General features: G+C 51.6%; 57 protein-coding genes and 2 pseudogenes (1 of these 59 running past the window's edge). 37 read left to right on the top strand and 22 right to left on the bottom strand.

Annotation, left to right across the window (positions count from 1 at the left end):
• Positions 1-118: 118 nt before the first annotated feature.
• Both K0778_RS13335 and iprA read left to right on the top strand, forming a co-directional pair.
• Positions 119-2,086 (top strand): annotated as a pseudogene (locus tag K0778_RS13335) (autotransporter outer membrane beta-barrel domain-containing protein); the annotation flags it as partial.
• Between the two features lie 87 nt (positions 2,087-2,173).
• Positions 2,174-2,797, top strand: coding sequence for a hydrogen peroxide resistance inhibitor IprA (iprA, locus tag K0778_RS13340; protein ID WP_001295817.1), 624 nt, complete (start codon positions 2,174-2,176; stop codon positions 2,795-2,797).
• Here the strand turns inward: iprA and ampH are convergent, their stop codons facing one another.
• Positions 2,798-3,955: a D-alanyl-D-alanine-carboxypeptidase/endopeptidase AmpH gene (gene ampH / locus K0778_RS13345; RefSeq protein ID WP_000830738.1), complete on the bottom strand. Its 1,158-nt coding sequence runs from the start codon at positions 3,953-3,955 to the stop codon at positions 2,798-2,800.
• A gap of 351 nt (positions 3,956-4,306) precedes the next feature.
• Here ampH and sbmA point away from each other — a divergent pair, with 351 nt between their 5' ends.
• Both sbmA and yaiW read left to right on the top strand, forming a co-directional pair.
• Complete coding sequence (gene sbmA, locus K0778_RS13350; protein ID WP_000477009.1) at positions 4,307-5,527, top strand: peptide antibiotic transporter SbmA; 1,221 nt, start codon at positions 4,307-4,309, stop codon at positions 5,525-5,527.
• Positions 5,528-5,539: 12 nt separating this feature from the next.
• A complete protein-coding gene (gene yaiW, locus K0778_RS13355; protein ID WP_000092069.1) occupies positions 5,540-6,634 on the top strand; it encodes a surface-exposed outer membrane lipoprotein YaiW in 1,095 nt (364 codons plus the stop codon).
• Between the two features lie 58 nt (positions 6,635-6,692).
• On the opposite strand, the gene K0778_RS13360 is transcribed toward yaiW, so the two are convergent.
• The gene (locus tag K0778_RS13360) at positions 6,693-7,001 is read right to left on the bottom strand and encodes a YaiY family protein (RefSeq protein ID WP_000763151.1); all 309 of its coding nucleotides are present in this window, start codon (positions 6,999-7,001) and stop codon (positions 6,693-6,695) included.
• A 259-nt stretch (positions 7,002-7,260) separates the two neighbouring features.
• Here K0778_RS13360 and K0778_RS13365 point away from each other — a divergent pair, with 259 nt between their 5' ends.
• Positions 7,261-7,473 (top strand): DUF2754 domain-containing protein, encoded by a 213-nt coding sequence (locus K0778_RS13365; protein WP_001295334.1) that lies wholly within the window; start codon positions 7,261-7,263, stop codon positions 7,471-7,473.
• Positions 7,474-7,496: 23 nt separating this feature from the next.
• Here the strand turns inward: K0778_RS13365 and ddlA are convergent, their stop codons facing one another.
• Positions 7,497-8,591: a D-alanine--D-alanine ligase gene (gene ddlA, locus K0778_RS13370; protein ID WP_000413677.1), complete on the bottom strand. Its 1,095-nt coding sequence runs from the start codon at positions 8,589-8,591 to the stop codon at positions 7,497-7,499.
• 77 nt (positions 8,592-8,668) lie between these two features.
• On the opposite strand from ddlA, the gene K0778_RS13375 reads away from it, so the two are divergent.
• The 5 genes from K0778_RS13375 (at position 8,669) to adrA (ending at position 12,486) form a co-directional block, all read left to right on the top strand.
• Complete coding sequence (locus K0778_RS13375) at positions 8,669-8,872, top strand: hypothetical protein (protein WP_001300163.1); 204 nt, start codon at positions 8,669-8,671, stop codon at positions 8,870-8,872.
• Between the two features lie 181 nt (positions 8,873-9,053).
• A complete protein-coding gene (iraP, locus tag K0778_RS13380) occupies positions 9,054-9,314 on the top strand; it encodes an anti-adapter protein IraP (protein ID WP_000792970.1) in 261 nt (86 codons plus the stop codon).
• Positions 9,315-9,414: 100 nt separating this feature from the next.
• Positions 9,415-10,830: an alkaline phosphatase gene (gene phoA, locus K0778_RS13385; RefSeq protein ID WP_001351635.1), complete on the top strand. Its 1,416-nt coding sequence runs from the start codon at positions 9,415-9,417 to the stop codon at positions 10,828-10,830.
• 118 nt (positions 10,831-10,948) lie between these two features.
• Positions 10,949-11,269 carry a phosphate starvation-inducible protein PsiF gene (psiF, locus tag K0778_RS13390; RefSeq protein WP_001295332.1) on the top strand — a complete coding sequence of 107 codons (321 nt, stop codon included), beginning with the start codon at positions 10,949-10,951 and terminating at the stop codon, positions 11,267-11,269.
• A 101-nt stretch (positions 11,270-11,370) separates the two neighbouring features.
• Positions 11,371-12,486 carry a diguanylate cyclase AdrA gene (gene adrA, locus K0778_RS13395; RefSeq protein ID WP_063084646.1) on the top strand — a complete coding sequence of 372 codons (1,116 nt, stop codon included), beginning with the start codon at positions 11,371-11,373 and terminating at the stop codon, positions 12,484-12,486.
• Between the two features lie 16 nt (positions 12,487-12,502).
• Here adrA and proC read toward each other — a convergent pair whose 3' ends face one another.
• A complete protein-coding gene (proC, locus tag K0778_RS13400; protein ID WP_001295331.1) occupies positions 12,503-13,312 on the bottom strand; it encodes a pyrroline-5-carboxylate reductase in 810 nt (269 codons plus the stop codon).
• 119 nt (positions 13,313-13,431) lie between these two features.
• Here proC and K0778_RS13405 point away from each other — a divergent pair, with 119 nt between their 5' ends.
• The 7 genes and pseudogenes from K0778_RS13405 to K0778_RS13435 all read left to right on the top strand — a co-directional run bounded on the left by K0778_RS13405 (position 13,432) and on the right by K0778_RS13435 (position 16,698).
• Entirely contained in the window at positions 13,432-13,896 is a 465-nt protein-coding gene (locus K0778_RS13405) for a YaiI/YqxD family protein (protein ID WP_000158153.1), read from the top strand.
• Between the two features lie 176 nt (positions 13,897-14,072).
• Positions 14,073-14,597 (top strand): shikimate kinase AroL, encoded by a 525-nt coding sequence (aroL, locus tag K0778_RS13410; protein ID WP_000193393.1) that lies wholly within the window; start codon positions 14,073-14,075, stop codon positions 14,595-14,597.
• Between the two features lie 49 nt (positions 14,598-14,646).
• Positions 14,647-14,838, top strand: coding sequence for a protein YaiA (gene yaiA, locus K0778_RS13415; RefSeq protein WP_001142439.1), 192 nt, complete (start codon positions 14,647-14,649; stop codon positions 14,836-14,838).
• Positions 14,839-15,095: 257 nt separating this feature from the next.
• Entirely contained in the window at positions 15,096-15,773 is a 678-nt protein-coding gene (locus K0778_RS13420) for an AroM family protein (RefSeq protein WP_001276420.1), read from the top strand.
• A gap of 71 nt (positions 15,774-15,844) precedes the next feature.
• Entirely contained in the window at positions 15,845-16,129 is a 285-nt protein-coding gene (ppnP, locus tag K0778_RS13425) for a pyrimidine/purine nucleoside phosphorylase (protein ID WP_000941942.1), read from the top strand.
• A gap of 147 nt (positions 16,130-16,276) precedes the next feature.
• Positions 16,277-16,618 (top strand): annotated as a pseudogene (locus K0778_RS13430) (DUF2773 domain-containing protein); the annotation flags it as partial.
• The gene (locus K0778_RS13435) at positions 16,615-16,698 is read left to right on the top strand and encodes a protein YkiD (RefSeq protein WP_120795376.1); all 84 of its coding nucleotides are present in this window, start codon (positions 16,615-16,617) and stop codon (positions 16,696-16,698) included. The pseudogene K0778_RS13430 and the gene K0778_RS13435, both read left to right, overlap by 4 nt.
• A gap of 77 nt (positions 16,699-16,775) precedes the next feature.
• Here the strand turns inward: K0778_RS13435 and rdgC are convergent, their stop codons facing one another.
• A complete protein-coding gene (gene rdgC, locus K0778_RS13440) occupies positions 16,776-17,687 on the bottom strand; it encodes a recombination-associated protein RdgC (protein WP_001298537.1) in 912 nt (303 codons plus the stop codon).
• A gap of 124 nt (positions 17,688-17,811) precedes the next feature.
• Between rdgC and mak the strand changes: the two genes are divergently transcribed.
• Complete coding sequence (gene mak / locus K0778_RS13445; protein ID WP_001219309.1) at positions 17,812-18,720, top strand: fructokinase; 909 nt, start codon at positions 17,812-17,814, stop codon at positions 18,718-18,720.
• A 142-nt stretch (positions 18,721-18,862) separates the two neighbouring features.
• Here mak and araJ read toward each other — a convergent pair whose 3' ends face one another.
• The 3 genes from araJ to sbcD form a co-directional block, all read right to left on the bottom strand.
• On the bottom strand, positions 18,863-20,047 hold the full coding sequence (gene araJ / locus K0778_RS13450; protein WP_032083479.1) for an MFS transporter AraJ: 1,185 nt from the start codon (positions 20,045-20,047) through the stop codon (positions 18,863-18,865).
• A 125-nt stretch (positions 20,048-20,172) separates the two neighbouring features.
• Positions 20,173-23,316 (bottom strand): exonuclease subunit SbcC, encoded by a 3,144-nt coding sequence (gene sbcC / locus K0778_RS13455; protein WP_063084645.1) that lies wholly within the window; start codon positions 23,314-23,316, stop codon positions 20,173-20,175.
• Positions 23,313-24,515: an exonuclease subunit SbcD gene (gene sbcD, locus K0778_RS13460; RefSeq protein WP_001221318.1), complete on the bottom strand. Its 1,203-nt coding sequence runs from the start codon at positions 24,513-24,515 to the stop codon at positions 23,313-23,315. Before sbcD ends, sbcC begins: the two co-directional genes overlap by 4 nt.
• A 189-nt stretch (positions 24,516-24,704) precedes the next feature.
• Between sbcD and phoB the strand changes: the two genes are divergently transcribed.
• The 5 genes from phoB to malZ all read left to right on the top strand — a co-directional run bounded on the left by phoB (position 24,705) and on the right by malZ (position 31,895).
• Entirely contained in the window at positions 24,705-25,394 is a 690-nt protein-coding gene (gene phoB / locus K0778_RS13465) for a phosphate response regulator transcription factor PhoB (protein WP_000113933.1), read from the top strand.
• Positions 25,395-25,451: 57 nt separating this feature from the next.
• Positions 25,452-26,747: a phosphate regulon sensor histidine kinase PhoR gene (phoR, locus tag K0778_RS13470; protein ID WP_000893623.1), complete on the top strand. Its 1,296-nt coding sequence runs from the start codon at positions 25,452-25,454 to the stop codon at positions 26,745-26,747.
• Between the two features lie 406 nt (positions 26,748-27,153).
• Positions 27,154-28,473, top strand: coding sequence for a branched-chain amino acid transporter carrier protein BrnQ (gene brnQ, locus K0778_RS13475; protein ID WP_000149639.1), 1,320 nt, complete (start codon positions 27,154-27,156; stop codon positions 28,471-28,473).
• Positions 28,474-28,548: 75 nt separating this feature from the next.
• Positions 28,549-29,922 (top strand): proline-specific permease ProY, encoded by a 1,374-nt coding sequence (proY, locus tag K0778_RS13480; protein WP_001295329.1) that lies wholly within the window; start codon positions 28,549-28,551, stop codon positions 29,920-29,922.
• Positions 29,923-30,077: 155 nt separating this feature from the next.
• Positions 30,078-31,895 carry a maltodextrin glucosidase gene (gene malZ, locus K0778_RS13485; RefSeq protein ID WP_063084644.1) on the top strand — a complete coding sequence of 606 codons (1,818 nt, stop codon included), beginning with the start codon at positions 30,078-30,080 and terminating at the stop codon, positions 31,893-31,895.
• Between the two features lie 4 nt (positions 31,896-31,899).
• Here malZ and acpH read toward each other — a convergent pair whose 3' ends face one another.
• Entirely contained in the window at positions 31,900-32,481 is a 582-nt protein-coding gene (gene acpH, locus K0778_RS13490) for an ACP phosphodiesterase (RefSeq protein ID WP_001009885.1), read from the bottom strand.
• A 92-nt stretch (positions 32,482-32,573) separates the two neighbouring features.
• On the opposite strand from acpH, the gene queA reads away from it, so the two are divergent.
• The 6 genes from queA (at position 32,574) to yajD (ending at position 38,514) form a co-directional block, all read left to right on the top strand.
• Positions 32,574-33,644, top strand: coding sequence for a tRNA preQ1(34) S-adenosylmethionine ribosyltransferase-isomerase QueA (queA, locus tag K0778_RS13495; protein WP_001266503.1), 1,071 nt, complete (start codon positions 32,574-32,576; stop codon positions 33,642-33,644).
• A 55-nt stretch (positions 33,645-33,699) separates the two neighbouring features.
• Positions 33,700-34,827 carry a tRNA guanosine(34) transglycosylase Tgt gene (gene tgt, locus K0778_RS13500; RefSeq protein ID WP_000667319.1) on the top strand — a complete coding sequence of 376 codons (1,128 nt, stop codon included), beginning with the start codon at positions 33,700-33,702 and terminating at the stop codon, positions 34,825-34,827.
• 22 nt (positions 34,828-34,849) lie between these two features.
• On the top strand, positions 34,850-35,182 hold the full coding sequence (yajC, locus tag K0778_RS13505; RefSeq protein ID WP_000007629.1) for a preprotein translocase subunit YajC: 333 nt from the start codon (positions 34,850-34,852) through the stop codon (positions 35,180-35,182).
• A gap of 27 nt (positions 35,183-35,209) precedes the next feature.
• Entirely contained in the window at positions 35,210-37,057 is a 1,848-nt protein-coding gene (gene secD / locus K0778_RS13510; protein WP_000934822.1) for a protein translocase subunit SecD, read from the top strand.
• Between the two features lie 10 nt (positions 37,058-37,067).
• Positions 37,068-38,039, top strand: coding sequence for a protein translocase subunit SecF (gene secF / locus K0778_RS13515; RefSeq protein WP_000046637.1), 972 nt, complete (start codon positions 37,068-37,070; stop codon positions 38,037-38,039).
• Between the two features lie 127 nt (positions 38,040-38,166).
• The gene (yajD, locus tag K0778_RS13520) at positions 38,167-38,514 is read left to right on the top strand and encodes an HNH nuclease YajD (protein WP_000974813.1); all 348 of its coding nucleotides are present in this window, start codon (positions 38,167-38,169) and stop codon (positions 38,512-38,514) included.
• Between the two features lie 176 nt (positions 38,515-38,690).
• Here yajD and tsx read toward each other — a convergent pair whose 3' ends face one another.
• Together tsx and K0778_RS13530 are read right to left on the bottom strand one after the other, a co-directional pair.
• Positions 38,691-39,575 carry a nucleoside-specific channel-forming protein Tsx gene (gene tsx / locus K0778_RS13525; RefSeq protein ID WP_001295328.1) on the bottom strand — a complete coding sequence of 295 codons (885 nt, stop codon included), beginning with the start codon at positions 39,573-39,575 and terminating at the stop codon, positions 38,691-38,693.
• Positions 39,576-39,873: 298 nt separating this feature from the next.
• Entirely contained in the window at positions 39,874-40,413 is a 540-nt protein-coding gene (locus K0778_RS13530) for a DUF3251 domain-containing protein (RefSeq protein ID WP_001301329.1), read from the bottom strand.
• A gap of 150 nt (positions 40,414-40,563) precedes the next feature.
• Here K0778_RS13530 and nrdR point away from each other — a divergent pair, with 150 nt between their 5' ends.
• The 6 genes from nrdR (at position 40,564) to pgpA (ending at position 44,669) form a co-directional block, all read left to right on the top strand.
• The gene (gene nrdR, locus K0778_RS13535) at positions 40,564-41,013 is read left to right on the top strand and encodes a transcriptional regulator NrdR (protein ID WP_000543535.1); all 450 of its coding nucleotides are present in this window, start codon (positions 40,564-40,566) and stop codon (positions 41,011-41,013) included.
• Between the two features lie 3 nt (positions 41,014-41,016).
• Positions 41,017-42,120: a bifunctional diaminohydroxyphosphoribosylaminopyrimidine deaminase/5-amino-6-(5-phosphoribosylamino)uracil reductase RibD gene (gene ribD, locus K0778_RS13540; protein WP_001150456.1), complete on the top strand. Its 1,104-nt coding sequence runs from the start codon at positions 41,017-41,019 to the stop codon at positions 42,118-42,120.
• Positions 42,121-42,208: 88 nt separating this feature from the next.
• Positions 42,209-42,679, top strand: coding sequence for a 6,7-dimethyl-8-ribityllumazine synthase (gene ribE / locus K0778_RS13545; protein WP_001021161.1), 471 nt, complete (start codon positions 42,209-42,211; stop codon positions 42,677-42,679).
• Between the two features lie 19 nt (positions 42,680-42,698).
• Positions 42,699-43,118, top strand: a complete 420-nt coding sequence (nusB, locus tag K0778_RS13550) for a transcription antitermination factor NusB (RefSeq protein ID WP_000801125.1) — start codon at positions 42,699-42,701, stop codon at positions 43,116-43,118.
• 77 nt (positions 43,119-43,195) lie between these two features.
• Positions 43,196-44,173 carry a thiamine-phosphate kinase gene (thiL, locus tag K0778_RS13555; protein ID WP_000742107.1) on the top strand — a complete coding sequence of 326 codons (978 nt, stop codon included), beginning with the start codon at positions 43,196-43,198 and terminating at the stop codon, positions 44,171-44,173.
• A complete protein-coding gene (gene pgpA, locus K0778_RS13560) occupies positions 44,151-44,669 on the top strand; it encodes a phosphatidylglycerophosphatase A (protein WP_000154044.1) in 519 nt (172 codons plus the stop codon). Before thiL ends, pgpA begins: the two co-directional genes overlap by 23 nt.
• A 53-nt stretch (positions 44,670-44,722) precedes the next feature.
• Here pgpA and yajO read toward each other — a convergent pair whose 3' ends face one another.
• From yajO to xseB, 4 genes are all read right to left on the bottom strand, one after another.
• On the bottom strand, positions 44,723-45,697 hold the full coding sequence (yajO, locus tag K0778_RS13565) for a 1-deoxyxylulose-5-phosphate synthase YajO (protein WP_001199800.1): 975 nt from the start codon (positions 45,695-45,697) through the stop codon (positions 44,723-44,725).
• Between the two features lie 179 nt (positions 45,698-45,876).
• Entirely contained in the window at positions 45,877-47,739 is a 1,863-nt protein-coding gene (dxs, locus tag K0778_RS13570) for a 1-deoxy-D-xylulose-5-phosphate synthase (RefSeq protein WP_000006806.1), read from the bottom strand.
• Between the two features lie 24 nt (positions 47,740-47,763).
• Complete coding sequence (gene ispA / locus K0778_RS13575) at positions 47,764-48,663, bottom strand: (2E,6E)-farnesyl diphosphate synthase (protein ID WP_063084643.1); 900 nt, start codon at positions 48,661-48,663, stop codon at positions 47,764-47,766.
• Complete coding sequence (gene xseB, locus K0778_RS13580) at positions 48,663-48,905, bottom strand: exodeoxyribonuclease VII small subunit (protein WP_001124935.1); 243 nt, start codon at positions 48,903-48,905, stop codon at positions 48,663-48,665. The genes ispA and xseB overlap by 1 nt, the downstream gene beginning before the upstream one ends.
• Before the next feature lie 205 nt (positions 48,906-49,110).
• On the opposite strand from xseB, the gene thiI reads away from it, so the two are divergent.
• Positions 49,111-50,559, top strand: coding sequence for a tRNA uracil 4-sulfurtransferase ThiI (gene thiI, locus K0778_RS13585; RefSeq protein ID WP_000668682.1), 1,449 nt, complete (start codon positions 49,111-49,113; stop codon positions 50,557-50,559).
• A gap of 53 nt (positions 50,560-50,612) precedes the next feature.
• Here the strand turns inward: thiI and yajL are convergent, their stop codons facing one another.
• A complete protein-coding gene (gene yajL, locus K0778_RS13590) occupies positions 50,613-51,203 on the bottom strand; it encodes a protein deglycase YajL (protein ID WP_001276305.1) in 591 nt (196 codons plus the stop codon).
• On the bottom strand, positions 51,166-52,077 hold the full coding sequence (gene panE, locus K0778_RS13595) for a 2-dehydropantoate 2-reductase (RefSeq protein ID WP_063084642.1): 912 nt from the start codon (positions 52,075-52,077) through the stop codon (positions 51,166-51,168). Before panE ends, yajL begins: the two co-directional genes overlap by 38 nt.
• Positions 52,078-52,244: 167 nt before the next feature.
• Here panE and yajQ point away from each other — a divergent pair, with 167 nt between their 5' ends.
• On the top strand, positions 52,245-52,736 hold the full coding sequence (yajQ, locus tag K0778_RS13600) for a nucleotide binding protein YajQ (RefSeq protein ID WP_001138904.1): 492 nt from the start codon (positions 52,245-52,247) through the stop codon (positions 52,734-52,736).
• Between the two features lie 127 nt (positions 52,737-52,863).
• On the opposite strand, the gene K0778_RS13605 is transcribed toward yajQ, so the two are convergent.
• From K0778_RS13605 to cyoB, 5 genes are all read right to left on the bottom strand, one after another.
• Positions 52,864-54,228 (bottom strand): MFS transporter, encoded by a 1,365-nt coding sequence (locus K0778_RS13605; RefSeq protein ID WP_001000956.1) that lies wholly within the window; start codon positions 54,226-54,228, stop codon positions 52,864-52,866.
• Between the two features lie 148 nt (positions 54,229-54,376).
• Positions 54,377-55,267, bottom strand: coding sequence for a heme o synthase (gene cyoE, locus K0778_RS13610; RefSeq protein ID WP_000971336.1), 891 nt, complete (start codon positions 55,265-55,267; stop codon positions 54,377-54,379).
• 11 nt (positions 55,268-55,278) lie between these two features.
• A complete protein-coding gene (locus K0778_RS13615) occupies positions 55,279-55,608 on the bottom strand; it encodes a cytochrome o ubiquinol oxidase subunit IV (RefSeq protein WP_000019869.1) in 330 nt (109 codons plus the stop codon).
• Positions 55,608-56,222 carry a cytochrome o ubiquinol oxidase subunit III gene (locus tag K0778_RS13620; protein WP_000179819.1) on the bottom strand — a complete coding sequence of 205 codons (615 nt, stop codon included), beginning with the start codon at positions 56,220-56,222 and terminating at the stop codon, positions 55,608-55,610. The genes K0778_RS13615 and K0778_RS13620 overlap by 1 nt, the downstream gene beginning before the upstream one ends.
• On the bottom strand, positions 56,212-57,671 hold the 3' portion of the coding sequence (gene cyoB / locus K0778_RS13625) for a cytochrome o ubiquinol oxidase subunit I (RefSeq protein ID WP_063084641.1). It continues 532 nt past the right edge of the window; only the last 1,460 of its 1,992 coding nucleotides appear in the window; its start codon lies off the right edge, out of view; its stop codon occupies positions 56,212-56,214. Before cyoB ends, K0778_RS13620 begins: the two co-directional genes overlap by 11 nt.

Genomic DNA, 57,671 nt, shown 5'->3' on the forward strand with positions numbered 1-57,671 from the left:
TTCAGGCGAATGCTGTTTACGGGGTTTTTTACTGGTTGATACTGTTTTTGTCATGTGAGTCACCTCTGACTGAGAGTTTACTCACTTAGCCGCGTGTCCACTATTGCTGGGTAAGATCAGCAAGTGGGTTGGTGCGGCAATGTCTGCGCACTTAACTGTTGATACCAATGATGATGGTGTGCCAGATGCTTACGGTCCTGTTTACAATGACAACGGGGTTGTTATTGATACCAGTACAGGCACCGAAGCAACTGCAACTTTGATCGATATCGCAGCTAACAGCCTGTGGCCTTCATCAACTGTTGGTGTAGAAAACAGCGACTCTGAATACAGCGAATTTGATCACATCATCGGTAACGAAGTTTACCAGAGCGGTCTGTTCAATGTGACCCTGAACACCGGTTCACAGTGGGATACCACCAAAACTTCTCTGATTGATACTCTGAGCATCAACAGTGGTTCAACTGTTAATGTTGCTGATTCAACGCTGATTTCTGACTCTATCTCTCTGACAGGTCTTTCTGCGCTGAACATCAACGAAGATGGTCATGTTGCAACTGATTCACTGACTGTCGACAACAGTACCGTAACCATTTCTGATGAAGTTTCTGCTGGTTGGGCTGTAGGTGATGCTGCTCTGTATGCCAACAACATCAAAGTGACTAACGACGGTATTCTGGATGTAGGTAACACTGCGGCGAATGCTCTGCAGGTTGATACTCTGAACCTGACCAGCACTACTGATACCAGTGGTAACATTCACGCTGGTGTGTTCAACATCGAAAGCAACCGCTTCGTACTTGATGCAGACCTGACCAACGACCGTACCAACGATACTACCAAGTCAAACTACGGTTATGGCTTAATCGCAATGAACTCTGATGGTCACCTGACCATTAACGGTAACGGCGATAACGACAACACTGCTTCTATCGAAGCTGGTCAGAACGAAGTTGATAACAACGGTGACCATGTTGCAGCTGCAACCGGTAACTACAAAGTTCGTATCGACAACGCTACTGGTGCTGGTTCTATCGCTGACTACAACGGCAACGAGCTGATCTACGTCAACGACAAAAATAGCAACGCGACCTTCTCTGCTGCTAACAAAGCTGACCTGGGTGCATACACCTATCAGGCTGAACAGCGCGGTAACACCGTTGTTCTGCAACAGATGGAGCTGACCGACTACGCTAACATGGCACTGAGCATCCCGTCTGCGAACACCAATATCTGGAACCTGGAACAAGACACCGTTGGTACTCGTCTGACCAACTCTCGTCATGGTCTGGCTGATAACGGCGGCGCATGGGTAAGCTACTTCGGTGGTAACTTCAACGGCGACAACGGCACCATCAACTATGATCAGGATGTTAACGGCATCATGGTCGGTGTTGATACCAAAATTGACGGTAACAACGCTAAGTGGATCGTCGGTGCGGCTGCAGGCTTCGCTAAAGGTGACATGAATGATCGTTCTGGTCAGGTAGATCAAGATAGCCAGACTGCCTACATCTACTCTTCTGCTCACTTCGCGAACAACGTCTTTGTTGATGGTAGCTTGAGCTACTCTCACTTCAACAACGACCTGTCTGCAACCATGAGCAACGGTACTTACGTTGACGGTAGCACCAACTCCGACGCTTGGGGCTTCGGCTTGAAAGCCGGTTACGACTTCAAACTGGGTGATGCTGGTTATGTGACTCCTTACGGCAGCATTTCTGGTCTGTTCCAGTCTGGTGATGACTACCAGCTGAGCAACGACATGAAAGTTGACGGTCAGTCTTACGACAGCATGCGTTATGAACTGGGTGTAGATGCAGGTTATACCTTCACCTACAGCGAAGACCAGGCTCTGACTCCGTACTTCAAACTGGCTTACGTCTACGACGACTCTCACAACGATAACGATGTGAACGGTGATTCCATCGATAACGGTACTGAAGGGTCTGCGGTACGTGTTGGTCTGGGTACTCAGTTCAGCTTCACCAAGAACTTCAGCGCCTATACCGATGCTAACTACCTCGGTGGTGGTGACGTAGATCAAGATTGGTCCGCGAACGTGGGTGTTAAATATACCTGGTAATATTCTTCACTCCGAAGAAATTCTGGTAATTTAATCTAAATAATGCCCGTCAAGGATTTGACGGGCATTACTGCAAAGGACGCGCAAATGTTATCTGTAGTTAAACCTCTTCAGGAATTTGGTAAGCTCGATAAATGTTTGTCCAGATACGGTACGCGCTTCGAGTTTAATAATGAAAAGCAAGTTATATTTTCCAGTGATGTCAATAGCGAAGATACTTTCGTTATTTTAGAGGGAGTTATCTCTCTGCGTAGAGAAGAAAACGTACTTATCGGTATTACCCAGGCTCCTTATATTATGGGGCTGGCTGATGGTTTAATGAAAAACGATATACCATACAAATTAATATCAGAAGGAAATTGTACGGGATATCATCTACCAGCCAAACAAACCATTACGCTTATTGAACAAAATCAACTCTGGCGAGACGCTTTTTACTGGTTAGCCTGGCAAAATAGAATTCTGGAATTACGCGACGTGCAGCTCATTGGGCATAATTCCTACGAACAAATCCGCGCAACATTATTATCAATGATTGACTGGAATGAAGAGTTGCGCTCACGTATTGGTGTGATGAATTATATCCATCAACGTACACGCATATCGCGTTCTGTCGTCGCAGAAGTTCTCGCTGCTTTGCGTAAAGGCGGCTATATCGAAATGAATAAAGGCAAACTGGTCGCTATCAACCGTTTGCCTTCAGAGTATTAATCAGGACGCGGGGATAACCAACGGTTTATTCCCGCTTAGCTCGGTCACCAGGTCATTGATGCCATCGCTCATATTTTTAAAGCGCGTCAACGGCGAACGAGTGACCACCACAAACGCGCCAATATTCTTCTGCGGGATCATCGCCATATAGGTAATGAAACCGCCACCACCGCCTGTCTTCTGAATAATCCCCGGACGACCCTCTTTCGGGGCCATATATACCCAGCCTAAACCAAGCGCATCCGCTTTGCCGGGGACATCCATGCCAATCACTTTCGTAAACTGCGCGCGCGGATAAATCAACGTCTGCATGCGATCTGCCTGGTTACTGCGCTGATAAAAATCAGATGACAAATACTGCTGCATCCAGCGCATCATATCGCCAGGCGTGGAATAGACGCCGCCGCTGCCAATTGCCGCCAGCGTGTTATTGCACGGACTGGCACCGCGCTCAGCAACCATTAAACGGCGGCACTGATCCGGTGAGGGGGTGTAGGTGGTGTCTTTCATCCCCAATGGACGGGTAATCTGCTCTTCAAACAACTGGGTATAAGGCTTGCCGGACGCATTCGCCAGTGCATCTGCCAGCAGGTCGAACGCAAGGTTAGAGTACGCCGCCTGACTGCCTGGCGCGGCTTTCAGCTTCGCCGTAGAAAGGTATTTCCAGCGTTGCTCGCGCGTTGGCCAGACAAACACCGGACGATGTGCCGCGCCACCGGGCTGTTCACGGGGCAGGGCGCTGGTATGGGTTGCCAGATTCACTAGGGTAATGGGCGTCCCATTGTAGGTCGGCACGCGTGCGCCTGGCGGAGCATATTTACTTAGCGGATCGTTTAACTTTACGGTCCCCTGGTCGAGCAATTTCACCAGCATTTCACTGGTCATTAGTTTGGTGAGGGAAGCAATACGCACGACCGAATCCAGCTGCGGGCGAACGTTATTACCAGGTCGCGTTTCGCCATAACTACGAAAGACGCGCTGGTTACCGTCGATAACAACCAGCGCCATCCCCGTGGCACCGCTGCCGTAAAAAATATGATCGGCATAACGATCGACAATATCAGAGGCAAACTCCGGTTCAGTGATCGGCTGCGCCGCATGGACGGAGGTCAATGACGCCGCACACAGCACGGCAGAAAAAAGCAGACTACGTTTCAACGGTGGTGTCCATAAATTGAATGAAGGTAACTGAGCGTATTTATACTACTCATTGATGGATTGCAAAGGGCGAATTAGTGCAATAATAGTGTTAAAAACGTAACGGCGCGTAAACACGATCTTTTTCCTGCTCACCAATGCCTGCATTTGTGATCCTGCGCGTGTTAATCCGCTTATGTAAACAATCTTTGGTTTGTGAAATCCGTCGAAACAATTCTTATGGTCAGGCTGGCGAACTAAGCACCTTGCTATGGGTCACAATGGGCGGTTTCATTTGGCTGACGCTTTGTAGTGGTCATGCGGTTAATACACAGCAGTTGTTAAAACGATAAGAAGTTAGCAGGAGTGCATATGTTTAAATCTTTTTTCCCAAAGCCGGGAGCGTTTTTTCTCTCGGCCTTTGTTTGGGCATTGATTGCCGTTATCTTCTGGCAAGCCGGTGGGGGAGACTGGGTGGCGCGTATCACTGGCGCTTCCGGGCAGATCCCGATTAGCGCCGCGCGTTTCTGGTCGTTGGATTTCCTGATTTTTTACGCTTACTACATTGTTTGCGTAGGACTTTTTGCATTTTTCTGGTTTATCTACAGCCCGCACCGTTGGCAATACTGGTCAATACTCGGTACTGCACTGATCATCTTCGTCACCTGGTTTTTGGTGGAAGTCGGGGTCGCCGTCAACGCCTGGTATGCACCGTTCTATGATCTGATTCAAACCGCGCTAAGTTCGCCGCATAAAGTCACTATCGAACAATTTTACCGCGAAGTGGGCGTCTTTCTGGGGATTGCGCTGATCGCTGTGGTGATCAGTGTGCTGAACAACTTCTTTGTCAGTCACTACGTGTTCCGCTGGCGTACGGCGATGAACGAATATTACATGGCGAACTGGCAACAACTGCGTCATATCGAAGGGGCCGCACAGCGTGTGCAGGAAGACACCATGCGTTTTGCTTCAACGCTGGAGAATATGGGCGTCAGTTTTATCAACGCCATCATGACGTTGATCGCCTTCCTGCCGGTGCTGGTAACGCTCTCCACGCATGTGCCGGAGCTGCCGATTATCGGGCACATTCCGTATGGTCTGGTGATTGCCGCTATCGTCTGGTCGCTGATGGGGACCGGATTGCTGGCAGTGGTAGGGATCAAACTGCCGGGGCTGGAGTTTAAAAACCAGCGAGTAGAGGCCGCCTACCGTAAAGAGCTGGTTTATGGTGAAGACGATGCCACGCGTGCGACGCCGCCTACGGTACGCGAGCTGTTTAGCGCCGTGCGGAAAAACTATTTCCGCCTCTATTTTCACTATATGTATTTCAACATCGCCCGCATTCTCTATTTGCAGGTCGATAACGTTTTCGGTTTGTTCTTGCTGTTTCCGTCAATTGTTGCCGGTACGATTACGCTCGGCCTGATGACGCAGATTACCAACGTTTTTGGTCAGGTTCGCGGTGCTTTCCAGTACCTGATTAACTCATGGACCACACTGGTTGAGTTGATGTCTATCTACAAACGTCTGCGCAGCTTTGAACATGAACTGGATGGTGACAAAATTCAGGAAGTAACCCATACCTTGAGCTAAAAAGGAGAAGTAATGTCGCGCGTCAATCCTCTATCTTCGCTGTCATTGTTGGCGGTTCTGGTTTTAGCGGGGTGTAGTAGTCAGGCTCCGCAACCGTTGAAAAAGGGCGAAAAAGCGATAGATGTGGCGAGCGTCGTGCGGCAGAAGATGCCTGCGAGCGTGAAAGACCGCGATGCCTGGGCGAAAGATCTCGCCACCACCTTTGAAAGTCAGGGGCTGGCACCGACGCTGGAAAACGTCTGCTCGGTGCTGGCGGTGGCGCAGCAGGAGTCAAATTATCAGGCAGATCCGGCCGTTCCGGGCTTAAGCAAGATCGCCTGGCAAGAGATTGACCGTCGTGCTGAACGGATGCACATTCCTGCTTTTCTGGTTCATACCGCGCTAAAAATCAAATCGCCAAACGGCAAAAGTTATAGCGAACGGTTAGATTCGGTGCGTACAGAAAAGCAATTGAGCGCGATTTTTGACGATCTGATCAGCATGGTACCAATGGGGCAGACGCTGTTTGGTTCGCTTAATCCGGTGCGCACCGGTGGGCCGATGCAGGTCAGCATTGCTTTTGCCGAACAGCATACCAAAGGGTATCCGTGGAAAATGGACGGTACAGTTCGTCAGGAAGTCTTCAGTCGCCGCGGCGGGTTGTGGTTTGGTACTTACCATTTACTGAATTATCCCGCCAGCTATAGCGCACCGATATACCGCTTTGCTGATTTTAACGCTGGCTGGTACGCCAGCCGTAATGCCGCGTTTCAGAACGCAGTCAGTAAGGCCAGCGGCGTGAAGCTGGCACTGGACGGTGATTTAATTCGTTACGACAGTAAAGAACCCGGGAAAACCGAACTGGCAACGCGCAAACTGGCGGGAAAACTGGGGATGAGCGACAGCGAAATTCGCCGTCAGTTAGAGAAAGGTGACAGCTTCTCTTTTGAGGAGACGGCGCTGTACAAGAAAGTTTATCAACTTGCCGAAGCGAAAACGGGTAAATCACTACCCCGCGAAATGTTGCCTGGCATTCAACTGGAAAGCCCGAAAATCACCCGCAACCTGACTACGGCCTGGTTTGCGAAGCGCGTAGACGAACGGCGGGCGCGTTGTATGAAACAGTGATCAAACAGGAATGTCATGCCAGATAAGGCGTTTTAGGCCGTATCTGGCAACGTAAATCTTACTGGCGGCGATGTCGCCAGTGCAGCCATAGCGCCACCACTGCAAAAATGAGGCAGCCTACTAAAAACGGGATCAGCCCGAAAATGGTGCCGACACCTAAACCAATTTCCACCCGTGGGCGACCTGTTTCCTGGACCTGCATTAAACGCTCATAGACGCCGGGCGCATGCACTAACAGGTTCAGCAATTGCGCCCCAGCCCAAAAGCAAAACAGCACAAACAACGCATAGGCAATGTTGCCAGGCGTTGAAGAGGCATTGCGATATTTTCCGCTAAACAGCGATTTTGACAGGGTGAAATCAGCCATAAAAACCTCCGGAAGTCATCTGCTTCTCTTCTGGTGTGATACCAGCGGCTTATGGCAAGTCTGACAGGTCATTTAGATTGTCAATATCAGAATCATGGTAAATTGATGTTGGGAATATTCCCGAAGCGTGAATCTTCGTTGTGAGTCACAAAATGGCAACCTTAAGTTAAATTTATTAACAATTACGAAAATGTTGTCTACACCACAGACGGTTGTTACAGAATATGCAAGGATGTTGTTTTTCGTTAACGGAGCTGCCATGAATCTGCCTGTAAAAATCCGCCGTGACTGGCACTACTATGCGTTCGCCATTGGCCTTATATTCATTCTTAATGGCGTGGTGGGGTTACTGGGATTTGAAGCAAAAGGTTGGCAGACCTATGCCGTCGGTCTGGTGACGTGGGTGATTAGTTTCTGGCTGGCGGGGTTGATTATTCGTCGTCGCGATGAAGAAACTGAAAACGCCCAATAAGAATATTATCGGGCGTTAAAATATTACATTGTGGTTTTCAATGCGTTATCCGCAGCGTGACGCTCCAGCGCCAGCTCAATCAAACGTGTGATCAGATCGGTGTAACCCAGACCGCTGGCTTGCCACAGCTTCGGATACATACTGATGTTGGTGAAGCCAGGCAGTGTGTTGATCTCGTTGATCACCACTTCGTTCTCTGGGGTTAAAAACACGTCTACACGCGCCATGCCTGCGCATCCCAACGTCTGATAAGCCTGAACGGCAATCGCCCGGATCTTATCGTTGATCTCTGGTGCAATGGCTGCCGGAACTACCACTTTCGCGCCATCTTCGTCAATGTACTTGGTGTCGTAGGCATAGAAGTCGCTGGTGAGTACGATCTCTCCACAGGTGCTGGCTTGCGGATTGTCGTTGCCCAGAACTGCGCATTCGATCTCACGACCTTTGATCCCTTGCTCAACGATCACTTTATGATCGAACTCGAACGCCAGATCGACGGCAATTGCGTACTGTTCTTCACTGGTTACTTTGCTGACACCAACAGAAGAGCCCTGATTAGCCGGTTTTACAAACAGTGGTAACCCCAGTTTAGACTCCACTTCGGCAAAACTAATGTTGTGACGATTGGCGCGCGTCAGGGTAATAAATGGCGCAATGTTCAGCCCGGCATCGCGTAGCAGACGTTTGGTGACATCTTTATCCATACAGGCTGCTGAAGCCAGAACATCAGAACCTACAAACGGTAAATTGGCGACCCGCAGCATTCCCTGCAAGGAACCATCTTCGCCCAGCGTACCGTGGACAATCGGGAAAATGACATCCACCGTCGGCAACGGCTGACCGTTTTGCGCGTCGATAAGCTGATGCTCATGTTTACCTGGCACCTGCGCAAGGCTGGTCGCCGAAGGGCGCAACGCAATATGGGCAGGATCGTCTGCATTTAGCAGATAATTGCTGGCATCGCTGACGTGCCATTGCCCTTGTTTATCAATGCCCAGCAGCACAACGTCGAAGCGACTTTTATCAATGGCATCGACAATGTTTTTTGCCGATTGCAGAGACACTTCATGTTCCGCTGATTTACCACCAAAAACGATTCCTACCCGCAGTTTTTCCATCTTAAAAACCTATCCCGTCTAACACAAAGTGCATACATTACCACGACAAAACGGGGGATTCGCGGCCTTCTGAAAGATTGTTGCAATCTTCTGCTGACAAAGCGTGCAACGTACTGGTGAAGAAAGTGCGTTATCTCAAAGATGTGCGCAAGATCACAAAAATGATGAACGGGAAGCTAATTTATTCCTGGCTTAAATGGCCATGCGGTGAGTTTTTTTCTCTTAATTATAAGTTAACGAAGAGAATATATTTCATAACTTTTATTTATAATAAAGGTTGATAATTAAAAGCCTATATTTTGTGTGGGTAGTTATTTAAATAAGAGAAACGTTTCGCTGGTAATCAAACAAAAAATATTTGCGCAAAGTATTTCCTTTGTCATAAAAATAATACTTCCAGACACTATGAAGTTGTGAAACATAATGTTAACTTCTCCATACTTTGGATAAGGAAATACAGACATGAAAAATCTCATTGCTGAGTTGTTATTTAAGCTTGCCCAAAAAGAAGAAGAGTCGAAAGAACTGTGTGCGCAGGTAGAAGCTTTGGAGATTATCGTCACTGCAATGCTTCGCAATATGGCGCAAAATGACCAACAGCGGTTGATTGATCAGGTAGAGGGGGCGCTGTACGAGGTAAAGCCCGATGCCAGCATTCCTGACGACGATACGGAGCTGCTGCGCGATTACGTAAAGAAGTTATTGAAGCATCCTCGTCAGTAAAAAGTTAATCTTTTCAACAGCTGTCATAAAGTTGTCACGGCCGAGACTTATAGTCGCTTTGTTTTTATTTTTTAATGTATTTGTACATGGAGAAAATAAAGTGAAACAAAGCACTATTGCACTGGCACTCTTACCGTTACTGTTTACCCCTGTGACAAAAGCCCGGACACCAGAAATGCCTGTTCTGGAAAACCGGGCTGCTCAGGGCGATATTACTGCACCCGGCGGTGCTCGCCGCTTAACGGGTGATCAGACCGCCGCTCTGCGTGATTCTCTTAGCGATAAACCTGCAAAAAATATTATTTTGCTGATTGGCGATGGGATGGGGGATTCGGAAATTACTGCCGCACGTAATTATGCCGAAGGTGCGGGCGGCTTTTTTAAAGGTATCGATGCCTTACCGCTTACCGGGCAATACACTCACTATGCGCTGAATAAAAAAACCGGCAAACCGGACTACGTCACCGACTCGGCTGCATCAGCAACCGCCTGGTCAACCGGTGTCAAAACCTATAACGGCGCGCTGGGCGTCGATATTCACGAAAAAGATCACCCAACGATTCTGGAAATGGCAAAAGCCGCAGGTCTGGCGACCGGTAACGTTTCTACCGCAGAGTTGCAGGATGCCACGCCCGCTGCGCTGGTGGCACATGTGACCTCGCGCAAATGCTACGGTCCGAGCGCGACCAGTGAAAAATGTCCGGGTAACGCGCTAGAAAAAGGCGGGAGAGGATCGATTACCGAACAGCTGCTTAACGCTCGTGCCGATGTTACGCTTGGCGGCGGCGCAAAAACCTTTGCTGAAACGGCAACCGCCGGTGAATGGCAGGGAAAAACGCTGCGTGAACAGGCACAGGCGCGTGGTTATCAGTTGGTGAGCGATGCTGCCTCACTGAATGCGGTGACGGAAGCGAACCAGCAAAAACCCCTGCTAGGACTGTTTGCTGACGGCAATATGCCAGTGCGCTGGCAAGGACCGAAAGCAACGTACCACGGCAATATCGACAAGCCCGCAGTTACCTGTACGCCTAATCCGCAACGTAATGACAGCGTACCGACCCTGGCGCAGATGACTGATAAAGCCATTGAATTGTTGAGTAAAAATGAGAAAGGCTTTTTCCTGCAAGTTGAAGGTGCATCAATCGATAAACAGGATCACGCTGCGAATCCTTGTGGGCAAATTGGCGAGACGGTCGATCTCGACGAAGCCGTACAACGGGCGCTGGAATTCGCTAAAAAGGATGGCAACACGCTGGTCATAGTCACCGCTGATCACGCCCACGCCAGCCAGATTGTTGCGCCGGACACCAAAGCGCCGGGCCTCACCCAGGCGCTAAATACCAAAGATGGCGCAGTGATGGTGATGAGTTACGGGAACTCCGAAGAGGATTCACAAGAACATACCGGTAGTCAGCTGCGTATTGCGGCGTATGGCCCACATGCCGCCAATGTCGTTGGACTGACCGACCAGACCGATCTCTTCTACACCATGAAAGCCGCCCTGGGGCTGAAATAAAACCGCGCCCGGCGGTGAATTTTCGCTGTCGGGTGGTTTTTTTGCTGTTAGCAACCAGACTTAATGGCAGATCACGGGCGCAAACGCTCATGGTTAAAACATGAAGAGGGATGGTGCTATGAAAATAACATTACTGGTTACCTTGCTTTTCGGACTGGTTTTTTTAACCACCGTCGGCGCTGCCGAGAGAACCTTAACCCCGCAACAACAGCGTATGACCTCCTGTAATCAGCAGGCGACGGCGCAGGCGTTGAAAGGGGATGCTCGTAAGACCTACATGAGTGATTGCCTGAAGAACAGCAAGTCTGCGCCTGGTGAAAAAAGTTTGACGCCACAGCAGCAAAAGATGCGCGAATGTAATAATCAAGCAACGCAACAATCTCTGAAAGGTGATGATCGTAATAAGTTTATGAGTGCCTGCCTCAAGAAAGCCGCCTGATACCTGATAGTGCTAACGGGTGAGCTACGAAAGTGGCTCACCCGAAATTTCATACTTCTGCCTTTAGCCCCGTCTCTATAATTTGGGAAAATTGTTTCTGAATGTTCCCAAAAATAATGAATGATGAAAACTTTTTCAAAAAAGCGGCGGCGCATGGGGAGGAACCTCCTTTAACTCCTCAAAACGAACATCAGCGGTCCGGGCTGCGCTTCGCCCGTCGCGTCAGACTACCCCGTGCGGTTGGCCTGGCTGGCATGTTCTTACCGATTGCTTCAACGCTGGTTTCGCACCCGCCGCCGGGCTGGTGGTGGCTGGTGTTGGTCGGCTGGGCGTTCGTCTGGCCGCATTTAGCCTGGCAGATAGCGAGCAGGGCCGTCGATCCGCTTAGCCGGGAAATTTACAACTTAAAAACCGATGCAGTATTAGCGGGAATGTGGGTAGGCGTAATGGGCGTAAACGTGCTGCCTTCCACCGCGATGTTGATGATTATGTGTCTGAATTTGATGGGGGCAGGCGGCCCCCGTCTGTTTGTCGCGGGTCTGGTGTTGATGGTGGTTTCCTGCCTTGTCACCCTCGAGCTGACGGGCATTACCGTGTCGTTCAATAGTGCGCCGCTGGAATGGTGGCTCTCCCTTCCCATTATTGTCATTTATCCTCTGCTGTTTGGCTGGGTCAGCTACCAGACGGCAACCAAACTGGCGGAGCATAAACGCAGGTTGCAGGTCATGAGTACCCGCGACGGCATGACGGGCGTGTATAACCGACGTCATTGGGAAACTATGTTACGCAATGAATTTGATAACTGTCGGCGGCATAATCGCGATGCAACGTTACTGATTATCGATATCGACCATTTCAAGAGCATCAACGATACCTGGGGCCATGATGTGGGCGATGAAGCGATAGTGGCGCTTACCCGACAGTTACAAATTACCCTGCGCGGTAGCGATGTGATTGGTCGGTTTGGCGGCGATGAGTTTGCAGTAATCATGTCCGGTACGCCAGCTGAGAGCGCTATTACCGCCATGTTACGAGTGCATGAAGGGCTAAATACATTACGTTTGCCGAATACGCCACAGGTAACTTTACGGATTAGTGTGGGGGTTGCGCCGCTGAACCCACAAATGAGTCACTATCGTGAGTGGTTGAAATCGGCAGATTTGGCGCTTTACAAAGAAAAGAAAGCCGGACGTAACCGCACCGAAGTGGCGGCCTGACGTCCGGCGAAAGTCATCAGGATTTGCTGAGTTTTTCTGATTTTTCCATACACTTCGTCATCGCTTCGATCACTGCGGCACGGAAGCCTTTCTCTTCCAGTACGCGTACCGCTTCAATGGTGGTGCCTCCCGGTGAGCAGACCATATCTTTCAGTGCCCCCGGATGTTCTCCCGTTTCCAGCACCATTTTTGCGGAACCCATTACTGCCTGAGCGGCAAATTTATACGCCTGGGCGCGTGGCATCCCGCCCAGCACGGCGGCGTCGGCCATCGCTTCGATAAACATAAATACGTAGGCTGGCGAAGAACCGCTCACACCGACCACCGGGTGGATCATCGGCTCAGCAATCACTTCCGCTTCGCCAAAGCAGCGGAAAATATTCAGCACATCAGCGGTATCTTCTGGGGTTACCAGCGCGTTTGGCGTTACGGAGGTCATCCCGGCATTAACCAGCGCGGGAGTGTTCGGCATGGCGCGGATAATTTTCCGGTCATGGCCCAGCGCGCGGGCAAGTTGGTCGAGCGTGACACCTGCAGCAATAGAAACGACCAGAGAGTCTTTATTCAGGCTGGAGGTGATTTCGCTAAGCACTTTAATCATGATGCCAGGTTTAACGGCAGCAAAAATGATGTCGGCGATTTGCGCCACTTCTTGCGCTGATTCTGCGGCGTTGATGCCGAACTGGTCATGCAGGGCGGCGACTTTATCCGGGGAGGGGGTATATACCCAGATTTGCCCTGGAAGCACCTGACCGCTGGCAATCAGACCGCCGAGAATGGCTTTTCCCATATTGCCGCAGCCAATAAAACCGATTTTCTTTTCCATTGCCTCACTCCTGCCGTGAAATTCATTGTTTTGATAATCGCTGGCAGAAGCATAAACAGAACTATGCCGGAAGGCAAAAGCGCGACACAATAGAGGATTACCCAACAAAGGATGACTTTATGACAATTTGGGTGGATGCCGACGCGTGTCCCAATGTAATTAAAGAGATTTTGTATCGCGCGGCGGAACGTATGCAGATGCCGCTGGTACTGGTAGCAAACCAGAGTTTACGCGTGCCGCCATCGCGATTTATTCGTACGCTGCGCGTCGCGGCAGGTTTCGACGTTGCCGATAACGAAATTGTCCGGCAGTGTGAAGCGGGCGATTTGGTGATCACCGCAGATATACCTTTGGCTGCTGAAGCCATCGAGAAAGGCGCTGCGGCGATTAATCCGCGCGGCGAACGTTACACGCCAGCGACCATTCGTGAGCGCCTGACGATGCGCGATTTTATGGATACCTTACGTGCCAGTGGGATCCAGACCGGCGGACCAGATAGTCTTTCACAACGTGACCGCCAGGCCTTTGCTGCGGAGCTGGAGAAATGGTGGCTGGAAGTGCAACGTAGTCGCGGCCAAATGTAATTTATTATTTACACTTCATTCTTGAATATTTATTGGTATAGTAAGGGGTGTATTGAGATTTTCACTTTAAGTGGAATTTTTCCTTTACAATCGAAATTGTACTAGTTTGATGGTATGATCGCTATTCTCATGACACCGGCTTTCGCCGCATTGCGACCTATTGGGGAAAACCCACGATGACACAACCTCTTTTTCTGATCGGGCCTCGGGGCTGTGGTAAAACAACGGTCGGAATGGCCCTTGCCGATTCGCTTAACCGTCGGTTTGTCGATACCGATCAGTGGTTGCAATCACAGCTCAATATGACGGTCGCGGAGATCGTCGAAAGGGAAGAGTGGGCGGGATTTCGCGCCAGAGAAACGGCGGCGCTGGAAGCGGTAACTGCGCCATCCACCGTTATCGCTACAGGCGGCGGCATTATTCTGACGGAATTTAATCGTCACTTCATGCAAAATAACGGGATCGTGGTTTATTTGTGTGCGCCAGTATCAGTCCTGGTTAACCGACTGCAAGCTGCACCGGAAGAAGATTTACGGCCAACCTTAACGGGAAAACCGCTGAGCGAAGAAGTTCAGGAAGTGCTGGAAGAACGCGATGCGCTATATCGCGAAGTTGCGCATATTATCATCGACGCAACAAACGAACCCAGCCAGGTGATTTCTGAAATTCGTAGCGCCCTGGCACAGACGATCAATTGTTGATTTTCGAGCGCCTATACTTAACGTTCATCCCGTGAAATAAGGAAGAACGATGCCAACGAAACCGCCTTATCCTCGTGAAGCATATATAGTGACGATTGAAAAAGGAAAACCAGGACAGACGGTAACCTGGTACCAACTCAGAGCCGATCATCCTAAACCAGACTCGTTGATCAGTGAACATCCGACCGCTCAGGAAGCGATGGATGCGAAAAAACGCTATGAGGACCCTGACAAAGAGTGACCGCATCAGACTGCTCGGAAGGGATTCTGAGTGCCACTACAAGGGATCTGCGTCACATTTTTCATAATTCATGTTTTTCTAATAATTAGAATATTAAACAATAACAATCCATTACTGGAATCATTTGGAATCTTTACATTATGCCGTGCACGTCTGCTGCTACGCTTTTTGTCATTTGTAGCACAAGTAAGTGTCAGCAGTGGTGCTTCACACTTGCCCGGTAATTAACGACGAAAGAAAAGTAAGGTGGATGAACAATGAGTGCGTCGTTGGCGATCCTGACCATCGGCATTGTACCTATGCAGGAAGTTTTGCCGCTCCTGACGGAATACATTGACGAAGATAATATTTCCCATCATAGCCTGCTGGGGAAGTTAAGTCGTGAAGAAGTGATGGCGGAGTACGCGCCAGAAGCAGGCGAAGACACCATTCTCACATTATTAAATGACAACCAGCTGGCCCATGTTTCGCGTCGCAAAGTGGAGCGTGACCTGCAAGGTGTGGTTGAAGTGCTCGATAATCAGGGTTATGACGTCATTTTATTAATGAGTACAGCAAACATTAGTAGTATGACTGCGCGTAATACGATCTTTCTTGAGCCGTCGCGAATATTGCCTCCACTGGTTTCCTCTATTGTTGAAGATCATCAGGTGGGGGTTATCGTTCCGGTTGAGGAGATGCTGCCCGTTCAGGCGCAAAAATGGCAAATTTTGCAGAAATCGCCGGTATTTTCATTGGGTAACCCCATTCATGATTCAGAACAAAAAATCATTGATGCCGGGAAAGAATTACTGGCAAAAGGGGCTGATGTCATCATGCTGGATTGTTTAGGATTTCACCAACGTCATCGCGATTTACTGCAAAAACAGCTCGATGTTCCTGTCTTGCTGTCTAACGTATTGATTGCACGGCTGGCTGCGGAATTACTGGTGTAATTTTGCGTGACAGCCAGCGCCTCTGGCCCCTATAGTGAAGTAGATGTTCAACTACCAAACAGGGCCAGTTTATGCTTCAAAGTAATGAGTACTTTTCCGGCAAAGTGAAATCAATCGGCTTTTCCAGCAGCAGCACTGGTCGCGCCAGCGTGGGTGTTATGGTTGAAGGCGAATACACCTTCAGCACCGCTGAGCCGGAAGAGATGACGGTAATCAGTGGCGCGCTGAATGTGTTACTGCCTGACGCGACCGACTGGCAGGTGTATGAAGCCGGTTCGGTGTTTAATGTTCCCGGTCACAGTGAGTTTCATCTGCAAGTTGCCGAACCCACCTCTTATCTGTGCCGCTATCTGTAATTCCTCGCCTTCCCCTTGAACGGGAGGGCATTTTTCTGAAATATCCTTTCTTTAACCCATAATAATATTTCCTTTGCTGCGATTTTTTCAATTTCCGATATATTCATAATTTATCAAGGTTGATATAAATATCAGTGAAGATCTCCAGATATTGTTGCGGAACTGGCTACGATAAAAGATAAATCAGATGATGAATGGTGGCGTGCATTGCTGCAAAGTCGCAATGATCATTTACGCCAAACGGCATTGCGCAACGCACATACCCCGGCGTTGTTGTTAACGACATTGACTGAGCCTCAGGATCGGTCGCTGGCTATTAATAATCCACAGCTGGCTGCCGATGTGAAAACGGCGTGGTTAAAAGAGGATCCATCATTACTCTTATTTGTCGAACAACCCGATCTTTCGCTGTTACGTGATTTAGTGAAAACCGGGGCAACGCGGAAAATTCGCAGTGAAGCGCGTCACCGGCTTGAGGAAAAACAATGACACAACGTCCATGGAGCAAGTTACAGCGTAAAACGCATAATATTGCTGCGCTAAAAATTATTGCTCGCCGTAGCGAATAATTATATGCCTGGTGTGGCTTCGTACGCCGGATAAGACGCGGCAGGCGTCGCATCCGGCATTAAAGGAAAATCAGCAATTAACGTTGTGCTTCGCCACCTAATCCTTCAATCAGGTTTTGAATTAACGCTGCCAGTTCACCAGTCATCAGGATGAAATCGGCATCAAAACGCTGGGCGAAATCTTCACGGTCGATATCTTCGTTTTGATCGCGCAGCTCGTCGCAGAACTTCAGACGCTTGAGCGAACCATCGTCGCACATCACAAACTGAATGCGCTGCTGCCAGTCGAGCGCCAGTTTAGTCACCACTTTTCCGGCTTCAATGTGATTGGTGATCTCTTCGCTGGTCAGATCTTGTTTCTTCGCGCGGATCACGCCGCCATCTTCCAGCAACGATTTCAGCTCGGCTTCATCAAGCAGCTGGAAGCCCTGTGCCGCACTACCGGAGCGAACCCATTCGGTCAGCGTCAGTTCAATCGGGTTTTCCATGCTCAATGGTACAACCGGTAACGACCCCAGGCTTTTACGCAGTAATGCCAGCGTATCTTCCGCTTTTTTGGCACTGGCGCAGTCCACCATAATCAAACCGTTAACCGTGTCGATCCACATCATTGTCTGGCTAAAACGGCTGAAAGCACGCGGCAGCAGAGAGTGCAGCACTTCGTCTTTCAGCGAATCTTTTTCGGTTTTCTTCAGCTTACGCGCCTGTTCCGCTTCCAGTTTGGCGATTTTCGCTTCCAGCGCCTGTTTAATCACCGGAGACGGGAGGATTTTTTCTTCTTTGCGCGCGCAGATAACAATTTGACCATTGGCAACGTGCGTTAACGCATCGCTGTGCGATCCCATCGGAGGAACCCAGCCCATCTTCGCCATGTCCTGGCTGCCGCATGGGGTAAATGCCATCGAGGCTAGCTGTTTTTCCATCTCTTCTGCACGCAGCGAAATCTCGCGGCTAAGACGGTAAACCATTAAATTTTTGAACCACAGCATGATAATTTCCACGGCCTTGTCGTTAAATTTAGCGGGCATGATAACGAATTGTCGGCGGCCTTGCATTGCCAATCCGGTTGTCCGTCTCTACGCTATTGATATTGAAAAAAATAAGGAGAGTACCGTGCGTATAGGTATCGATTTAGGCGGCACCAAAACTGAAGTGATTGCACTGGGCGATGCAGGGGAGCAGTTGTACCGCCATCGTCTGCCCACGCCGCGTGATGATTACCGGCAGACTATTGAAACGATCGCCACGTTGGTTGATATGGCGGAGCAGGCGACGGGGCAGCGCGGAACGGTAGGTATGGGCATTCCTGGCTCAATTTCGCCTTACACCGGTGTGGTGAAGAATGCCAATTCAACCTGGCTCAACGGTCAGCCATTCGATAAAGACTTAAGCGCGAGGTTGCAGCGGGAAGTGCGGCTGGCAAATGACGCTAACTGTCTGGCGGTTTCAGAAGCAGTAGATGGCGCGGCAGCGGGAGCGCAGACGGTATTTGCCGTGATTATCGGCACGGGATGCGGCGCGGGCGTGGCATTCAATGGGCGGGCGCATATCGGCGGCAATGGCACGGCAGGTGAGTGGGGACACAATCCGCTACCGTGGATGGACGAAGACGAACTGCGTTATCGCGAGGAAGTCCCTTGTTATTGCGGTAAACAAGGTTGTATTGAAACCTTTATTTCGGGCACGGGATTCGCGATGGATTATCGTCGTTTGAGCGGACATGCGCTGAAAGGCAGTGAAATTATCCGCCTGGTTGAAGAAAGCGATCCGGTAGCGGAACTGGCATTGCGTCGCTACGAGCTGCGGCTGGCAAAATCGCTGGCACATGTCGTGAATATTCTCGATCCGGATGTGATTGTCCTGGGGGGCGGGATGAGCAATGTAGACCGTTTATATCAAACGGTTGGGCAGTTGATTAAACAATTTGTCTTCGGCGGCGAATGTGAAACGCCGGTGCGTAAGGCGAAGCACGGTGATTCCAGCGGCGTACGCGGCGCTGCGTGGTTATGGCCACAAGAGTAAAAAACGTAGGCAATTGGCGCATCATGCCTGATGCGACGCTTGCCGCGTCTTATCAGGCCTGCAAAATGTGCCAGAACCGCGTAGGGCGGATAAGGCGTTCACGCCGCATCCGGCAATAAGCAACGCGCACCGTGACAGTAATCTACCCCAGTGGTTTCGCCAGCACCGAACTATCCGCCGCTTGCTGGCGCTTATAGCGACCATACAGCAGCAACGATGACATCGCAGCAAACGAAAGCAGGGCGGCAGGCAGCGCCACGTAATTATATGCCAGCCCCAGCGTCAGCATCATACCTCCGCAATATGCGCCGACGGCGCTACCGAGGTTAAACGCTATTTGCCCACCTGCGGCACCTAATAACTCTCCGCCTTTGGCATTTTGTAGTAACAATATTTGTAGCGGTGCTGAAAGGGCAAATAATCCCGCGCAACAAATAAAAGCAAAAATAAGCGACGTTGTTTTCATGCCGCCGCAGAAAAAGAGCATCAGCAGTGCCAGTACAATTATAAAGTCAGTCACTGCTGCAATGCGCAGTGGTGAATAACGTCCTGAAATCCTGCCACTTAGCATATTTCCCAGCACCATCCCTAGCCCAACTAACATCATAATAAAGGTCATCGCCGTTTCCGAAAAACCGGAAATAAACATCATGTATGGCTTTACGTAGCTGAACCAGGCAAACACACCTGCGTTGCCAAACATCGTGGCGGCGAAAATTAACCACGGGGCCGGGCTGCGCAAAAAGTGAAATTGTTCGCGCAGATTTCCTTTCGCCTCGTCGCGAATATCTGGCACCCAAAAATAGACCGATGCCATCACCGCAATATTAAAAACAGCGATCAATAAAAAGGTGTAACGCCAGCTAAATTCCTGACTTAAATACGTTCCCAGCGGAATGCCCAGCAAATTGGCGACTGTCATCCCGGAAACCATCCCCGCCACGGCGGCGGTGACTTTTCCGGGTTTGATAATTTTTGATAACACGATCGCTCCGACGCCAAAAAATGCGCCATGCGGAAAGCCGGATACCAGCCGACCAATGGCGAGCATCAGGTAAGACGAAGAGAGCGTGAACATGGCGTTGCCAATGACGCACAACGCCACCAGAAACAACAAGATATGTTTGAGTGAGTAGCGGCTGGAAAAGAGTGCGATGATTGGCGCACCGACCACCACCCCCAGTGCATAATACGAGATCATATGCCCGGCGGCAGGAATCGAAATTCCTACGTTATGCGCCAGCTCCGTGAGCACGCCCATAATGCCAAATTCGGCCATCCCCAAACCAAACGTGCCCAGAGCCAAAGATAAAATGACTTTTTTCATACCACCATCACAACCACCAGAACGGCTACCAATCACCGTAGCCAATAAAGTGATAGCTTGCAGGATAACGACCAGCAAGGCCAAGAGATAATTCGCCCCTCTGTATTCATTATCCTGCTGAATAGTTATTTCACTGCAAACGTACTTTCCAGTTTGCTGTAGCCCAGGCCGTTGATCTTTTTCACTTTGATCTGCACCGGAATACGCTCTTTCATCGCTTCTACGTGGCTAATCACACCGATGGTTTTGCCACTGGCGTTCAGGGCATCCAGCGCATCAAGGGCGGTATCCAGCGTTTCGCTATCCAGCGTGCCAAAACCTTCATCAAGGAACAGCGAGTCAATACGTGTTTTATGGCTGACCAGATCCGAAAGCGCCAGCGCCAGCGCCAGACTAACGAGGAAACTTTCGCCGCCGGAAAGGGTACGGGTATCGCGTACCGCATCTGCCTGCCAGGTATCAACAACCTCGACTTCCAGCGCCTCGCTGGCTTTGCGCTGTAACAGATAGCGCCCGTGCAGCCGGGTAAGTTGCTGATTAGCGAGATGGACTAAATTATCCAGCGTCAGCCCCTGGGCAAACTTGCGGAATTTATCGCCCTCTTTGGAACCTATTAGCGAATTCAGATATCCCCAGTCCTCAACCTGCTGCGTCATTTGAGCAATTTGCTGCATTAAGGTTTGTTGTTGCTGACGGTTATCTGCATCCTGCTTCAGCTGCTGGCGAATCTCGCCTTGACTCGTGGTGTTTTCACGCAACTTTTGGTGAGTTTGCGCTAACTCTTGCTGAATCTGCTCCACCGTCACAGTGAGAGCCAACCCGTCAGGTCGGTGTTGTTGATGCTGTGCCAGCGTTTCTGCTGTCTGAGTGACCAGAGTTTGCGCCTGACGGCGCTGGTTTTCCAGATTCTGCTTGAGCTGTTCCAGCTGCGTTAGTGTTTGTTCATCCATTAGCGCCGCAAGGAACGCCTGCTGATCGTCAAAGACGCTGGCCTGTAGCGCGGTGTCAAACTGCGCCTGGGCTTTTTGCAGACTTTGCGCCGCCAGAACATCCTGTTGCTGTAACGTCTGCTGCTGGCTGTGTAATGCGAGACATTGTTCATGTACCTGCCGCCAGTTTTCCAATACCACAGTTTCTTCGCAGTGCGGGAGTTCATCACTTTGCGGCAACGTTTCCAGAATCGGCATCAGCTGCTGAATACGGTTTTGCAGCGCGGTTAATTCGTTCTGGCGTTGCTGCCAGCTCTGCGCTTCTTGCTGACGTGTCGCCAACCAGCTCTCTTCTTCATCTTCCTGTGGCAATGTCAGTGCATAACCCGCCAATGCCGTTAAGAGCTGCTGCTGGCGTTGTTCAATTTGCTGTTGATACTGGATAATTTGCTGATTATGCGCGGCAATCTGCCCTTGTAATTCATGTCGTTGGCTGAGTAACCGCAGCTGGCGTTCGTGCTCATCTTGTGCATCTAGCCACGGTTGAATATCGTCCTGTGGCTGCAAGGTGATATTGAGGCTGGCCGTGACGGCTTGCCATTGTTGAGTAAGTGCTTGCTCATCTTGTCGGAGGCTTTGCGCTTCGTTTTCATCACGCTGAAGCTGCTTTGTTAAGGCGTCCAGTTGCCCACGTAGCGTCGCACCTTCTTCACCGAGCTTTTTAACTTCGTTTTCCAGCGCAAGTAATCGAGACTGATTAACACCAGGCTCCAGCGCCTGATACGCCTCGACCGCCGGGTGGCTGGTGGAACCACAAAGTGGGCAAGGCTGACCCGCCTGTAACTGCGCGCGCTGGGCTTCCAGCGTTTTAATGCGCGCTTCCTGCTCGCAAATGGTTTTCACATCGGCAAGTTGCTGCGTCTTTTCTTTATAACGCTGGCGCATTTCGTTAAGTGCGGCATTACGTTGCGTCTGTTCCAGAGTGACATTCTGGATAGCGACCTGTAACTGCGCCAGACGTTTTTGTTGGGGAACAATCTGCCCATGCAGCGCGACCAGGCGCTGACGCAGTGGGCGTTGCTCAGCATGTTGCGCCAGGGCGGTAGCAACTTCATCGGCGGTTAACGTCAACGTGATCGCCGCAAGCGCATTAAGTTTTTGCTCAGCATGGGTTAACTGTTGCTGCCATTGCCGCAGATGCTCGCGATCGCTGGTTTGTTGGGAGAACTGCGCACGCCAATCCGCCAGTTCGTTGTTCCACTGACGGAAGCGGTCGTGTTCCTGTAACCAGGTATTCAGGCTTTGTTGCTGCTGCTGTAATTCTGCTGACTGCTTCGCCGCGTGGTGGCGAATGCTCGCGCGAAGCGCCATTGTGCTCTGTAAGCGAGTATTTACTTCTTCAATCTGCTGGCGAATATGCGCCAGCGCCGCGCTGTGTTCTGCGATGCGTTCCCAGTGTGGACGAAGATTTCGTGCCGGTTGTGCCAGACTAAGCGCCGCCAGTTGAGGTTGCGCTTTTTCTTCTTCGGCTAACGCCTGTTGCAAGGCCTGCTGACGGCGGCTGGCTTCTTGCTGCAATTCGTCCTGACGCGTTAACCAGTTTAGCGATTGTTGTTCTTGCTGCTGCGCGGTAATTAACTGTTTTTCTTCGTCAGTAAGTACCTGCAAACTCGCTGTCAGCGATTGCACTTGTTCCGGCGTGAGCAACGTGACGCCGCTGGCCTGCGCTTGCAGCTTCTCCAGCTCTGTGCGGGCCGATTTGTGCTGCTCAAAAACCATCGCCGAGATTTGCCCGTAGATTTCAGTGCCGGTTAACTCCTCGAGCAATTCCGCGCGTTCTTTGGGTTTGGCATTCAGGAAGGCAGCAAATTGCCCCTGCGAAAGCAGCATCGAACGGGTGAAGCGCCCGTAATCCAGCCCGGTTAACGTCGCTGTCAGTTCCAGCTTATCTTTCACTTTGTCGGCGAGAATTTTGCCGTCGGCGCAGCGCGCCAGCTCTACGCGTGGCACCTGCAAATTACCGTCCGGCTGGTTACGCGCCCGATTCTGGCTCCAGAACGCGCGATACGCTTCACCTTTCACTTCAAACTCCACCTCCGCCAGACATTCAGCGGTATCGCGGGTCATGAGATCATTTTGCGATTGTGAAACGTTAGAGAGGCGCGGAGTTTCGTGATACAGCGCCAGACAAATGGCGTCCAGCAGGGTGGTTTTCCCCGCACCGGTTGGGCCGGTAATGGCAAACAGCCCGTTGCTGGCGAACGGCTCGCGGGTGAAATCAATCTTCCATTCGCCTTTTAATGAGTTCAGGTTTTTCAGGCGCAGGCTGAGAATTTTCATGCTTCGTGTTCTCCGGCGAGGCTATGCAACGTCGTGGCGAAAAGATGCTGCAGACGTTGCTGCTGCGATTCATCCAGTTCTTCCAGTGCCAGACGGCGATTGAACACCTCTTCGACGCTGAGTTCGCTGAGGGTTTCACGCTGTTGGCTGGCTAACACACGCTCGCGCTGTTCACGACTCCGACGTACCAGCAATACTTCGACAGGCAATGATTCGGTTAATGCCTGGATTTTGCGCTGAATATCATGCAGATACTCATCAGTAGTGATTTCGATATCCAGCCAGACAGGTGGCTCCTGCGATACATCGCGCCACTGTTCCAGCTGTGCGGTAATCGACGCCAGATCGCCTTTCAGCACTGCCATGGGTTGCGTTACCGGTACGTTCAGGTTTTCCACGCTCTCTAATTTGCCGTTTGAAAATGTCACCAGATGGACATATTTACTCTTACCACATTCATCAAAACTCAGTGGAATGGGGGAGCCGCAATAGCGAACATGTTCCATGCCGCCAATAATCTGTGCGCGGTGAATATGCCCGAGCGCGATGTAGTCGGCTGGTGGAAAGTTTTGTGCCGGAAACGCGTCCAGCGTGCCAATATAAATGTCACGCACGGCGTCACTTTTACTGGCCCCCACGGTCGTTAAATGTCCCGTGGCGATGATGGGCAGAGGCTGATCGCCGCGCAGTTTGCAGGCATCGGCATAGTGTTGTTGGTAATAATCGGTAATCGCTGCCAGTAAATGCTGCTGTTTTTCAATACCGTTAAGCCCCGCCTGGCTGGTAATAATGTCACGCGGACGTAAAAACGGAATGGGGCACAGCACTGCGCCTGGCGTCCCGTCGCGACGAGGCAAGATTTGCGGCGCATGTCCGGCGCTGGCGACCACGGTAGTATTGAGGAACGCCATGATATCGCGCGATTCATTCAGCGTGGCGACCGAGTCATGGTTTCCTGCCAGTACCACCAGATGACAGCCAGTTTGCTGTAAATTGACAACAAAACGGTTGTATAACGTGCGGGCGTAACTGGGCGGCGAGCCGGTATCGAAAACATCACCGGCAACAATAATCGCATCCACCTGATGGGTTTGTGCTGTCTCCAGCAGCCAGTCAAGAAAAGCCTGATGTTCAGCTTCGCGGCTTTTACTGTAGAAGTTCTGGCCGAGATGCCAGTCTGAGGTGTGAAGGATGCGCATAACGGTTCCCTGGCGAAAAAGCATGGGCGCGATTATACCCAAACAGATGTGCCATTTGCTTTTTTCTGCGCCACGGAAATCAATAACCTGAAGATATGTGCGACGAGCTTTTCATAAATCTGTCATAAATCTGACGCATAATGACGTCGCATTAATGATCGCAACCTATTTATTACAACAGGGCAAATCATGGCGAGACGTATTCTGGTCGTAGAAGATGAAGCTCCAATTCGCGAAATGGTCTGCTTCGTGCTCGAACAAAATGGCTTTCAGCCGGTCGAAGCGGAAGATTATGACAGTGCTGTGAATCAACTGAATGAACCCTGGCCGGATTTAATTCTCCTTGACTGGATGTTACCTGGCGGCTCCGGTATCCAGTTCATCAAACACCTCAAGCGCGAGTCGATGACCCGGGATATTCCAGTGGTGATGTTGACCGCCAGAGGGGAAGAAGAAGATCGCGTGCGCGGCCTTGAAACCGGCGCGGATGACTATATCACCAAGCCGTTTTCGCCGAAGGAGCTGGTGGCGCGAATCAAAGCGGTAATGCGCCGTATTTCGCCAATGGCGGTGGAAGAGGTGATTGAGATGCAGGGATTAAGTCTCGACCCGACATCTCACCGAGTGATGGCGGGCGAAGAGCCGCTGGAGATGGGGCCGACAGAATTTAAACTGCTGCACTTTTTTATGACGCATCCTGAGCGCGTGTACAGCCGCGAGCAGCTGTTAAACCACGTCTGGGGAACTAACGTGTATGTGGAAGACCGCACGGTCGATGTCCACATTCGTCGCCTGCGTAAAGCACTGGAGCCCGGCGGGCATGACCGCATGGTGCAGACCGTGCGCGGTACAGGATATCGTTTTTCAACCCGCTTTTAACGCCTTGCTCATCGGACGCAGAGCAGGGCTTATGATTTCTTAACTGGAGTATCTTACGTGCTGGAACGGCTGTCGTGGAAAAGGCTGGTGCTGGAGCTGCTACTTTGCTGCCTCCCGGCTTTCATCCTGGGTGCATTTTTTGGTTACCTGCCCTGGTTTTTGCTGGCATCGGTAACAGGACTGCTTATCTGGCATTTCTGGAATTTATTGCGCCTTTCATGGTGGCTGTGGGTGGATCGCAGTATGACCCCGCCACCGGGGCGTGGTAGCTGGGAACCGCTACTATACGGCTTACACCAGATGCAGCTGCGAAATAAAAAACGCCGCCGTGAACTGGGCAATCTGATTAAACGCTTTCGTAGCGGCGCGGAGTCGCTGCCCGACGCGGTGGTGCTGACCACGGAAGAGGGCGGTATTTTCTGGTGTAACGGTCTGGCGCAACAAATTCTTGGTTTGCGCTGGCCGGAAGATAACGGGCAGAACATCCTTAACCTACTGCGTTACCCGGAGTTTACGCAATATCTGAAAACGCGTGATTTTTCTCGCCCGCTCAATCTGGTGCTCAACACCGGGCGGCATCTGGAAATTCGCGTCATGCCTTATACCCACAAACAGTTGCTGATGGTGGCGCGTGATGTCACGCAAATGCATCAACTGGAAGGGGCGCGGCGTAACTTTTTTGCCAACGTGAGCCATGAGTTACGTACGCCATTGACCGTGTTACAGGGTTACCTGGAGATGATGAATGAGCAGCCGCTGGAAGGCGCGGTACGCGAAAAAGCGTTGCACACCATGCGCGAGCAGACCCAGCGGATGGAAGGACTGGTGAAGCAATTGCTGACGCTGTCGAAAATAGAAGCCGCACCGACGCATTTGCTCAATGAAAAGGTTGATGTGCCGATGATGCTGCGCGTTGTTGAGCGCGAGGCTCAGACTCTGAGTCAGAAAAAACAGACATTTACCTTTGAGATAGATAACGGCCTCAAGGTGTCTGGCAACGAAGATCAGCTACGCAGTGCGATTTCGAACCTGGTCTATAACGCCGTGAATCATACGCCGGAAGGCACGCATATCACCGTACGCTGGCAGCGAGTGCCGCACGGTGCCGAATTTAGCGTTGAAGATAACGGACCGGGCATTGCACCGGAGCATATTCCGCGCCTGACCGAGCGTTTTTATCGCGTTGATAAAGCGCGTTCCCGGCAAACCGGCGGTAGCGGATTAGGGTTAGCGATCGTGAAACATGCTGTGAATCATCACGAAAGTCGCCTGAATATTGAGAGTACAGTAGGAAAAGGAACACGTTTCAGTTTTGTTATCCCGGAACGTTTAATTGCCAAAAACAGCGATTAATCCGCCTTTGTCATCTTTTATTGCCATAAGCCAGTCGATGCTGGCTTATTTTCTTTGCAGTCAAAATACGGGCGTTAGATTTTACAACGGTTGGTGATTTTTTGTTCGCATGATTAGCCATGTCTTTTTCACGGAAATAGTGTTTTATACTGGTTGGTGATTTCTTATCGCTATATACCTCTGGTTTTTAGATCCCTCCTTGCTTTAAAACGTTATAAGCGTTTAAATTGCGCTTCAGGTGCTGTCATACTGACTGCATTAACGCGGTAAATCGAAAAACTATTCTTCGCCGCGCCTGGTTGGGAGTATTTCCCGCTAAAATTGTTTAAATATACCGCTGTATCATCCCCAGGGATTGGCACAAAAATTTAACGTTACAACACCACATCCACAGGCAGTATGATTTATGACCCATCAATTAAGATCGCGCGATATCATCGCTCTGGGCTTTATGACATTTGCGTTGTTCGTCGGCGCAGGTAACATTATTTTCCCTCCAATGGTCGGCTTACAGGCAGGCGAACACGTCTGGACTGCGGCATTCGGCTTCCTCATTACTGCCGTTGGCCTGCCGGTATTAACGGTAGTGGCGCTGGCAAAAGTTGGCGGCGGTGTTGACAGCCTCAGCACGCCAATCGGTAAAGTCGCTGGCGTACTGCTGGCAACGGTTTGTTACCTGGCGGTGGGGCCGCTTTTCGCTACGCCGCGTACAGCTACCGTTTCCTTTGAAGTGGGGATTGCGCCGCTGACGGGTGATTCCGCGCTGCCGCTGTTTATCTACAGCCTGGTCTATTTCGCTATCGTTATTCTGGTTTCGCTCTATCCGGGCAAGCTGCTGGATACCGTGGGCAACTTCCTTGCGCCGCTGAAAATTATCGCGCTGGTCATCCTGTCTGTTGCCGCTATTGTCTGGCCGGCGGGTTCTATCAGCACGGCGACTGAGGCTTATCAAAACGCTGCGTTTTCTAACGGCTTCGTTAACGGCTATCTGACCATGGATACGCTGGGCGCAATGGTGTTTGGTATCGTTATTGTTAACGCGGCGCGTTCTCGTGGCGTTACCGAAGCGCGTCTGCTGACCCGTTATACCGTCTGGGCTGGCCTGATGGCGGGTGTTGGTCTGACTCTGCTGTACCTGGCGCTGTTCCGTCTGGGGTCAGACAGCGCGTCGCTGGTCGATCAGTCTGCAAACGGCGCTGCTATTCTGCATGCTTACGTTCAGCACACCTTTGGCGGCGGCGGTAGCTTCCTGCTGGCGGCGTTAATCTTCATCGCCTGCCTGGTAACGGCAGTTGGCCTGACCTGTGCTTGTGCAGAATTCTTTGCCCAGTACGTACCGCTCTCTTATCGTACGCTGGTGTTTATCCTCGGCGGCTTCTCGATGGTGGTTTCTAACCTCGGCTTAAGCCAGCTGATCCAGATCTCCGTACCGGTGCTGACCGCTATTTATCCGCCGTGTATCGCACTGGTTGTATTAAGTTTTACACGCTCATGGTGGCATAATTCGTCCCGCGTGATTGCTCCGCCGATGTTTATCAGCCTGCTTTTTGGTATTCTCGACGGGATCAAAGCATCTGCATTCAGCGATATCTTACCGTCCTGGGCGCAGCGTTTACCGCTGGCCGAACAAGGTCTGGCGTGGTTAATGCCAACAGTGGTGATGGTGGTTCTGGCCATTATCTGGGATCGCGCGGCAGGTCGTCAGGTGACCTCCAGCGCTCACTAAATCACTGAACATTTGTTTTAACCACGGGGCTGCGATGCCCCGTGGTTTTTTATTGTGTTGATGGGTTAGGAATTGATGGAAAGTAAGAACAAGCTAAAGCGTGGGCTAAGTACCCGCCACATACGCTTTATGGCACTGGGTTCAGCAATTGGCACCGGGCTGTTTTACGGTTCGGCAGACGCCATCAAAATGGCCGGTCCGAGCGTGTTGTTGGCCTATATTATCGGTGGTATCGCGGCGTATATCATTATGCGTGCGCTGGGGGAAATGTCGGTACATAACCCGGCCGCCAGCTCTTTCTCGCGTTATGCGCAGGAAAACCTCGGCCCGCTGGCAGGTTACATTACCGGCTGGACCTACTGCTTTGAAATCCTTATTGTCGCCATCGCCGATGTGACCGCTTTTGGTATCTATATGGGTGTCTGGTTCCCGACGGTGCCGCATTGGATTTGGGTACTGAGCGTGGTGCTGATCATTTGCGCCGTAAACCTGATGAGCGTGAAGGTATTCGGTGAGCTGGAATTCTGGTTCTCGTTCTTTAAAGTCGCCACCATCATCATCATGATTGTCGCCGGTTTCGGCATCATCATCTGGGGGATTGGCAACGGCGGGCAACCGACCGGTATTCATAACCTGTGGAGCAACGGCGGCTTCTTCAGTAACGGCTGGCTTGGCATGGTAATGTCGTTGCAAATGGTGATGTTTGCTTACGGTGGGATCGAAATTATCGGGATTACCGCCGGTGAAGCGAAAGATCCTGAGAAATCGATACCGCGTGCGATTAACTCCGTGCCGATGCGTATTCTGGTGTTCTACGTCGGTACGCTGTTCGTCATTATGTCTATCTACCCGTGGAATCAGGTTGGCACTGCCGGTAGCCCGTTCGTGCTGACGTTCCAGCATATGGGCATTACCTTTGCCGCCAGCATTCTTAACTTTGTTGTGCTGACTGCTTCGCTGTCGGCAATTAACAGTGATGTATTTGGCGTAGGCCGTATGCTCCACGGTATGGCAGAGCAGGGCAGCGCGCCGAAAATTTTCAGCAAAACGTCGCGTCGCGGTATTCCGTGGGTTACGGTGCTGGTGATGACTACCGCGCTGCTGTTTGCGGTGTATCTGAACTACATCATGCCGGAAAACGTCTTCCTGGTGATCGCTTCGCTGGCAACCTTCGCCACGGTGTGGGTGTGGATTATGATCCTGCTGTCGCAAATTGCCTTCCGTCGCCGTTTGCCGCCAGAAGAAGTTAAGGCGCTGAAATTTAAAGTGCCGGGTGGGGTAGCAACGACCATCGGCGGGCTGATTTTCCTGCTCTTTATTATCGGGTTGATTGGTTATCACCCGGATACGCGTATCTCGCTGTATGTCGGTTTCGCGTGGATTGTTGTGCTGTTGATTGGCTGGATGTTTAAACGCCGCCACGATCGTCAGCTGGCTGAAAACCAGTAATCCTTGCGTTCTGTAAGCCGGTTCAGGAGGAAATCCTGATCCGGCTATTCCGAAAGTTATCCGCCCCCGTCCTCCTCCCCCAAATATCCTTCAGATGATGAGTGATCCTGCATTAGGCTATGGCAAGGTGATCAGATTTTCATCACAGGGGAATTATGATGTTAAATGCATGGCACCTGCCGGTGCCCCCATTTGTTAAACAAAGCAAAGATCAACTGCTCATTACACTGTGGCTGACGGGCGAAGACCCACCGCAGCGCATTATGCTGCGTACAGAACACGATAACGAAGAAATGTCAGTACCGATGCATAAGCAGCGCAGTCAGCCGCAGCCAGGCGTCACCGCATGGCGGGCGGCGATCGATCTCTCCAGCGGACAACCCCGGCGGCGTTATAGTTTCAAATTGCTTTGGCACGATCGCCAGCGTTGGTTTACACCGCAGGGCTTCAGCCGAATGCCGCCGGCACGACTGGAGCAGTTTGCCGTTGATGTACCGGATATCGGCCCACAATGGGCTGCGGATCAGATTTTTTATCAGATCTTCCCTGATCGTTTCGCCCGTAGTCTTCCTCGTGAAGCTGAACAGGATCATGTCTATTACCATCACGCAGCCGGACAAGAGATCATATTGCGTGACTGGGATGAACCGGTCACGGCGCAGGCGGGCGGATCAACGTTCTATGGCGGCGATCTGGACGGGATAAGCGAAAAACTGCCGTATCTGAAAAAACTTGGCGTGACGGCGCTGTATCTCAATCCGGTGTTTAAAGCTCCCAGCGTACATAAATACGATACCGAGGATTATCGCCATGTCGATCCGCAGTTTGGCGGTGATGGGGCGTTGCTGCGTTTGCGACACAATACGCAGCAGCTGGGAATGTGGCTGGTGCTGGACGGCGTGTTTAACCACAGTGGCGATTCCCATGCCTGGTTTGACAGGCATAATCGTGGCACGGGTGGTGCTTGTCACAACCCCGAATCGCCCTGGCGCGACTGGTACTCGTTTAGTGATGATGGCACGGCGCTCGACTGGCTTGGCTATGCCAGCTTGCCGAAGCTGGATTATCAGTCGGAAAGTCTGGTGAATGAAATTTATCGCGGGGAAGACAGTATTGTCCGCCACTGGCTGAAAGCGCCGTGGAATATGGACGGCTGGCGGCTGGATGTGGTGCATATGCTGGGGGAGGCGGGTGGGGCGCGCAATAATATGCAGCACGTTGCCGGGATCACCGAAGCGGCGAAAGAAACCCAGCCGGAAGCGTATATTGTCGGCGAACATTTTGGCGATGCACGGCAATGGTTACAGGCCGATGTGGAAGATGCCGCCATGAACTATCGTGGCTTCACATTCCCGTTGTGGGGATTTCTTGCCAATACCGATATCTCTTACGATCCGCAGCAAATTGATGCCCAAACCTGTATGGCCTGGATGGATAATTACCGCGCAGGGCTTTCTCATCAACAACAATTACGTATGTTTAATCAGCTCGACAGCCACGATACTGCGCGATTTAAAACGCTGCTCGGTCGGGATATTGCGCGCCTGCCGCTGGCGGTGGTCTGGCTGTTCACCTGGCCTGGTGTACCGTGCATTTATTACGGTGATGAAGTAGGACTGGATGGCAAAAACGATCCGTTTTGCCGTAAAACGTTCCCCTGGCAGGTGGAAAAGCAGGATACGGCGTTATTCGCGCTGTACCAGCGAATGATTGCGCTGCGTAAGAAAAGTCAGGCGCTACGTCATGGCGGCTGTCAGGTGCTGTATGCGGAAGATAACGTGGTGGTATTTGTCCGCGTGCTGAATCAGCAACGTGTACTGGTGGCAATCAACCGTGGCGAGGCCTGTGAAGTGGTGCTACCCGCGTCACCGTTTCTCAATGCCGTGCAATGGCAATGCAAAGAAGGGCATGGGCAACTGACTGACGGGATTCTGGCTTTGCCTGCCATTTCGGCTACGGTATGGATGAACTAACGTTTTATAACGCCTTGCGTGACGCCTGCGCCATCATCCGCGGATAAAACTGCCAGAAGCGGGTTTCGAGGGCGTCATAATGAGCGTCTAAATCGTACCAGGAGTCACGCAGGGCATCCAGACGTGGGCGGCGGCTTGCCATGCCGTTTAACACGTTCTGGATGAAATCCATATCGCGATAGCGCACCAGCCACTGCTCTGACCACAAGTAATTGTTCAGATTGATAAAACGTGGCGGTGAGTCCGGCAAAATCGTCATCACTTGCTCGCGGGCATAACAGACAAATTCCTGTAGCGGAAAGTCCGGCGACAGCTGCGACCAGTGGCGGGAAAGAAAGTGATCCCACATGACATCCAGCGTAATAGGCGCAACGCGGCGCGTTTCACTACGAAACCACTCCCGTGCTTCGCGGACTTCCGGCAGATTGTCAGTCAATACGTCGATACGTCGATGCATATGAATGCCAGCCACGACGTCGGGCGGAAAACTTTCTTCAGGATTTCCGCGTACGAAATCAGCCAGTAAATTGCCGGAAAGCGAGCTTTCCGCGAGATGGGCTAAATGCAGGTGAGCTAAAAAATTCATCGATTATATTCTATCCAAAAGGGGGTAAAGGTTGCAGGGAGAGCGCCCCGGCACTAGACTACCCGCCTCTTATTTTAGTCTGAGTCAGTGTCATGCGCGTTACCGATTTCTCCTTTGAATTGCCCGAATCCCTGATTGCCCACTATCCCATGCCTGAACGCAGTAGCTGTCGTTTACTGTCGCTGGACGGGCCGACGGGCGCGCTGACGCACGGTACTTTCACCGATTTACTTGATAAGCTCAACCCCGGCGATCTTCTGGTTTTTAATAATACCCGCGTGATCCCGGCGCGCCTGTTTGGGCGTAAAGCCAGCGGCGGCAAGATTGAAGTGCTGGTTGAACGGATGCTCGACGACAAACGCATTCTTGCGCATATTCGCGCCTCGAAAGCGCCAAAACCTGGCGCAGAACTGCTGCTGGGCGATGACGAAAGTATTAACGCAACAATGACCGCGCGCCACGGCGCACTGTTTGAAGTCGAATTTAATGATGAACGCTCGGTGCTGGATATTCTCAACAGCATCGGCCATATGCCGCTGCCGCCGTATATCGACCGTCCGGACGAAGACGCTGACCGCGAACTTTATCAAACCGTTTATAGCGAAAAACCGGGCGCGGTTGCAGCCCCGACCGCAGGTCTGCATTTTGACGAGCCTTTGCTGGAAAAATTGCGCGCCAAAGGCGTGGAGATGGCGTTTGTGACGTTGCACGTTGGTGCGGGCACCTTCCAGCCGGTGCGCGTCGACACCATTGAAGATCACATCATGCACTCGGAATACGCTGAAGTACCGCAGGATGTGGTAGACGCGGTACTGGCGGCGAAAGCGCGCGGTAACCGGGTGATTGCGGTTGGCACCACTTCAGTACGTTCGCTGGAAAGCGCGGCTCAGGCAGCGAAAAACGATCTCATTGAACCGTTCTTCGACGATACCCAAATCTTTATCTATCCGGGCTTCCAGTACAAAGTGGTCGATGCGCTGGTGACGAACTTCCACTTGCCAGAGTCGACGCTGATTATGCTGGTTTCGGCCTTTGCCGGTTATCAACACACCATGAACGCCTATAAAGCAGCGGTAGAAGAGAAATATCGCTTTTTTAGTTACGGTGATGCGATGTTTATCACGTACAATCCGCAGGCAATTAATGAGCGCGTCGGGGAGTAATTCCGCGGCGCTGGTTTAAAACGTTGGACTGTTTTTCTGACGTAGTGGAGAAAAAATGAAATTTGAACTGGACACCACCGACGGTCGCGCACGCCGTGGCCGCCTGGTCTTTGATCGTGGCGTAGTGGAAACGCCTTGTTTTATGCCTGTTGGCACCTACGGCACCGTAAAAGGGATGACGCCGGAAGAAGTTGAAGCCACTGGCGCGCAAATTATCCTCGGCAACACCTTCCACCTGTGGCTGCGCCCGGGCCAGGAAATCATGAAACTGCACGGCGATCTGCACGATTTTATGCAGTGGAAGGGGCCGATCCTCACCGACTCCGGCGGCTTCCAGGTCTTCAGCCTTGGCGATATTCGTAAAATCACCGAACAGGGCGTGCACTTCCGTAACCCGATCAACGGCGATCCGATTTTCCTCGATCCTGAAAAATCAATGGAGATTCAGTACGATCTTGGTTCGGATATCGTCATGATCTTTGATGAGTGTACGCCGTATCCTGCTGACTGGGATTACGCAAAACGCTCCATGGAGATGTCTCTGCGTTGGGCGAAGCGTAGCCGTGAGCGTTTTGACAGTCTCGGAAACAAAAATGCGCTGTTTGGTATCATTCAGGGCAGCGTTTACGAAGATTTACGTGATATTTCTGTTAAAGGTCTGGTAGATATCGGTTTTGATGGCTACGCTGTCGGCGGTCTGGCTGTGGGTGAGCCGAAAGCAGATATGCACCGCATTCTGGAGCATGTATGCCCGCAAATTCCGGCAGACAAACCGCGTTACCTGATGGGCGTTGGTAAACCAGAAGACCTGGTTGAAGGCGTACGTCGTGGTATCGATATGTTTGACTGCGTAATGCCAACCCGCAACGCCCGAAATGGTCATTTGTTCGTGACCGATGGCGTGGTGAAAATCCGCAATGCGAAGTATAAGAGCGATACTGGCCCACTCGATCCTGAGTGTGATTGCTACACCTGTCGCAATTATTCACGCGCTTACTTGCATCATCTTGACCGTTGCAACGAAATATTAGGCGCGCGACTCAACACCATTCATAACCTTCGTTACTACCAGCGTTTGATGGCGGGTTTACGCAAGGCTATTGAAGAGGGTAAATTAGAGAGCTTCGTAACTGATTTTTACCAGCGTCAGGGGCGAGAAGTACCACCTTTGAACGTTGATTAATATTAATAATGAGGGAAATTTAATGAGCTTTTTTATTTCTGATGCGGTAGCGGCAACGGGTGCACCGGCGCAAGGTAGCCCGATGTCTTTGATTTTGATGCTGGTGGTATTCGGTCTGATTTTCTATTTCATGATCCTGCGTCCACAGCAGAAGCGCACCAAAGAACACAAAAAGCTGATGGACTCCATTGCCAAAGGTGATGAAGTTCTGACGAACGGTGGCCTGGTTGGTCGCGTAACCAAAGTAGCGGAAAACGGCTACATTGCTATCGCGCTGAATGACACCACTGAAGTAGTTATTAAACGTGACTTCGTAGCTGCCGTCCTGCCGAAAGGCACCATGAAGGCGCTGTAATTAAAATTTTTCCCTAAGGGAATTGCCGTGTTAAACCGTTATCCTTTGTGGAAGTACGTCATGCTGATCGTGGTGATTGTCATCGGTCTGCTGTATGCGCTTCCCAACCTGTTTGGTGAGGATCCGGCTGTTCAGATCACTGGTGCGCGCGGAGTCGCCGCCAGTGAGCAAACGCTGATCCAGGTCCAGAAAACGTTACAAGAAGAAAAAATAACTGCTAAGTCTGTGGCACTGGAAGAGGGCGCTATTCTTGCGCGCTTCGACTCCACTGACACCCAGTTGCGCGCTCGTGAAGCATTAATGGGCGTTATGGGTGACAAATACGTCGTGGCGCTTAACCTTGCCCCGGCAACGCCGCGCTGGCTGGCAGCTATTCACGCTGAGCCGATGAAGCTCGGCCTTGACCTGCGTGGCGGCGTTCACTTCCTGATGGAAGTGGATATGGACACCGCGCTTGGCAAACTCCAGGAACAAAATATCGATAGCCTACGCAGTGACCTGCGCGAAAAGGGCATCCCGTATACCACTGTTCGTAAAGAAAACAACTACGGCCTGAGCATCACTTTCCGCGATGCTAAAGCTCGTGATGAAGCCATTGCGTATCTGAGCAAGCGCCATCCGGACCTGGTGATTAGCAGCCAGGGCAGCAACCAGCTGCGTGCGGTAATGAGCGATGCTCGTCTGAGTGAAGCGCGTGAATATGCGGTGCAGCAGAACATTAATATCCTGCGTAACCGTGTAAACCAACTTGGCGTGGCGGAGCCGGTGGTTCAGCGTCAGGGTGCTGACCGTATCGTTGTTGAACTGCCAGGTATTCAGGACACTGCGCGTGCGAAAGAGATTCTGGGTGCGACGGCAACGCTGGAATTCCGTCTGGTAAACACCAACGTTGACCAGGCCGCTGCGGCATCCGGTCGCGTACCGGGCGACTCTGAAGTGAAACAGACCCGCGAAGGTCAGCCAGTTGTGCTGTACAAACGCGTAATTCTGACCGGTGACCATATCACCGACTCCACTTCCAGCCAGGACGAATACAACCAACCGCAGGTTAACATCTCGCTCGATAGCGCTGGTGGTAACATCATGTCTAACTTCACTAAGGACAACATCGGCAAACCGATGGCAACCCTGTTTGTGGAGTACAAAGACAGCGGTAAGAAAGATGCAAATGGTCGTGCGGTTCTGGTGAAACAGGAAGAGGTGATTAACATCGCCAACATCCAGTCTCGTCTGGGTAACAGCTTCCGTATCACCGGCATCAACAACCCGAACGAAGCCCGTCAGCTGTCACTGCTGCTGCGTGCCGGTGCGTTGATCGCGCCGATTCAGATTGTTGAAGAACGTACCATTGGCCCAACCCTGGGTATGCAGAACATTGAACAGGGGCTGGAGGCTTGCCTTGCCGGTCTGCTGGTTTCTATTCTGTTCATGATCATCTTCTATAAGAAGTTTGGTCTGATTGCGACCAGTGCTCTGATTGCCAACTTGATCTTAATCGTCGGCATTATGTCGCTGTTGCCAGGCGCAACGCTGAGTATGCCAGGTATCGCGGGTATCGTCTTAACCCTTGCGGTGGCGGTCGATGCGAACGTACTGATCAACGAACGTATTAAAGAAGAGTTGAGCAACGGACGTACTGTTCAACAGGCAATTGATGAAGGTTATCGTGGCGCATTCAGTTCTATCTTCGATGCGAACATCACCACGCTGATTAAAGTCATCATCCTGTACGCAGTGGGTACCGGGGCAATTAAAGGGTTCGCGATTACTACCGGTATCGGTGTGGCGACGTCGATGTTTACCGCGATTGTCGGTACGCGTGCCATCGTAAACCTGCTATATGGCGGCAAGCGCGTCAAGAAGCTGTCAATCTGAGGAGTGCGATGTGGCACAGGAATATACTGTTGAACAACTAAACCACGGCCGTAAAGTCTATGACTTTATGCGCTGGGACTACTGGGCTTTCGGCATCTCTGGTCTGCTGTTAATCGCTGCTATCGTTATTATGGGCGTGCGCGGCTTTAACTGGGGGCTGGATTTCACCGGTGGTACGGTTATTGAAATTACGCTCGAAAAACCGGCTGAAATTGACGTAATGCGTGATGCATTGCAAAAAGCCGGTTTTGAAGAGCCGATGCTGCAAAACTTTGGTAGCAGCCATGACATCATGGTCCGTATGCCGCCTGCTGAAGGCGAAACCGGCGGTCAGGTGTTGGGCAGCCAGGTTCTGAAGGTGATTAACGAATCCACCAATCAGAATGCAGCAGTGAAGCGTATTGAGTTCGTCGGTCCGAGCGTGGGGGCAGACCTTGCGCAAACCGGTGCGATGGCGTTGATGGCAGCGCTGCTGTCTATCCTCGTGTACGTAGGTTTCCGCTTTGAGTGGCGACTGGCGGCAGGGGTGGTTATTGCGCTGGCGCACGACGTTATCATTACGCTGGGTATTTTGTCGTTATTCCATATCGAGATTGACCTGACCATTGTGGCATCGTTGATGTCGGTTATCGGTTACTCGCTTAACGACAGTATCGTGGTATCGGACCGTATTCGTGAAAACTTCCGCAAGATCCGTCGCGGTACGCCTTACGAAATCTTTAACGTGTCCTTGACCCAGACGCTGCACCGTACCTTGATCACATCCGGTACTACCTTGATGGTTATCCTGATGCTGTACCTCTTCGGTGGTCCGGTACTGGAAGGCTTCTCGCTGACCATGCTTATCGGTGTTTCCATCGGTACTGCATCTTCCATCTATGTGGCATCTGCGTTGGCTCTGAAACTGGGTATGAAGCGCGAACACATGTTGCAGCAGAAAGTGGAAAAAGAAGGGGCGGATCAGCCGTCAATTCTGCCGTAATCAAGTTCCCGTTGATGTTGAAAATCCCGGTCAGAAGATCGGGATTTTTTTGATGTATGGAGATTGCGAAAATCCCCGCATCTTGGGAAACTGCGCGTAACCCTACATTTCATCCAGGTAACTTTTCATGGCTATCATCCCAAAAAACTATGCGCGGTTAGAAAGCGGCTATCGCGAAAAAGCATTAAAAATCTATCCGTGGGTCTGCGGTCGCTGTTCCCGCGAGTTTGTTTATTCCAACCTGCGTGAACTTACCGTTCACCACATTGATCACGACCATACCAATAACCCGGAAGATGGCAGTAACTGGGAATTGTTGTGTCTCTATTGCCACGATCATGAGCATTCGAAATATACCGAAGCGGATCAGTATGGTACGACCGTTATCGCAGGGGAAGATGCGCAGAAAGATGTCGGTGAAGCGAAGTACAACCCATTCGCTGACCTGAAAGCGATGATGAACAAGAAGAAGTGATTAAAACGTAAAATTGCCTGATGCGCTACGCTTATCAGGCCTACGTTATTTCAGCAATATATTGAATTTACGTGCTTTTGTTGGCCGGACAAAGCGTTTACGCCGCATCCGGCATGAACAAAGCACACGTTGTTAACAATCAGAAATGCCGGGAATAAATCCCGGCATTTTCATAATCAGAAGTTGTAACCTACTACCAGGTAACCACCCCAGCCGGTAGAGCGAACGTTGAAGTTGCCGTTGCCGAAGTTCAGTTCTGCATCGTCGTTCCACTGACCACCGTCGTGCCAGTAACGAGCTACGACAGAGTAGTGCCAGTGATCGTAGTTCAGAGCCAGAATATGGCTGGAAGCGATAGAGTTATTAGTACGGGTCTTAATACCGTTGATTGCGTTACCGCTGTCATCCCCTAAATCGGAACCCCAGTCGAAGTTGGTGAAGCCGATGTAGCTCAGCTGACCGCCCCACAGATCGGTAATCGGCACAAAGTATTTAATTTTGAAACGGTAACCGTCCCACTCGTTTTCGTTCGCTGCGCCATAGTTCTGCCACTGGTATTTCGCATAGACGTTCATGGACAGGCTCATCGGCAGGCCAGTGTCGATATCGGTACCCAGACCCATGTACCAGGTGCTCTGGCGACCATCTTTATTACGACCCATGTCGTAAATGTAGTTGTTCGCGAAGTACCACTCTTTGAACGGACCGAAGCTAAGGTCAGTATTGGTCAGCTTGTCGATGGAGAAACGTGGTTCGATTTCCATAAACAGCGGAGAACCGTGGTTCCAGATACCTTTTGCATCGGAGTTACCGCCGAAGAATACCGGCGCATCCGCATAACCATAGAAGTCGAACCAGTCTTTTTTAGCGAATGCTTCGTACTCAAGGTAGGTATCGTTGCGGATCTGCGGTCCGAAACGGGTGTGATAGCTTCCGACAACGTTAACGCTCTGGTGCCACCAGTCGGAAAGATACTGCGGTTTGTCGTTTTCAGCTGCGTTGACAGTAAAAGACGAAGAGAGCGCCAGTACCGCACCGGCTGCCAGTAATGTTTTTTTCATATGTATGCCACTGTTTGAAAATCCCTTGCGGGAGTGAAAAAGGCGCAAATTGCGTTTCTAAATATTTCGTATACAGAGGAGCCTATTATAAAAATCATTGCTCACAAAAATATGTTTCGTTTCACAGTTCTATCATTTACGTAATCGATTGCGTTCACGTTTACACACATTCGGGCAGGGATTGTACTGACTTTCACCCTTGTTGCAAACTTTTACTATCAATCTGGGTGATGTAAGCGGAGTAACAAAATGACGGGGAAAGATGTTGCGGGACGCACAAAATTGCCCCGCAATACGTTTAATGCATAACAGGTTGAATGTCGTGGATACGTACAAAGCCTAATTGATCCACAGAAATCCCCTTTAACTGTAACGGAATATCAACATCGCTGGGGGCAAGGACGCTGGCAGGGGCATTAATCAATTGATTCTGCACATTGATTTCCTGAAAGTTGTCTATTGTTCCCTGAATTTGCCCATATTCAACAGTTCCGCTGAATGCGGGCAAGGGATCATTCGACTCGCCCTGAATACGTAGCGTCAGGGTGGTGCCATCTGTATCAGGCGTAATATTCACCAGCGACATACGTAAAGTACCGATCTGGCTTTCCAGTCTTGCCGGTGTTTTCGCTCCAGGCAGAAGGTAAACCCCACTGCTGGATTTTGCATTCAGCCTGTTTTGCTGAGTGATTTTGACTGTTTCTTGATTGAGTTGCGTCATCTCCTGGTTCAGCGTGCTGACGCTGTGTTTCATCTGTCGCACTTCACTTTGCTGCACACAGGCGCTAAGGCTGAACAGGCTTCCCAGCAGGAGCAGTCGAAAAACGTTAGTATTCATAGGTCGTCCCTTTCTCGTCGCAATTAGCCTAATGGTAGAGGGTAAAAGCAGCGAAAGCATCGATCCTTTATCTCAAAAGCGTTGCGCCTTTGTTGTATCGTCAGTTCAGGGTAAAATAGATTTCCGTTAACCACCTGGTCAGGACGCCGTATGCATTGCCCATTCTGTTTCGCCGTGGACACTAAGGTAATTGACTCTCGTCTCGTGGGCGAGGGTTCATCCGTACGCCGCCGTCGGCAGTGTCTGGTGTGTAATGAACGTTTCACCACCTTTGAAGTGGCGGAGCTGGTTATGCCGCGTGTTGTAAAAAGCAACGACGTGCGTGAACCGTTTAATGAAGAGAAATTGCGTAGCGGAATGCTGCGGGCGCTGGAAAAACGTCCGGTGAGTTCCGATGACGTCGAAATGGCAATCAATCATATTAAATCGCAGCTGCGCGCCACCGGTGAGCGCGAAGTGCCGAGCAAGATGATTGGCAATCTGGTGATGGAGCAATTGAAAAAGCTCGATAAAGTCGCCTATATCCGTTTTGCCTCTGTCTACCGCAGTTTCGAAGATATCAAAGAATTTGGCGAAGAGATCGCGCGCCTGGAGGACTAAGCCGTGCAGGACGAGTATTACATGGCGCGGGCGCTAAAGCTGGCGCAACGAGGACGTTTTACCACGCATCCCAACCCGAATGTCGGGTGCGTCATTGTCAAAGATGGCGAAATTGTCGGTGAAGGTTACCACCAACGTGCGGGTGAACCACATGCCGAAGTACACGCGTTGCGTATGGCGGGTGAAAAAGCCAAAGGTGCGACCGCCTATGTCACACTCGAACCCTGTAGCCATCATGGTCGTACGCCACCGTGCTGTGACGCACTCATCGCCGCTGGCGTAGCGCGCGTGGTTGCCTCGATGCAGGATCCTAACCCGCAGGTCGCTGGGCGTGGACTTTACCGTCTGCAACAGGCTGGCATTGACGTCAGCCACGGCCTGATGATGAGTGAAGCCGAGCAATTGAATAAAGGCTTTCTCAAGCGGATGCGTACCGGCTTTCCTTATATTCAGTTAAAACTTGGCGCATCGCTTGATGGTCGCACGGCGATGGCGAGCGGCGAAAGCCAGTGGATCACTTCGCCCCAGGCGCGGCGTGATGTACAACTACTGCGCGCGCAAAGTCATGCCATTTTAACCAGCAGCGCCACGGTGCTGGCGGATGATCCTGCCTTAACGGTGCGTTGGTCTGAACTGGATGAACAAACTCAGGCGCTCTATCCGCAACAAAATCTCCGTCAGCCGATACGTATTGTGATTGATAGCCAAAATCGCGTGACGCCGGTACATCGCATTGTGCAGCAGCCCGGCGAAACCTGGTTCGCGCGTACGCAGGAAGATTCTCGTGAGTGGCCGGAAACGGTGCGTACCTTGCTGATTCCAGCGCATAAAGGTCATCTGGATCTGGTTGTACTGATGATGCAACTGGGTAAACAGCAAATTAACAGCATCTGGGTGGAAGCGGGGCCAACGCTCGCTGGCGCATTGCTGCAGGCGGGTTTAGTCGATGAGCTGATTGTCTATATCGCACCTAAACTATTAGGCAGCGACGCCCGTGGATTATGCTCGCTGCCAGGGCTTGAGAAATTAGCCGACGCCCCCCAATTTAAATTCAAAGAGATACGTCATGTAGGCCCGGATGTTTGCCTGCATTTAGTAGGTGCATGATCTCCCGGCTCGAAAGGGAAGCAGCGCACGAAATATTATGCTAAAATCCGCCCCCCTGCGGGGCCATACTCGAACCCGAAGGAAGAAAATGAACATTATTGAAGCTAACGTTGCTACCCCGGACGCTCGCGTCGCCATCACCATCGCGCGTTTCAACAACTTTATCAATGACAGCCTGCTGGAAGGTGCAATTGACGCACTGAAACGTATCGGTCAGGTAAAAGATGAAAACATTACCGTTGTTTGGGTGCCTGGTGCCTATGAGCTGCCGCTGGCGGCGGGTGCACTGGCTAAAACCGGTAAATACGACGCGGTGATTGCGCTGGGTACGGTTATTCGTGGTGGCACTGCCCACTTTGAATATGTCGCTGGTGGTGCAAGCAACGGCCTGGCGCATGTTGCCCAGGACAGCGAAATTCCGGTTGCTTTTGGGGTTCTGACCACTGAAAGCATTGAACAAGCGATCGAACGTGCTGGCACCAAAGCTGGCAACAAAGGTGCAGAAGCTGCACTGACCGCGCTTGAAATGATTAATGTATTGAAAGCCATCAAGGCCTGAAATTAGTAAGGGGAAATCCGTGAAACCTGCTGCTCGTCGCCGCGCTCGTGAGTGTGCCGTCCAGGCGCTCTACTCCTGGCAGTTGTCCCAGAACGACATCGCTGATGTTGAATACCAGTTCCTGGCTGAACAGGATGTAAAAGACGTTGACGTCCTGTACTTCCGTGAGCTGCTGGCCGGGGTGGCGACTAATACCGCATACCTCGACGGACTGATGAAGCCATACCTGTCCCGCCTGCTGGAAGAACTGGGACAGGTAGAAAAAGCAGTACTGCGCATTGCGCTGTACGAACTGTCTAAACGTAGCGATGTGCCATACAAAGTGGCCATTAACGAAGCGATCGAACTGGCGAAATCGTTCGGCGCAGAAGACAGCCATAAGTTCGTCAACGGCGTACTCGATAAAGCAGCACCTGTGATTCGCCCTAACAAAAAGTAATATCCAGGCCGGTAGATTCACGGAAGACCGTTCCATGATCGCCGGCCTTTTCTTTTTTACCTGCTGAGGCATAACGTATGGCATGTGGCGAGTTCTCCCTGATTGCCCGTTATTTTGACCGTGTAAGAAGTTCTCGTCTTGATGTCGAACTGGGCATCGGCGACGATTGCGCACTTCTCAATATCCCCGAGAAACAGACCCTGGCGATCAGCACTGATACGCTGGTGGCGGGCAACCACTTCCTCCCTGATATCGATCCTGCTGATCTGGCGTATAAAGCACTGGCGGTGAACCTAAGCGATCTGGCAGCGATGGGGGCCGATCCGGCCTGGCTGACGCTGGCATTAACCTTGCCGGACGTAGACGAAGCGTGGCTTGAGTCCTTCAGCGACAGTTTGTTTGATCTTCTCAATTATTACGATATGCAACTCATTGGCGGCGATACCACGCGTGGGCCATTATCAATGACGTTGGGTATCCACGGCTTTGTTCCGATGGGACGAGCCTTAACGCGCTCTGGGGCGAAACCGGGTGACTGGATCTATGTGACCGGTACACCGGGCGATAGCGCCGCCGGGCTGGCGATTTTGCAAAACCGTTTGCAGGTTGCCGATGCTAAAGATGCTGACTACTTGATCAAACGTCATCTCCGTCCATCGCCGCGTATTTTACAGGGGCAGGCACTGCGCGATCTGGCAAATTCAGCTATCGATCTCTCTGACGGTCTGATTTCCGATCTCGGGCATATCGTGAAAGCCAGCGACTGCGGCGCACGTATTGACCTGGCATTGCTGCCGTTTTCTGATGCGCTTTCTCGCCATGTTGAACCGGAACAGGCGCTGCGCTGGGCGCTCTCTGGCGGTGAAGATTACGAGTTGTGTTTCACTGTGCCGGAACTGAACCGTGGCGCGCTGGATGTGGCTCTCGGACACCTGGGCGTACCGTTTACCTGTATCGGGCAAATGACCGCCGATATCGAAGGGCTTTGTTTTATTCGTGACGGCGAACCTGTCACGTTTGACTGGAAAGGATATGACCATTTTGCCACGCCATAAAGATGTCGCGAAAAGTCGCCTGAAGATGAGTAATCCGTGGCATCTGCTTGCTGTCGGATTCGGAAGTGGATTAAGCCCGATCGTTCCTGGGACGATGGGCTCGCTGGCAGCGATTCCGTTCTGGTATCTGATGACCTTTTTGCCCTGGCAGCTCTACTCGCTGGTGGTGATGCTGGGGATCTGTATCGGCGTCTATCTTTGTCATCAGACCGCAAAAGATATGGGCGTGCACGATCACGGCAGCATTGTCTGGGACGAATTTATTGGTATGTGGATCACGCTCATGGCGCTGCCGACCAATGACTGGCAGTGGGTTGCCGCCGGGTTTGTGATTTTCCGTATTCTGGATATGTGGAAACCGTGGCCGATCCGCTGGTTTGATCGCAATGTGCATGGCGGCATGGGGATCATGATAGATGATATTGTCGCCGGGGTGATCTCCGCTGGCATCCTGTACTTTATTGGTCATCACTGGCCGCTGGGCATTCTGTCGTAGTTGTGCACCGATGCCTGATGTGACGCTTGTTGCGTCTCATCAGGCCTGGACTCTTATTTAAATCCTACTACCGGATGCGGTTTATACGGCGTTTCCAGTTCGGCAATCTGTTCCGGCTTCAAAGTGATATCCACCGCGTTCAATAGCTCATCAAGCTGTTCTTCCCGCGATGTACCGATAATCGGTGCGGCAATGCCCGGTTTACTCAACAACCAGGCCAGCGCAACTTGTGCTCGTGTTGCACCGAGTTCTTCACTGACGCCCGTTAACCGCTCTGCGATCTGCGCGTCATTTTCATCGCTTTCTTTATAGAGATTTTTCCCCACCTCATCAGACACCAGTCGTGCGGTAGTTTCTCCCCACGGACGCGTCAGTCGCCCCCGCGCCAGCGGGCTCCACGGAATCACCGCCACGCCCTCCTGATAACACAGTGGCAGCATCTCGCGCTCTTCTTCGCGATAAATCAGATTGTAGTGATCCTGCATACTGACAAACTGCGCCCAGCCATGCTGTTTTTGGAGTTCCAGTGCCTGAGCAAACTGCGAAGCGTGCATTGATGACGCGCCGATATAACGCGCTTTCCCGGCTTTTACCACGTCGTTCAGGGCTTCCAGCGTCTCTTCGATCGGCGTGTTGTAATCCCAGCGATGAATTTGCAGGATATCGACATAATCCATGCCGAGACGGCGCAGGCTGTCGTCGATAGAGCGCAATATTTGCGCACGGGATAATCCTTCCGGCAAATCACCAACGCGATGGAATACTTTGGTGGCAACGACCACGTCTTCACGACGGGCGAAATCCCGCAGTGCGCGACCGACGATCTCTTCGCTGCTGCCATCGGAATAGCTATTGGCGGTGTCAAAGAAATTTATGCCGCCTTCCAGCGCGCGTTTAATTATGGGACGGCTGCTTTCTTCCGGCAGTGTCCATGCGTGATTACCACGATCTGGCTCGCCAAAGGTCATACAGCCGAGGCAAAGTCGGGAAACGCGAAGGTCGGTTTTTCCTAAGGGGTTGTATTGCATGCTGCCACTCCTGCCATACTCGTCATACTTCAAGTTGCATGTGCTGCGGCTGCATTCGTTCACCCCAGTCACTTACTTATGTAAGCTCCTGGGGCTTCACTCGTTTGCCGCCTTCCTGCAACTCGAATTATTTAGAGTCTATGAATAATTTGTTAAGCATAGCAGGAGTGGAGTAGGGATTATGCCAGCCAGGCCTTGATTTTGGCTTCCATACCGGCGGCATCGAGGCCGAGTTCGGCGCGCATTTCTTCCTGAGTTCCTTGCGGAATAAAGAAGTCCGGCAGACCAATGTTCAGCACGGGTACTGGTTTACGATGGGCCATCAGCACTTCGTTCACTCCGCTACCTGCGCCGCCCATAATGGCGTTTTCTTCTACGGTGACCAGCGCTTCATGGCTGGCGGCCATTTCCAGAATTAACGCTTCATCAAGCGGTTTCACAAAACGCATATCGACCAGCGTGGCGTTCAGCGATTCAGCGACTTTCGCCGCGTCTGGCATCAGCGTACCAAAGTTAAGGATCGCCAGTTTCTCGCCACGACGCTTCACAATGCCTTTGCCAATTGGCAGTTTTTCCAGCGGCGTCAACTCCACGCCTACCGCGTTGCCACGCGGGTAGCGCACCGCTGACGGGCCATCGTTATAGTGATAGCCGGTATAGAGCATCTGGCGACATTCGTTTTCATCGCTCGGGGTCATAATGACCATTTCCGGTATGCAGCGCAGGTAAGAGAGATCAAAAGCACCCTGATGGGTTTGACCGTCAGCACCAACAATGCCCGCGCGGTCGATGGCGAACAGGACCGGGAGTTTTTGAATTGCCACGTCATGCAGCACCTGATCATAGGCGCGTTGCAGGAAGGTGGAGTAGATCGCGACAATGGGTTTGTATCCACCAATGGCCAGTCCCGCAGCAAAGGTCACTGCGTGTTGCTCGGCAATCGCTACATCAAAATAGCGATCCGGGAATTTACGAGAAAACTCGACCATACCGGAACCTTCACGCATCGCCGGAGTAATCGCCATCAGCTTGTTGTCTTTCGCTGCCGTTTCGCACAACCAGTCGCCAAAGATTTTTGAATAGCTCGGCAAACCGCCGCTACTTTTCGGCAAACAACCGCTGGAGGGATCAAATTTAGGCACGGCGTGGAAAGTGATTGGGTCTTTTTCTGCCGGTTCATAACCACGACCTTTTTTGGTCATGATATGCAGGAACTGCGGGCCTTTCAGGTCACGCATGTTCTTCAGCGTGGTGATAAGCCCCAGCACATCGTGACCGTCAACCGGGCCGATGTAGTTAAAGCCCAGCTCTTCAAACAACGTGCCAGGGACTACCATGCCTTTAATATGTTCTTCGGTACGTTTGAGTAGCTCTTTAATGGGTGGCACGCCAGAGAAAACTTTTTTCCCGCCTTCGCGCAGTGAAGAGTAAAGCTTACCGGAAAGCAGCTGCGCCAGATGGTTGTTGAGCGCGCCGACATTTTCGGAAATCGACATTTCGTTGTCGTTGAGGACCACCAGCATATCAGGACGGATATCGCCCGCGTGATTCATCGCTTCAAACGCCATGCCTGCGGTAATCGCGCCATCGCCGATTACACAGACGGTACGGCGATTTTTGCCTTCTTTCTCGGCAGCAACCGCAATACCAATTCCGGCACTGATGGAGGTTGATGAATGCCCGACGCTTAATACGTCATATTCGCTTTCGCCGCGCCACGGGAACGGGTGCAGACCGCCTTTCTGACGGATGGTGCCGATTTTGTCGCGGCGTCCGGTCAAAATTTTATGCGGATAAGCCTGATGCCCCACATCCCAAATCAATTGGTCAAACGGGGTGTTGTAGACATAGTGCAGCGCCACGGTCAGTTCGACCGTGCCCAGCCCGGAGGCGAAGTGCCCGCTGGAACGGCTCACGCTGTCGAGTAAATAGCGGCGCAGTTCGTCGCAGAGTTTCGGTAAACTCTCTTTCGGCAACAGTCGTAACTCCTGGGTGGAGTCGACCAGTGCCAGGGTCGGGTATTTGGCAATATCAAAACTCATCAGGGGCCTATTAATACTTATTGTTTATTTATTACGCTGGATGATGTAGTCCGCTAGCGCTTCCAGTGCCGAGGTATCGAGTGATTGTTCAGCCAGTTGTTTCAGCGACTGACGGGCATCGTCGATCAGATCCCGGGCTTTCTTCCGGGCTTGCTCAAGACCCAGAAGTGCAGGGTAGGTACTTTTACCAAGTTGCTGGTCGGCACCCTGGCGTTTTCCCAACGTTGCAGTATCTCCTACCACATCCAGGATGTCATCCTGAACCTGGAAGGCAAGGCCGATGCTCTCTGCGTACTTGTCGAGTACTGGCAGAGCACGACGCCCTTTATCTCCGGCGCTTAATGCGCCAAGGCGAACGGCGGCGCGAATCAATGCGCCGGTTTTATGACGATGAATACGCTCAAGCGCGTCCAGAGGTACGTGTTTGCCTTCCGCGTCTAAATCCAACGTCTGACCACCACACATTCCGGCAATACCACTGGCGCTCGCCAGTTCAGAAATCATCGAAATTCTGTCGCGGTCCGACACTTCCGGCATATCGGCATCGCTTAAAATCGAGAACGCCAGCGTTTGTAAAGCGTCGCCAGCGAGAATCGCGTTTGCTTCGCCAAACTTCACATGGCAGGTTGGCAAACCGCGACGCAGATCGTCATCATCCATTGCCGGTAAATCATCATGAATTAATGAGTAAGCGTGGATACACTCAACGGCGGCAGCGGGTGCGTCCAGCGTGTTTGTGCTAACGCCGAACATATGACCGGTGGCATAAACCAGGAAAGGTCGCAGGCGCTTACCACCTAATAATGCGCCATACTGCATGGTTTCGACCACGGGAGTGTTCTGAAAGGGCAGTGGGGCGATAAAACGGCTCAGCGCCTGGTTGGCCTGCTTAACGCAGGCTTCGAGTTGCTGCGGAAAGTCCATTACTCATTGTCCGGTGTAAAAGGGGTTAGAGAGGCGTCTTCATTGTCAGACAGCAGAATTTGTACGCGCTGTTCGGCTTGTTGTAATTTGGCCTGCCCCTGACGTGCCAGCTGCACGCCGCGTTCGAACTCGTTCAGCGCCTCTTCCAGCGGCAGGTCGCCACTTTCCAGACGGGTTACAATCTGTTCCAGCTCGCTCAGCGCCTTTTCAAAGCTGGCGGGAGCCTCATTTTTCTTCGGCATAATGAATGTCTGACTCTCAATATTTTTCGCCCCGTCATGGTAACGGACTCAGGGCAAATAGCAAATAACGCGCAATGGTAAGGTGATGTGCGCAGCAAAGCGATGTTAGTGGTATACTTCCGCGCCTGGATGCAGCCGCAGGTGTGGGCTGCTGTATTTTTCCCTATACAAGTCGCTTAAGGCTTGCCAACGAACCATTGCCGCCATGAAGTTTATCATTAAATTGTTCCCGGAAATCACCATCAAAAGCCAATCTGTGCGCTTGCGCTTTATAAAAATCCTTACCGGGAACATTCGTAACGTTTTAAAGCACTATGATGAGACGCTCGCTGTCGTCCGCCACTGGGATAACATCGAAGTTCGCGCAAAAGATGAAAACCAGCGTCTGGCTATTCGCGACGCCCTGACCCGTATTCCGGGTATCCACCATATTCTCGAAGTCGAAGACGTGCCGTTTACCGACATGCACGATATTTTTGAGAAAGCGTTGGTTCAGTATCGCGATCAGCTGGAAGGCAAAACCTTCTGCGTACGCGTGAAGCGCCGTGGCAAACATGATTTTAGCTCGATTGATGTGGAACGTTACGTCGGCGGCGGTTTAAATCAGCATATTGAGTCCGCGCGCGTGAAGCTGACCAATCCGGAAGTGACTGTCCATCTGGAAGTGGAAGACGATCGTCTCCTGCTGATTAAAGGCCGCTACGAAGGTATTGGCGGTTTCCCGATCGGCACCCAGGAAGATGTGCTGTCGCTCATTTCCGGTGGTTTCGACTCCGGTGTTTCCAGTTATATGTTGATGCGTCGCGGCTGCCGCGTGCATTACTGTTTCTTTAACCTTGGCGGCGCGGCGCATGAAATTGGCGTGCGTCAGGTGGCGCATTATCTGTGGAACCGTTTTGGCAGCTCCCACCGCGTGCGTTTTGTCGCTATTAATTTCGAACCGGTCGTCGGGGAAATTCTCGAGAAAATCGACGACGGTCAGATGGGCGTTATCCTCAAACGTATGATGGTGCGTGCCGCATCTAAAGTGGCTGAACGTTACGGCGTACAGGCGCTGGTCACCGGCGAAGCGCTCGGCCAGGTGTCCAGCCAGACGCTGACCAACCTGCGCCTGATTGATAACGTCTCCGACACGCTGATCCTGCGTCCGCTGATCTCTTACGACAAAGAGCACATCATCAACCTGGCCCGCCAGATTGGCACCGAAGACTTTGCTCGCACGATGCCGGAATATTGTGGTGTGATCTCCAAAAGCCCGACGGTGAAAGCAGTTAAATCGAAGATTGAAGCGGAAGAAGAGAAGTTCGACTTCAGCATTCTCGATAAAGTGGTTGAGGAAGCGAATAACGTTGATATCCGCGAAATCGCCCAGCAGACCGAGCAGGAAGTGGTGGAAGTGGAAACCGTCAATGGCTTCGGCCCGAACGACGTGATCCTCGATATCCGTTCTATCGATGAACAGGAAGATAAGCCACTGAAAGTCGAAGGGATTGATGTGGTTTCTCTGCCGTTCTATAAACTGAGCACCAAATTTGGCGATCTCGACCAGAACAAAACCTGGCTGCTGTGGTGTGAGCGCGGGGTGATGAGCCGTCTGCAGGCGCTCTATCTGCGCGAGCAGGGCTTTAACAATGTGAAGGTATATCGCCCGTAATTTGTGGTTTTTACGTCGCATCTGGTCAGATGCGACGTTTGCCGCATCCGACACTACTCGTAATAATTATAAATCCCTGCCGCCATCACCAGTTGTGATGCCACTTCATGGGCTTTTTCACGCCCAACCAACAGGTCGATAATTTTCAGACCAAAGTCGATAGCTGTACCCGGCCCCTGGCTGGTCAGCAATTTTACCCGTGCATCCCAGACGACGCGCTTGTCCAGCCATTGTTCGGCGGGAATTTTGTCTTTCAGCGTCGGGAAGCCGGTCATATTACCAATCGGGAAGATATCGTGCGGCACCAGCACGGTGGCTGGCGCGGCGCAAATAGCCGCGACGATACGCCCGGAACGGTGGAACTGTTTAACGGTTTCAACCAGCAGAGTGCTATCGCGAAAACACTCCGCGCCTTTAATGCCACCAGGCAGCACGATCACGTCATATTCGCCATCAGCCACTTCGACCAGCGGCGCATCCGCCAGCAGCTTCACGCCGCGCGAGCAGGTAATCGCCAGGTTACCATCGCTGGCGACGCTGGCAGTGGTGACTTTGATACCGCCGCGAACCAGCAGATCGATAGTGGTGACGGCTTCAGTCTCTTCACTACCAGGGGCGAGGCAAACCAGTGCCGATGCGCTCATATTCACTCTCCTTTCTTTTTACCATTTCAAACAGGCGGGTGTTTTCCGGTACGGCAATCCCATGCGCGCGGGCGCGGCGTAAGAGAAAACCATTGATATAGTCGATTTCGGTGTGGCGCAGCGCGCGGATATCCTGCAACATCGACGAGATATTTTCCGCTGTGGCATCAATCACCTGCATCACGTAATCACGCAAATCTTCCGCTGAAGTATGATGCCCTTCGCGCTCGATCACTGCCGCGACTTCTTCGCATATTTGCATAATTTCTTGCGGATGATGACGTAATTCACCGTTCGGGCAATTCCAGATGGCAGTCAGTGGATTAATCACACAGTTGACTGCCAGCTTGCGCCACAGCTCGGCGCGAATATTGTTATGCCAGGCAACGTCAGGCAACACGGTTTGCAAAATATCCGCCAGATAACTGTAATCGCCGTCCTGTTGCCGTGCTGGACCAATATGTGTGATACCGTTTGCCACATGAATAATGACATTGCCGTCGCGGCGGGCGGCATGGGTGGTGGTGCCCATCAGTAATGGCTGCTGAATATTTTGCAACTCTTCGATGGTGCCCATGCCGTTGTGAATTAACAGTATTGGCGTGGTTACAGGCAGTGTGGATGCGAGGCTTTTGACGGCATCGGAAACCTGCCATGCTTTCAGCGTCACCAGGAGCAGTTCGCTGGTGGCGAGAAAATCGGGATCGTTGGCGGTCAGCGATTCGTTAAATATCGAACCATCTGTCTCAACCAGATTCACGCTACAATAAGGTTGCGGTACGCGCAGCCAGCCCTGAACTTCATGACCCTGTTTGCAAAGTGCTGTAAGCCATAATTGCCCTAAGGCACCGCATCCCAATACGGTAATTTTCATTGTTCCTCCTCACCCGCAACCACTCCGGGTGTTCAATAAGGCTATCCCTTAATTGTGCATGCTGTTGCGACTATGCACAATTAAGGGATACGTCCTGGTGCAGGACTGTTGGTTATTTAACTTTGCGGGTATTATGCTTCGCATCAAAAATGAAGGGAGAGGAAAAGATGCCATCTTTCGATATTGTCTCTGAAGTTGATCTTCAGGAAGCACGTAACGCGGTCGATAACGCGAGCCGCGAAGTGGAGTCCCGTTTTGACTTCCGTAACGTTGAAGCCTCATTTGAGCTGAATGACGCCAGCAAAACCATCAAAGTGTTGAGCGAGTCCGATTTCCAGGTCAATCAGTTGCTGGATATTTTGCGTGCCAAGCTGCTGAAGCGCGGCATTGAAGGCAGTTCACTGGATGTACCGGAAAATATCGTTCATAGCGGTAAAACCTGGTTTGTGGAAGCGAAACTGAAACAGGGCATTGAGAGCGCCACTCAGAAAAAAATCGTTAAGATGATCAAAGACAGCAAACTGAAAGTGCAGGCGCAAATTCAGGGCGATGAGATCCGCGTGACTGGCAAATCTCGTGATGATTTGCAGGCTGTCATGGCGATGGTGCGCGGTGGCGATCTGGGTCAGCCGTTCCAGTTCAAAAACTTCCGCGATTAATCGCGACAACCTGCGCTTTGTTCATGTCAGATGCAGCATGAACGCCTGGTTCGGCCTACAAAGGTTTGTAAATCAGGAGCTTAGTAGGCCTAATAAGTGTAGCGCAGCAGGCAATTTCGCCTCGCTTTTATGCCTGGCGAATTGCCTGTTCAACATCAAAGCGATTCGTCACTTTGCTGTCGATTTTCACATAAGCTGAATGTTCTTCTTCTGCAATCAACACTTCTTTGATGCCTTCAGTTTCTAGCAAACGCACTTTTAACGCCTCGTTTGCGGCAATGTTCGCCGGGATTTCAATGCGCAAACTGCTGACATACGGCGGTTCTTTCATGGTACTGGCGACTGCCAGCCACACTGCGGCCAGCATTGCGCCAGCGAGAAATACGCCCTGACCGTCAAACATGCCGTCAATCCAGCCGCCCAGTGAACCGCCAATCGCCACGCCAAGAAACTGGCTGGTGGAGTAAACACCCATCGCCGTACCTTTGTAACCTGCTGGCGACTCTTTACTGATAAGTGAGGGCAGGAGGGCTTCCATCAAATTAAACGCCACAAAGAAAAGCTGCACGCCGACCACCAGTTGCCAGAACTGCGTTTGCGCGTTCCACAACACAATTTCCGCAACCACGATCAACCCGACGCAGAAGACAAAGACTTGCTTCATTTTGCGCTTAACTTCAGCGTAGATAATGAAAGGCACGACCGAGCCAAAGGCGATTAGCATTGTCGCCAGATAGACCTTCCAGTGTTCAGCCGCCGGGAACCCTGCATCAGCCAGTTGTCCGGGCAGGGCAACAAACGTCGACATCAGCAAAATATGCAGACACATAATGCCAAAGTTGAGTTTCAGCAGCCGCGGTTCCGCCAGCACTTTACTGAAACTGCCTTTCACCATTCCGGACTCACGATTAAGTACGTGAGTGCTACTGTTGGGCACAACCCAAATGGTCAACGCAATGCCGGTCGTTGCCAGAATAGCGATCATCCAGAACAGCGCGTGCAGCCCAAGTTTGTGAGTGATGATCGGGCCAAGCACCATCGCAATGGCAAAGGTAATGCCAAAGCTCACGCCGATAAACGCCATTGCTTTGGTGCGGTTTTGTTCGCGCGTGAGATCGGAAAGCAGCGCCATAACGGCAGCGGCAATCGCACCGGAGCCTTGTAGCGCCCGACCCAGAATAATTCCCCAGATGGAGTCAGAGAGCGCAGCGATAACGCTACCGGCGGCAAACACTGCCAGCCCACCGACAATTAATGGTTTGCGACCAATGCGGTCGGAAAGCAGGCCAAACGGAATCTGAAAAACGGCCTGAGTCAGACCATAAATACCAATGGCAATACCGATTAATGCTTCGCTGGCACCTTGCAGAGCCATGCCGTACGTGGTCAGAACCGGCAGAACCATGAACATGCCCAGCATGCGCAACGAGAATACAGTCCCTAAACCCCAGGTCGCGCGCCGCTCACCTGGCGTCATTTTATAATCGTTCATTACCACCTCTGTTTTAAATTCGCGACTAGTGTAAAGCGGCAAACGAATGGGGTAAACATGCGGATTTTTTAGTAAATATTTCGAGAGGGATATGTTTCTAATGCTAAGAAAAAAGGTGCCGTAGCACCTTTTTAATAGAGAGGTTGTGTTACCACACAGCAGCCAGCAGCGTATGCGAGTCCGGCACCATAAAATCAACGGACATCATCACCGAGAGAGCAGTGATGGCGATGATAGAGAAGCCGAACAGCTTGCGCGCCCAGATTCTGTCATCAGCAACTTTATAACCGCGCAGGGCCATACCTAACCACCAGACGCTCACCGCCGCGGCGACCACCAGATATTTATATCCAGCGTAACCGCCAAGAGAGAGCATCAGCGTGGCAACGGCAAAGGCGATGATATACAGCGTGATGTGATTCTTCGCCACTGAAATGCCTTTTACCACTGGCAATACCGGAATGTTTGCCGCCTGGTAATCCTTAAAGCGGAAAATGGCGATGGCATAGGAGTGAGGCATCTGCCACAGGCTGAAGATAGCCAGCAGGATCGCTGCGCCGCTATCGAACTCGCCGGTTACTGCACAGTAGCCAATCACCGGCGGCGCAGCGCCGGAGAGCGAACCAATCAATGTGCCGTAGACTGAGTGGCGTTTCATGTACAGGCTATAAACGCCGACATAAACCACAAAGCCCATCACCCCCAGCCAGCAGGCCAGCGGATTCGCGCCAAACCACAGCAGCATAAAGCCAGCAATACCCAGCAAGGTGGCGTACACCAGCGAGACAGCAGGAGAGATCAGGCCTTTAACCAGCACCCGATTCTTCGTCCTTTCCATCTTTCTGTCGATATCCCTGTCGATGTAGTTGTTAAACACACAACCCGACGCCACAACCAGTGACACCCCAACCAGCGTGTAGATAAACAGGGGATAATCAATGCTGCCCTTTGAGGCCAGCAGGAATCCCCCAATCACCGAGATCAGGTTGCCAAAGATGATGCCTGGTTTCGTTACTTGCAGGTATTGCTTAAACATCATAACCGCCGCTCTTAGTGCATCATCATGTTGTAGTTGAGGTTCCACATAATCCAGATGGAGCCTACAACCAGGATAGCGATGATTAGCACGGTGAAGACAAACGCCGTCATGTTCCAGCCTTCATCTGATTTGGTATTCATGTGCAGGAAGCACACCAGATGCACCAGAACCTGTACCACTGCCATTGCCAGGATTGTTCCCAGAATTACGGCCGGAGAGGCAGCCCCTGTCATCACCATCCAGAACGGAATCACCGTCAGAATGATCGACAGGATAAAGCCTGTCATGTAGGTTTTTACGCTGCCATGGGACGCGCCGCTGTGATCGGTAGAATGACTCATTACATCGCCCCCATCAGATAAACAACAGTGAACACACAGATCCAAACCACATCCAGGAAGTGCCAGAACAGGCTCAGGCACATGATGCGGGTACGGTTAGTGCTGGTCAGGCCGCGACGAGCGATTTGTACCATCAGCACCGCCATCCAGATAAGACCAGAAGTGACGTGCAGACCGTGCGTGCCGACCAGCGCAAAGAACGCTGACAGGAAGCCGCTGCGATCCGGACCCATGCCGTTAACAATCAGGTGATGGAATTCATAGATTTCCATCCCGATAAATCCGGCACCAAACAACCAGGTCAACGCCAGCCAGGAGATAACCTGGCTTTTGTTGTTTTTGTACATGGCGATAGCCGCCATGCCGTAGGTGATGGAGCTGAACAACAGCAAGAAAGTTTCAACCAGAACGAACGGCAGTTCGAAAATGTCCTTACCTGTCGGGCCGCCTGCGGTGCCGTTCACCAGAACGGCATAGGTAGCAAACAAGATAGAGAACAGAATGCAGTCGCTCATCAGGTAGATCCAAAATCCGAAGATTTTGGTTCCGCCTGCATCGTGGTGCCCGTGTTCGTGCGCGTGGGCAGTCGCGTGCGTCAAAGTATCAGTTGCCATTTTTCAGCCCTGCCTTAGTAATCTCATCGAAATGCTGGTTTTCCAGTTTTTCGATTTCTGCCACCGGCACGTAGTAATCCACGTCCTCGTCGAAGCTTTTCACGATCCAGGTGATGATGATGCCTGCGAAGCCAACAATCGCCAGCCACCAGATATGCCAGATCATGGCGAAACCGAAGATGGTGGAGAAAGCTGCAATGACGATACCTGCACCGCTGTTTTTCGGCATATGAATTTCTTCATAGTGGTCAGGCTTTTTATACGCTTCGCCTTTCTCTTTCATTTCCCAGAATGCATCACGTTCGTGAACGTGCGGCACTACGGCAAAGTTATAGAACGGAGGCGGGGAAGAGGTTGCCCACTCCAGCGTACGGCCACCCCACGGGTCGCCAGTCAGGTCACGGTTCTGGTCGCGGTCGCGAATAGAAACGTACATCTGAATAACGAGGCAGAGAATACCCAGCGCAATCAGTACTGCACCGCTGGCTGCAATCATCAGCATGGTGTGGAACTGCGGGTCAATCTGCTGGCTCAAACGACGGGTCATGCCCATGAAGCCCAGCGCATACAGTGGCATAAAGGCAACGAAGAAGCCGATGATCCAGAACCAGAACGCGCGTTTACCCCAGGTTTCGTTCAGTTTGAAACCGAACGCTTTAGGCCACCAGTAGGTCATCCCTGCGAAGCAACCGAAGACCACGCCGCCGATGATCACGTTATGGAAGTGCGCAATCAGGAACAGGCTGTTATGCAGAACGAAGTCCGCGCCCGGTACGGCCAGCAGCACGCCAGTCATCCCGCCCACCGAGAAGGTGACGATAAAACCGATGGTCCACAGCATCGCAGAATGGAACACGATGCGGCCCTGATACATGGTGAACAGCCAGTTGAAGATCTTCACCCCGGTCGGGATGGCGATAATCATTGTGGTGATACCAAAGAAGGCGTTTACGTTCGCGCCCGCACCCATCGTAAAGAAGTGGTGCAGCCAAACGATGAACGACAGCACGGTGATACAGACGGTTGCCCATACCAGCGAGGTATAACCAAACAGACGTTTACGCGAGAAGGTTGCCGCAATTTCGGAGAACACACCGAAAACAGGCAGGATCAGGATGTAAACTTCCGGGTGGCCCCAGGCCCAAATCAGGTTGATGTACATCATCATGTTGCCACCCATATCGTTGGTAAAGAAATGGGTGCCCAGATAGCGATCCAGGGTCAACAACGCGACGGTAACCGTCAGAATTGGGAAGGAAGCAATAATCAGTACGTTCGCGCACAGTGATGCCCAGGTAAATACTGGCATCTTGAACATGGTCATGCCCGGTGCGCGCATCTTCAGAATGGTAACGAAGAAGTTGATACCGGTAAGCGTCGTACCTATACCGGATAGCTGGAGACTCCATATCCAGTAATCGACACCGACTCCCGGACTGTACTCTATTC

It is taken from the genome of Escherichia sp. XD33 (assembly GCF_019375075.1).
Lineage (GTDB): Bacteria > Pseudomonadota > Gammaproteobacteria > Enterobacterales > Enterobacteriaceae > Enterobacter > Enterobacter flexneri_A.

Coding starts and splice junctions, on each gene's coding strand:
- K0778_RS13605 (WP_001000956.1), bottom strand. CDS start 54,228: ATGAACGATTATAAAATGACGCCAGGTGAGCGGCGCGCGACCTGGGGT.
- pgpA (WP_000154044.1), top strand. CDS start 44,151: ATGACCATTTTGCCACGCCATAAAGATGTCGCGAAAAGTCGCCTGAAG.
- malZ (WP_063084644.1), top strand. CDS start 30,078: ATGATGTTAAATGCATGGCACCTGCCGGTGCCCCCATTTGTTAAACAA.
- rdgC (WP_001298537.1), bottom strand. CDS start 17,687: ATGCTGTGGTTCAAAAATTTAATGGTTTACCGTCTTAGCCGCGAGATT.
- K0778_RS13365 (WP_001295334.1), top strand. CDS start 7,261: ATGAATCTGCCTGTAAAAATCCGCCGTGACTGGCACTACTATGCGTTC.
- panE (WP_063084642.1), bottom strand. CDS start 52,077: ATGAAAATTACCGTATTGGGATGCGGTGCCTTAGGGCAATTATGGCTT.
- ribE (WP_001021161.1), top strand. CDS start 42,209: ATGAACATTATTGAAGCTAACGTTGCTACCCCGGACGCTCGCGTCGCC.
- araJ (WP_032083479.1), bottom strand. CDS start 20,047: ATGAAAAAAGTCATTTTATCTTTGGCTCTGGGCACGTTTGGTTTGGGG.
- sbmA (WP_000477009.1), top strand. CDS start 4,307: ATGTTTAAATCTTTTTTCCCAAAGCCGGGAGCGTTTTTTCTCTCGGCC.
- K0778_RS13615 (WP_000019869.1), bottom strand. CDS start 55,608: ATGAGTCATTCTACCGATCACAGCGGCGCGTCCCATGGCAGCGTAAAA.
- ppnP (WP_000941942.1), top strand. CDS start 15,845: ATGCTTCAAAGTAATGAGTACTTTTCCGGCAAAGTGAAATCAATCGGC.
- proC (WP_001295331.1), bottom strand. CDS start 13,312: ATGGAAAAGAAAATCGGTTTTATTGGCTGCGGCAATATGGGAAAAGCC.
- tgt (WP_000667319.1), top strand. CDS start 33,700: ATGAAATTTGAACTGGACACCACCGACGGTCGCGCACGCCGTGGCCGC.
- adrA (WP_063084646.1), top strand. CDS start 11,371: ATGTTCCCAAAAATAATGAATGATGAAAACTTTTTCAAAAAAGCGGCG.
- tsx (WP_001295328.1), bottom strand. CDS start 39,575: ATGAAAAAAACATTACTGGCAGCCGGTGCGGTACTGGCGCTCTCTTCG.
- phoB (WP_000113933.1), top strand. CDS start 24,705: ATGGCGAGACGTATTCTGGTCGTAGAAGATGAAGCTCCAATTCGCGAA.
- yajD (WP_000974813.1), top strand. CDS start 38,167: ATGGCTATCATCCCAAAAAACTATGCGCGGTTAGAAAGCGGCTATCGC.
- iraP (WP_000792970.1), top strand. CDS start 9,054: ATGAAAAATCTCATTGCTGAGTTGTTATTTAAGCTTGCCCAAAAAGAA.
- sbcC (WP_063084645.1), bottom strand. CDS start 23,316: ATGAAAATTCTCAGCCTGCGCCTGAAAAACCTGAACTCATTAAAAGGC.
- yajL (WP_001276305.1), bottom strand. CDS start 51,203: ATGAGCGCATCGGCACTGGTTTGCCTCGCCCCTGGTAGTGAAGAGACT.
- iprA (WP_001295817.1), top strand. CDS start 2,174: ATGTTATCTGTAGTTAAACCTCTTCAGGAATTTGGTAAGCTCGATAAA.
- K0778_RS13620 (WP_000179819.1), bottom strand. CDS start 56,222: ATGGCAACTGATACTTTGACGCACGCGACTGCCCACGCGCACGAACAC.
- K0778_RS13530 (WP_001301329.1), bottom strand. CDS start 40,413: ATGAATACTAACGTTTTTCGACTGCTCCTGCTGGGAAGCCTGTTCAGC.
- yaiA (WP_001142439.1), top strand. CDS start 14,647: ATGCCAACGAAACCGCCTTATCCTCGTGAAGCATATATAGTGACGATT.
- thiI (WP_000668682.1), top strand. CDS start 49,111: ATGAAGTTTATCATTAAATTGTTCCCGGAAATCACCATCAAAAGCCAA.
- xseB (WP_001124935.1), bottom strand. CDS start 48,905: ATGCCGAAGAAAAATGAGGCTCCCGCCAGCTTTGAAAAGGCGCTGAGC.
- K0778_RS13360 (WP_000763151.1), bottom strand. CDS start 7,001: ATGGCTGATTTCACCCTGTCAAAATCGCTGTTTAGCGGAAAATATCGC.
- acpH (WP_001009885.1), bottom strand. CDS start 32,481: ATGAATTTTTTAGCTCACCTGCATTTAGCCCATCTCGCGGAAAGCTCG.
- brnQ (WP_000149639.1), top strand. CDS start 27,154: ATGACCCATCAATTAAGATCGCGCGATATCATCGCTCTGGGCTTTATG.
- ddlA (WP_000413677.1), bottom strand. CDS start 8,591: ATGGAAAAACTGCGGGTAGGAATCGTTTTTGGTGGTAAATCAGCGGAA.
- ispA (WP_063084643.1), bottom strand. CDS start 48,663: ATGGACTTTCCGCAGCAACTCGAAGCCTGCGTTAAGCAGGCCAACCAG.
- K0778_RS13420 (WP_001276420.1), top strand. CDS start 15,096: ATGAGTGCGTCGTTGGCGATCCTGACCATCGGCATTGTACCTATGCAG.
- dxs (WP_000006806.1), bottom strand. CDS start 47,739: ATGAGTTTTGATATTGCCAAATACCCGACCCTGGCACTGGTCGACTCC.
- queA (WP_001266503.1), top strand. CDS start 32,574: ATGCGCGTTACCGATTTCTCCTTTGAATTGCCCGAATCCCTGATTGCC.
- psiF (WP_001295332.1), top strand. CDS start 10,949: ATGAAAATAACATTACTGGTTACCTTGCTTTTCGGACTGGTTTTTTTA.
- yajO (WP_001199800.1), bottom strand. CDS start 45,697: ATGCAATACAACCCCTTAGGAAAAACCGACCTTCGCGTTTCCCGACTT.
- proY (WP_001295329.1), top strand. CDS start 28,549: ATGGAAAGTAAGAACAAGCTAAAGCGTGGGCTAAGTACCCGCCACATA.
- K0778_RS13435 (WP_120795376.1), top strand. CDS start 16,615: ATGACACAACGTCCATGGAGCAAGTTACAGCGTAAAACGCATAATATT.
- yajQ (WP_001138904.1), top strand. CDS start 52,245: ATGCCATCTTTCGATATTGTCTCTGAAGTTGATCTTCAGGAAGCACGT.
- aroL (WP_000193393.1), top strand. CDS start 14,073: ATGACACAACCTCTTTTTCTGATCGGGCCTCGGGGCTGTGGTAAAACA.
- sbcD (WP_001221318.1), bottom strand. CDS start 24,515: ATGCGCATCCTTCACACCTCAGACTGGCATCTCGGCCAGAACTTCTAC.
- K0778_RS13405 (WP_000158153.1), top strand. CDS start 13,432: ATGACAATTTGGGTGGATGCCGACGCGTGTCCCAATGTAATTAAAGAG.
- yajC (WP_000007629.1), top strand. CDS start 34,850: ATGAGCTTTTTTATTTCTGATGCGGTAGCGGCAACGGGTGCACCGGCG.
- nrdR (WP_000543535.1), top strand. CDS start 40,564: ATGCATTGCCCATTCTGTTTCGCCGTGGACACTAAGGTAATTGACTCT.
- thiL (WP_000742107.1), top strand. CDS start 43,196: ATGGCATGTGGCGAGTTCTCCCTGATTGCCCGTTATTTTGACCGTGTA.
- yaiW (WP_000092069.1), top strand. CDS start 5,540: ATGTCGCGCGTCAATCCTCTATCTTCGCTGTCATTGTTGGCGGTTCTG.
- cyoE (WP_000971336.1), bottom strand. CDS start 55,267: ATGATGTTTAAGCAATACCTGCAAGTAACGAAACCAGGCATCATCTTT.